This window comes from Streptomyces zagrosensis (genome assembly GCF_014203645.1).
Taxonomy (GTDB): Bacteria; Actinomycetota; Actinomycetes; order Streptomycetales; family Streptomycetaceae; genus Streptomyces; species Streptomyces zagrosensis.
On record NZ_JACHJL010000012.1, the window covers coordinates 115,343 to 173,013 of the forward strand.

Genomic DNA, 57,671 nt, shown 5'->3' on the forward strand with positions numbered 1-57,671 from the left:
CATCAAGATGGGCATCAATGTGGTCAATGCTGATCTGATGCGTCTACGCGCCTTCGGCCCCGCTGTCCATGGCTTCCTCGACACCATCCGCGACGGTCATCCCGCCGCACCCTTGCTGGTTGTCTCACCCCTCATGTGCCCGATTCACGAAGACACACCGGGCCCCGCAGCCCCGGACTTCACCACGCTTCACACCGGGCAACTGGCGTTTCGGGCCACGGGCGATCCGGCGGAACGCGCGAGCGGGAAGTTGACCCTGCGGGTCATCCGGGACGAGCTGGCTCGGATCGTGACGCAACGGGCGACCGAGGACTCGAACCTGTACTACCTCGACGGCCGCGACCTCTACGGTGCGGCCGACTTCGACGAACTGCCGTTGCCTGACCAGCTCCATCCGGACGCCGCAGCCCACCGCCGTATCGGCAAACGCTTCGCCACCGCGGCCTTCACCGCCAACGGTCCTTTCGCGGATCGCAGCTCCTGACGCCGGTTGCCCAGCACGCCACTCACGGTCGCTAGACCGGGGCCCCGGGGAGGTAAGGCGGGTGCTGCGGAAGGCTAGGCGGGGGGTAGCGGTGTCACGGAGATGACCCGCAGATGGGCCGGGGTGCCGAGCGCGGCTCCGCAACTTTCCGGGCGGGGTGGTTCCGAGGCGCCCTGAGCGAGGATGACCCGCCAGGCGCGCCCGTCGTAGTGCGTGACGCTCACGGCCCAGCCGGTGTCTGGTCCGCCGGCTTTCTGTCCGTGGGGCACGGGCTTCGCCACGACCTCGGAGACCGCCAGCACATCGGCCAGGACCTCGCCAGTGAATCGGCGTACCGCCAGGTCGGCGGCCTGGCCCGGGCGGTCCCAGGCCGAGCGGCCCCGTGCGCCCTCGATGGTGATCCGGCCGCGCCGCGCTGCGGAGAGGACCTCCTTGACGGAGTGGGTGGTGGCCCGGCCGTAGGCGTACCCGTACGGCAGTACGAGCAGCGTCGGCGAGAAGCGGTGGCCGCCGATGTGGGTGATCTCCCAGACGTCGGTTGCACCGCCCATGGCGGCCAGTTCGGCGACGAGCGGGCGGCCGAGCAGGGCACAGCAGCGGTCGCGCTTTCCGTTGGTGCAGACGAAGGCGAGGGGCTCGCCCTCGTACGGCTCCCAATGCGGCGGGGGCGCGGAGAGGTCGGCCGGGGGCGCGATGAGGGTGCCCGTGCGCGGGGTGGGCTGTGTGGGCTGTGTGGGCTGTGCTGCCCATGGGGCGAACGGGCGCTGGGTGGCCAGCGGCAGTGCGCGTACATCGCCCGCCCCCAGGGCCGCGAAGTCCAGTGTGAGCAGTGCGGCTGGGTCGGTGACCAGCGTCGTTCGCATCCAGGAGCGGCCGGGCACGGTGTGCGCCGCGAACACCCGCTGCCGGGTGGGGCGGCGGCGGTCCGCATGGCGCCCCGGTCGCCGGATGAGAGCGATCCGTACGCCGGTGCCATCGGCCGCCCGTTCCAGCGCCCGGCCGACGTCGGGGTCGAGGTGGCTGGAGGTGACAGCCTTGGCGCCCCATGGGCCGGTCTGTTCGATCAGAAGCCAGGTGCGGGCGGTGGCCGCGGTACCCGCGAGGGGCTCGGCCAGTTCCCGCGAACTGGTCGCACAGGTGCTCACACAGGTGAGCCTAACCTGATCTTCGGCCGCAGCGGGGTGGAGCAGGGCCCGGTGTCCGCTGTGTCAGCAGCGGTGTTGCCGGCGAAGGCCGCGCCGCGGGGCGGTGCCCTTGGGGTGCGGTTCCTCACGGCACTGGCTGCGGTGGTTTCGGCCCCCGGTACTGGCCGCTGGGGCGCATACGGAGGGGGCGTTCGGCGTACTCCTCCAGCGCATGGGCGATCCAGCCAGCCACTCTGCCCACAGCGAACATCGTCTCTCCGGCCTCGGTCGGCATTCCGGACGATACGGTCAGCACCGCGAGGGCGAGGTCCACGTTGGCATGGAGTTCGGTGCGGTGGGCCGCCGTCGCCTCGACCTCGCGCGCGGCAGCCAGCGCATCGGCTGCTCCTGGCACGTCCGCGAGCAGCCCGAAGAGCGCCTGGGCCCGCGGGTCCTGGGCCGGATAGATCCGGTGCCCGAGGCCGGGCACCCGGCCCCCCGCGCGCAACTGGTCCGCCACGACTGCCGCCGCGCTGCCGCGGTCCAACGCCTCCGTCAGCATGCGGTGCGCGAGCCCGCTGGCCGCGCCGTGCAGCGGCCCATCCGCCGCGCCGAGCCCGGCGGACACCGCCGCGTACGGATGGGCCCGCGCCGAGGCGGCCACGCGTACGGCCAGCGTGGAGGCGGCGAGGTCATGGTCGATGAGGAGGACGAGTGCCGTTTGCAGCACCCGTAGCGCGGCGGGTTCCGCGCGGTGCGGCGAGAGCCGCGCCCAAAGCTGCTCGGCGATGCTGAGCGGGCTGGCGGGCTCGTTCGCGTTGTTGTAGCTGCTGCTGCCGGTGCCGGTGCCGCTGTTGCCGCCGGCGTGACTCGGGTCGCGCCGTGGCGGCTCGCTTTGTCCCGGCGCGTACGGCAGGGCGTCCACCAGCGTCGCGATCAAAGCGCGGGCGCTGGCGAGCACCGTTACCTCGGTGAGGTCGAAGCGCAGCGGGTCAGCCGCTGCGGCGGCGATGGCTGCGACGCGTAGTCCGTCCATCGGGCCGCTGTGCGCAGGGAGCGCGGACACCGCACGGCGTGCCGCTGCCCGGGTCGCCTCCGGCGCGGTGAACCGGATGCCGGGCCGCATCCGCCCGGTCCACAGCCACTCGGCGGTCTCCTCGTAGCCATGGCGCCGGGCGAGGGCGGTGGCATCGACGCCCCGGTAGTAGTAGCGGTCCCGGTCGATGAGGGTGATGCCGGTGTGCACGGTGGTACCCCCTGGGGCCTGGTGGCCCGGTGACTGCACCGCCGCCTCGCGCCTGCCGCGCCGCAGCAGGGCTTCGACCTCGCCGGCGTCGAAGGTGCTGCCCCGACCGCCCGGGGTGCGGCGGCTGGTGAGCTGGCCGCGGCTGACGTACGCGTACACCGTCTCGGGCTTGACGCCGAGCCGATCGGCCGCCTCGCGCGTGGTCAGTCGCCGCTCGCCGAGGCCAGTTTCCGCTTCGGTGCCCGATTCCGTATCCGCCATGCACGCCACCGTATCCACGCTGATGAGGCTCGAAGAACATTGATTGAATCAATGTTGACAGCTAATTCGTCAATCATAGACAGTCGCATCAATATGGGAAGGGAAACGGAGATGCCGATGCAGGAGACCAAGAAGTCCCAGGAGCCACACGAGTCCCAGCCTCAGTCACACGAACCCCAAAAACCGCAGCACACCGGAGGCGACCAGGAGCGCCAGCGAGCCGGGCTAAGCGGCGGGCCGGTCGATGTTCCACGTGGACTGGCGGGAGTCGTGGTGACCGAGACCGCGCTTGGTGATGTGCGCGGGCGGGAGGGCTTCTACCACTACCGCCAATACTCGGCCGTGGAACTCGCCGAGAGCCGCACCTTCGAGGACGTCTGGCATCTGCTGTTCCACGGTGAGCTGCCCAATGCCACGGAGCGCGCCGCGTTCGCCGCCGAGACCACCGCCCTGCGGCGGCTGCCCGATGCGGTACGCGCTGCGCTACCTGATATCGCCCGCGCCAGCGCGCGCTCGGGGCCGCTCGCCGGTTTGCGCACCGCGCTCTCGTTGCTGGGCGCGTCCGCTGGGCTGCGCCCGCTGTACGACATCGACCCCGAGTGCCGCCGCGCGGACGCCCTGGCGGCGTGCGCCGCCGTCCCGACGCTGCTCACCGCGCTGCACCGGCTCGGCGATGGCCTGGAGCCGGTCGAACCGCGCGACGATCTGCCGTACGCCGCCAACTATCTGTACATGTTGACCGGTTTCGAGCCGGACCCGAAGCGGGCGCGCGCCATTGAGCGGTACCTGATCTCCACCATCGATCACGGCTTCAACGCGTCCACGTTCACCGCCCGCGTGATCGCCTCCACCGGAGCCGACCTCGCCGCCTGCCTGGTGGGCGCGATCGGCGCGCTGTCGGGGCCGCTGCACGGCGGTGCGCCAAGCCGGGCCCTGGACACCCTCGACGCCATCGGCACCTGCGACCGCATCGACGCCTGGATCAGGGAACGGGTGCTGGCGGGGGAGCGGATCATGGGCTTCGGGCACCCCGTCTACCGCACCGAGGACCCACGCTCGCGGATGCTGCGCGGCATCGCGCAGGGGTTCGGCGGCCCGCTGGTGGACTTCGCCGTACAGGTGGAGGCGCAGGTCGAGGCGATACTCGCGGAGCTGAAGCCCGGCCGAGAGTTGCACACCAATGTCGAGTTCTACGCCGGTGTCGTCATGGAGCTCTGCGGGCTGCCGCGATCCATGTTTACCCCCACCTTTGCCGCGGCGCGAGTGGTTGGCTGGAGCGCCAATATCCTGGAGCAGGCGGCGGACTCGAAGATCATCCGTCCGGCGGCCCGTTATGTGGGGCCGCCACCGCCGCAACCTGTGCCCGTCGTCTGAGAGGTCCCCCGTTGAGTGAGCAGCAGATCCCGGTCGTCGTCCTCGCGGGCTTTTTGGGGTCGGGCAAGACCACGGTGCTCAACCATCTGCTGCGGCGCAGCGCCGATACCAGAATCGGCGTCATCGTCAACGATTTCGGCTCCATCGAGATCGATGCCATGAGCGTGTCGGGGCAGGTCGGATCGACCGTCTCACTCGGAAACGGCTGTCTGTGCTGCGTCGTTGACGTCAGCGAACTCGACGGTTACCTGGACGCCCTCACCGCGCCCGCCGCTCGCCTCGATGTCATCGTCATCGAGGCGAGCGGGCTCGCCGAGCCGCAAGAACTCGTGCGCATGGTCTTGGCCAGCGACAACCAGCGTGTCGTCTATGGCGGGTTGGTCGAGGTCGTCGATGCCGCCGAGTTCGCGGCCACCCGCGCTCGTCACCCCGAGATCGACCGCCATCTGGCCATCGCCGACCTGGTGGTGTTGAACAAGACCGACCGGGTGCCCGCGGCCGACCTCAAGGCGACCTGGGACACGCTCGCCGAACTGAGCGCGGGCACCGCGGTCATCGAGGCAGAATTCGGGCGCATCGACCCCGAGTTGCTCTTCGACTGCCGCCCCCGTGACGAGCGGGCCGCCCGGCAACTCTCCTTCGAAGACCTCCGCGCAGAGCTCGGCGTCGCCGAAGACGAGGGCGTCCACGGGGGGCACCTGCACGCGGCGTACGAGAGCCTCGCGTTCACCTCCCAGGTGCCGATGGACCCGCGACGGCTGATGGACTTCCTCGACTCCCGGCCAGAAGGGCTCTACCGGATCAAGGGCTTCATCGACTTCGGGGTCGCCGATCCACGCAACAGGTACGCGCTGCACGCAGTCGGGCGGTTTCTGCGCTTTTATCCGGAGCCCTGGCCGCGGGCCACCCCCCGGCTGACTCAGCTCGTCCTGATCGGCTCGGGGCTCGACGCCCCTGCGCTACAGCAGCAGCTCTCGACCTGCCGGGTAAGCGGCGAGCCGGCCACGACGGGGGAGGGCGCGCCACTGCTACCCGAGGTGACGACGCCGCGGGAGGCCACCGCTCCTCGGGACGGCGCGGTTCACAGTGCGCCGGCGCTCGCCGCGGACCCCGCGCCCGTTGAGCCGGCCTGCGACGAGCCGGCCTTCGATGGGCTGGCCTGCGACGAGCCGACGTCCGACGTGTCGCAGGGTGCGGCCGTGGCGCGGAGCATGTGGGGCGTACTGCGGTACGTACAGCATCAGGACCGGGAACAGGACGAGGAGTAGCACCGGGCCGCCACTGCCTTCGTTCGCCCGCATCCCCCCCGCATCGCCCCCGGGCGATCCCGTACGGCACCGCGTACGGCATCCCGGCTGGCCAGCCGGGTGACCGAACGGGATGCCGTACGGAGCGGTCACCCGGCCGAAGCGCCCCGTTGCCGAGGCGCCCGTCTTGCTGTTACGTCACCGGGCCCGCGATCGCCGCCACCGGCGTGTCCAGCGCGATGCCGGAGCCGTCGCGGCGCGGGTCGGGCTCGGGCAGCGGCACCGGCGTGCCGCTCTTGGCGGCAGCGCGGGGCGGCGCCACCCCCGCCCAGGCCATGACCAGGCAACTCTCACCCTTCAGGAACCGCTGGCAGCGCACTCCGCCGGTGGCCCTGCCCTTGCGCGGGTACTGGTCGAACGGAGTGAGCTTGGCCGCCTGCATCGAGTCATCGAGCGTGTCCTGTGCTCCGGCCACCGTGAACACCATGGCGTCGGCCGCCGGGTCCACCGCGTTGAAGGACAGCGCCTTCGCGCCCGCGGCCAACTTCACCCCCGTCATGCCGCCCGCGGCCCGGCCCTGCGGGCGTACCTGCGCCGCCGGGTAGCGCAGCAACTGGGCGTCGTCGGTGATGAAGACCAGGTCCTCGTCGCCGGTGCGCAACTCCGCAGCGCCGACGATCTCGTCCCCCTCGCGCAGCGTGATGACCTCCAACTCCTCCTTGTTCGCCGGATAGTCGGGCACCACCCGCTTCACCACCCCGTGCGCCGTACCGAGCGCTAGGCCGGGCGACGACTCGTCCAGCGTGGTCAAACACATCACACGTTCCCCCTCCGCCAGCGAGAGGAACTCCGTCAGCGGCGCCCCACCCGAGACATTGGGCGCCGCTGCCGTATCGGGCAGCGTCGGCAGGTCGATCACCGAGATGCGCAGCAGTCGTCCAGTAGAGGTCACCACGCCCACATCGGCGCGCGCCGTGGCGGGCACCGTGGAGATGATCACGTCGTGCTTGGCGCGCCCTGCCTCGCCGTCATCCACCGGCGGCTCGCCGGAGGCCGTACGGGCCAACAGCCCGGTGGAGGACAGCAGAACCCGGCACGGGTCGTCGGGGACCTCAAGCGGCACCGATGCCACCGTGGCGCCCGCCGACGCCAGGAGAACCGTGCGCCGATCGGTGCCGAACTTCTTCGCCACCGTCGCCAGTTCGCCTGACACCAGCTTTCGCAGCTCCGCGTCCGAGTCCAAAATGCGGGTCAGCTCGGCGATCTCCTGGGCGAGACGGTCCTGCTCGGCCTCCAGCTCGATCCGGTCGAACTTGGTCAGCCGGCGCAGCGGAGTGTCGAGGATGTACTGCGTCTGCGTGTCGGAGAGGGAGAAGCGGGCGATCAGGGATTCCTTGGCCTGCGCCGCGTTCTCACTCGATCGAATGATTCGGATGACCTCGTCGATGTCGAGCAGCGCCGTGAGGAGGCCCTCGACCAGGTGCAAGCGGTCCTGCCGCTTGCTGCGTCGGAACTCGCTGCGCCGGCGCACCACCTCGAAGCGGTGGTCGAGATAGACCTCAAGGAGTTCCTTGAGGCCCAGCGTCAGCGGCTGGCCGTCCACCAGGGCGACGTTGTTGATGCCGAAGGACTCCTCCATCGGCGTCAGCTTGTACAACTGCTCAAGGACGGCCTCCGGGTTGAAGCCGTTCTTCACCTCGATGACCAGCCGCAACCCGTGCGCACGGTCGGTGAGGTCCTTGACGTCGGCGATGCCCTGGAGCTTCTTCGACCCGACCAGGTCCTTGATCTTGGCGATGACCTTCTCGGGGCCGACCGCGAAGGGAAGTTCCGTGACGACCAGACCCTTGCGACGCGGCGAGACGTCATCCACGGTCACCGTGGCACGGATCTTGAACGTGCCACGCCCGCTCTCGTACGCATCCCGAACGCCCGCGAGCCCGACGATCCGGCCGCCGGTCGGCAGGTCGGGGCCCGGCACGAAGCGCATCAGGGTGTCGAGGTCGGCGCCCGGGTGCTTGATCAGGTGCCGGGCGGCGGCGATGACCTCGCCGAGATTGTGCGGCGGCATGTTCGTCGCCATCCCGACCGCGATCCCGGACGAGCCGTTGACCAGCAGGTTCGGATAGGCGGCAGGCAGCGCCACCGGCTCGCGCTCGCTGCCGTCGTAGTTGGGGTTGAAATCGACCGTGTCCTCGTCGATGGACTCGGTCATCAGCGATGTCGCCGAGGCCATCCGGCACTCGGTGTACCGCATGGCGGCGGGCGGGTCATCGTTGCCGAGCGAGCCGAAGTTGCCGTGCCCATCGACCAGCGGCAGCCGCATCGAGAACGGTTGCGCCATGCGCACCAAGGCGTCGTAGATGGACGCGTCACCGTGCGGGTGGAGCTTGCCCATCACCTCGCCAACGACTCGGGCGCACTTGACGTAGCCGCGCTCAGGGCGCAGCCCCATGTCGTTCATCTGGTAGAGGATGCGGCGGTGCACGGGCTTGAGCCCGTCCCTGGCGTCGGGCAGCGCGCGCGAGTAGATGACCGAGTAGGCGTATTCCAGGAAGGAGCCCTGCATCTCATCGACGACGTCGATGTCGAGGATGCGCTCCTCGAACTCCTCTGGAGGCGGGGTCTTCGTGCTGCGGCGGGCCATCGCGGCTGCGGCTCCTTCGACTGCCGGTGCGAGTGCTGACGCCGACCATTGTGGACCGCCGCACTGACAACGCTGACCACGACCCGGCTCCTAGCCGCCTGTGGCCCCGCCGCGCGAGGGGCCTTCGCCGGGAACTTCGCCAGATGTCAGCGCGCTTGCATACAGTGACAGCACTGCTCAATCCGCGATAGATCGCGCGATCGAAGGGACGTACATGCCCATGGGTCACACGGCCACGCAACAGGCCGGTTCCGGCGGCCTGACAGCGACCGAACACCGCCTGGCGAACGGTCTGCGTGTGGTGCTCTCCGAGGACCACCTGACCCCGGTCGCCGCGGTCTGCCTTTGGTACGACGTTGGCTCGCGCCACGAAGTCAAGGGGCGTACGGGCCTCGCTCACCTCTTTGAGCACCTGATGTTCCAGGGTTCGAAGCAGGTCGCTGGCAACGGGCACTTCGAGCTGGTGCAGGGCGCGGGTGGCTCGCTGAACGGCACCACCAGCTTCGAGCGCACCAACTACTTCGAGACCATGCCCACCCACCAGGTGGAGCTGGCGCTGTGGCTGGAAGCCGACCGGATGGGATCGCTGCTCTCCGCGCTCGATGAGGAGAGCATGGAAAACCAGCGGGACGTGGTGAAGAACGAGCGTCGCCAGCGCTACGACAACGTCCCCTACGGAACCGCCTTTGAGCGGCTGACCGCGATGGCCTACCCCGAGGGCCACCCGTACCACCACACCCCGATCGGTTCGATGGCCGACCTGGACGCGGCCTCCCTGGAGGACGCGCAACACTTCTTCCGTACGTACTACGCGCCGAACAACGCGGTGCTCGCGGTCGTCGGCGACATCGACCCCGAGCAGACCCTGGCCTGGGTCGAGAAATACTTCGGCACCATCCCCTCGCATGATGGCAAGCCGACGCCGCGCGACGGCTCGCTGCCCGACATCATCGGCGAGGAGGTCCGCGAGGAGGTCCGCGAGGAGGTGCCGGCCCGCGCGCTGATGGCCACCTATCGGCTGCCGCACGACGGCACGCGCGAGGCGGACGCCGCAGACCTCGCGTTGACCGTGCTCGGCGGCGGCGAGTCATCGCGGCTGCACAACCGGTTGGTGCGGCGCGACCGGACGGCCGTGGCGGCCGGCTTTGGGCTGCTGCGGCTGGCCGGTGCGCCCTCGCTCGGCTGGCTGGATGTGAAGACCTCCGGCGGCGTGGAGGTGCCCGCCATCGAGGCCGCCGTGGACGAGGAGCTCGCCCGCTTCGCGGCCGAGGGCCCGAGTCCGGAGGAGATGGAGCGGGCGCAGGCGCAGTTGGAGCGCGAGTGGCTGGACCGACTGGCCACGGTCGGCGGCCGGGCTGATGAACTGTGCCGGTACGCGGTGCTGTTCGGCGACCCGCAGCTCGCGTTGAGCGCGGTGAGTCGGGTTCTCGACATCTCCGCCGAAGAGGTGCAGGCCGCCGCCGCGGCTCGGCTGCGCCCCGACAACCGGGCGGTGCTCGTCTACGAGCCGATCGAGCCGGCGGAGGCTGCCGAGACCGATGAAGGCGCCGCGCCGACCGAGCCGACCGACGTCGTGCAGGCGGCCCCAGCCAGCACAGCCAGCACAGGCAGCACAGCCAGCGCAGACACCCTGGCCAACGCAACCAGCGCAGAGATCGCAGAGACCGAAGAAGGGGCCGACCGGTGAGCGACGCCGCAGCCACGACCGTGACGCAGACGAACGCGACGGACACCACCGTGACCAGCATGCAGTTCCATCCCCAGCCGCAGCCTGGCCAGGCCAGGCCGTGGGCCTTCCCCGCGCCCGAGCGCGGCCAGTTGCCCAACGGCCTGACCGTGCTGCGCTGCCACCGCCCCGGACAGCAGGTCGTCGCGGTCGAGGTCAGCCTCGCCGCCCCGCTGGAAGCCGAGCCGCAGGGGCTTGATGGCGTCGCGACCATCATGGCGCGGGCGCTGTCGGAGGGCACCGACCAGCACACCGCCGAGGAGTTCGCCGCCGAGTTGGAGCGCTGCGGCGCGACTCTCGACGCGTACGCCGACCACCCTGGCGTTCGCGTCTCCCTTGAGGTCCCGGCCTCCCGACTGCACAAGGCGCTCGGGTTGCTCGCCGACGCGCTGCGGGCCCCGGCCTTCCCCAAGAGCGAGGTAGAGCGGCTGGTACGGAACCGGCTCGACGAGATCCCGCACGAGCTGGCCAATCCGGCCAGGCGGGCCGCGATGGCCCTCTCCAAGGAGCTGTTCCCGGCCGACTCGCGCATGTCCCGGCCGCGGCAGGGCACCGAGACTACGGTGACGGCCGTGGACGCCACCGCCGTGCGCGCCTTCTACACGGCGCATGTGCGGCCCGCGACGGCCACCGCCGTGGTCGTCGGCGATTTCACCGGCGTGGACCTCGACCAGGCGCTTGCCGACACGCTGGGCGCCTGGAGCGGTGACACGGCGGCGCCCCGCCCGGTGCCCGCCGTCACCGCCGACGACAGCGGCCGGGTCGTCATCGTGGACCGGCCCGGCGCGGTGCAGACCCAACTGCTCATCGGGCGGGTCGGCGCGGACCGGCACGACCGCGTCTGGCCTGCGCAGACGCTGGGCACTTACTGCCTGGGCGGCACCCTCACCTCCCGGCTTGACCGGGTGCTGCGTGAGGAAAAGGGCTACACCTACGGGGTGCGGGCCTTCGCCCAGGTGCTGCGCTCCACGCCGGACGGGGCGGGCGCCTCACTCCTGGCCATCAGTGGTTCGGTGGCCACCGAGGTGACGGGCCCGGCGCTCGACGACGCCTGGAAGGTGCTGCGGACGCTGGCGGCGGAGGGCCTCACGGACGACGAGCGCGATGTGGCCGTGCAAAACCTGGTGGGAATCGCCCCGCTGAAGTACGAGACGGCCGCCTCCGTTGCGGGGACCTTCGCCGATCAGGTGGAGCAGCATCTGCCGGATGACTTCCAGGCGCACCTCTACCTCCGGCTCGCCGAGACCGGCACGGTGGAGGCCACCGCGGCGGTCGTCAACGCCTTCCCGGTGGACCGGTTGGTGACGGTGCTGGTCGGTGACGCGTCGGTGATCGAGGAGCCGGTGAAGGCGCTGGGCATCGGGGACGTGCGGGTGGTGACGGGCTGACGCATTGACGAAGCGGCAGACGGGGCCGGCGGGCCGGCGGGCTGACGGGCCGGCGAGCCGATGGGAGCCGGCCGGAGGCGGCGGAGCGCCTGTGGGGCTAGCGGGTCGTTACGGTGCGTGGCCAGCCGGTCGATGCCGCTAGCGCGCCGTCAGCAGCGGCGCGCGGCCGAGCCGTTCGCGGCTCGGCCACAGCGGCGGCAGCGGCAGTAGCTGCCGCCGGCCCCGGGTCCGGCCCCTTTGTGGCCTGCGCCCACGCCGTGGCCTGCGCCCGCCGTGGCCCCGTTACGGCACGTGCCACGCCATCGCCAGAGGGGGCCATGGCCCGGGCCGAAAGTCGGGGTTCTTGATGCTGATGAGTCGTTAAGAGGCCCAGGTGTCAAGTGGGGTGTTAGAAGCTTTCGTTATGTCTGATTTGCGGGAGACGCTGCCCTTCTGCCGTGTGGCGTGCGCAACAAAAAGTCGGTTCTGTTTGCCGATCAAAAGACGTCCCGCTTAGCGTCAGGCCCGTTGCTCGTCACATGTCAGCCACACCCGTGGCACCGGGCAGCCATCGCCGAGTCCCTCATGGCGCGAGCCAGGGGAGCCGGGGACCCAAGTCCCTGGGGTGAATCGGCCACCATCCTCGTGAGAGGTGTGGTGACCGTAGGAGACCTTCCTGCTCCGAACCCGTCAGCTAACCCGGTAGGCGAGAAGGAAGGAAAGGAGTACGCCTACTTATGGCGTTCACCAGTGCCCCCGGTCGGCATCGCCGCCCAGGTCGCTTCGCTCGTAGCAGCGCGAACGTGGCAGGCATAGCCACCATCGCCGCCACCGGAGTCGTAGCCGGTATCGCCGCCCCCGCGATGGCCGCATCCGGCGGTGGTCAGGAGCCTCTTCAGGACACCGGCCTACGCCACGCGGTCGCCCTCGACGACAGCATCGCCTATGACATCGGCGCCCAGGCCGACTCCCAGCACTCCGCCGCTGAACAGGCCGCTGCCGAGCAGCAGGCCGAGCAGGATGCGCGCGAGCAGGCAGCCAAGCGTGCCGCCGAGGTGAAGAAGAAGGCCGAGGAGACCAAACGCAAGGCCGCGGCCGAGGCCGCGAAGGAGAAGGCCGCCGCGAAGAAGAAGGAGGCGGCCGAGGCCAGCGCCGTGCAGGAGCGCGAGGTAGCCGACGTCAGCCAGACGCGTGCGGCCCGCTCCACCGAGCGTCCGACGCTTAGCGCGTACGTCTCGCCGATCGCGGGCGGCTACGTCTCCACGCAGTACCAGGCTTCCGGTGGCAACTGGTCCTCCGGCAGCCACACCGGCATCGACTTCCACGCCGGCACCGGCACCTCGGTACACGCCGTGGGCGCCGGCACCGTGGTTGAGGCGGGCTGGGGCGGCGCGTACGGCAACAACGTCATCATCAAGATGAACGACGGCACGTACACCCAGTACGGCCACCTTTCTTCGGTCGGCGTCTCGGTGGGGCAGACCGTCTCTCCCGGCCAGCAGATCGGCCTCTCCGGGAGCACGGGCAACTCCACGGGTCCGCACCTGCACTTCGAGGCCCGCACCTCCGCCGAGTACGGCTCGGACATCGACCCCGTCGCCTACCTGCGCTCGCACGGCGTCAGCATCTGAGACGTCCCGCAAGGGCCGTGGCCTGCCACGCGGCGCTGGTACCGCCAGCGCCGCGCTGTGCTCCAGGCGCTGAGCGGGGCCGCCCCTGAGCGCTGCCCATGGCCCGATGCGTCGGGTCACGCCCGTAGTGCGAACCTCCCGCGCCGAGCGCCGTCCCGCCCGGCGTCCGCTCCGCACAGCGAAGGCCCTGGCATCCCGCCGGGGCTTTCGGCGTTGTCTGGTCACAACCTATCCAGGCAATTCCGACCTGCCGTCGTGAGGCGTGCTGCCTTCGAATGGAGTCGCGGGTGGACGGTAAAGGGTGAGCGTCGCGGATGTTAAGGCGGAGGTTCAAGCACGGGGACCGTACGCTTTTCGTGCCCGCGATATGCGCGGTGATCCGCGCCGACACCGTCTGCGCAGCGCACGCCCCCGGCAGCCGGCTTACCGAGGAACTGCTCGCCCGCTGCTACGGGGTTTCCTGGGCGCCGGTGCGCGAGGCGCTGCGCCTGCTGGAGTCGGAGGGCTTCGTGGCGACCCACAGCAACCCGCAGGCACGCCGGCGCACGGGTGGCCAAGGCCGCGCTCAGCGCGGGTAGTTAGGGCAGTCGCGTCCGCTCGCCGAGTGGTTCCACGAGACGCTGGCGCAGGCATAGGGCAGCCCCAGCCTCGCCGCGCTGCTCACCTCACCCAGCTCCGCCGCAGGATGGCCTTGCTGTACGCGGCCCAGCCGCCGGTGCGGGTCGCTCAGGTGGGGACGGAGTGCGGGGGCCCTCATCGATGCCGTGGGGCGGGGCGTTACGGGGCAGGCTCGTGCGCTGTCCGCGGCGCATGCCGAGCGGGCCCGGACCGGACATCGGCTGCGCGCCGGGGCCTCGGTATGTTTTCCACAACAGGCGGTAAATTCCGCGGCCACTCACCGTTCACCAGCAACGATGGTCTCGTACGTCAAGCCCACGAATTCGGGGCAGATGTGGTGACGTGCGTATCGCGGTGAGCCGCGAAGGCGATAAGCAGTGGCCGCTGAGGCGATAAAGAGACGAGGCCGCGGCGACCTGAATTCCGGTCACTGCGGCCCCGTGGCGCACTGAAAAGCGAGTCAGACCGTCTCCGGGAGCTCCTCAAGTCCCTCGGCGACAAGCTTGGCCAGGCGGTCGAGCGCGGCCTCGGCGTTATCGGCCTCGGATGCCAGCAAGATCTCTTCGCCGCCCTGGGCGCCGAGCCCGAGCACGGCGAGCATCGAGGCGGCGTTGACCGGAGTGCCGTCCGACTTGGCAATCGTCACGGGGACGCCGGAGGCCGTCGCGGCGCGGACGAAGATCGACGCGGGACGAGCGTGCAGGCCCTCTGCCCAGCCGACGGTGACGCGGCGCTCAACCATGGTGTTGCCCTTCACGTGGTTATTGTTGTCTAGACCAGTCTCTCACGGGGTACGAAGTGCTCCGGCGGGGCCCGACCACAGCTTGCCCCGCCGCAAGGGTGTGCGCGAGTCGGACCGTTGTCAGTCCTGCCGCCTACGCTGGGTCCCATGGAGACGCCGCTCGATCACGCCTATCCGACCCACTGGGAAGCGGACGTCGTGCTGCGCGACGGCGGCACCGCCCAGATCCGGCCCATCACGCCCGACGACGCCCAGCGCCTGGTGGACTTCTACGAGCGCGTCTCGGACGAGTCGAAGTATTACCGCTTCTTCGCCCCGTACCCCCGGCTCTCCGACCGCGATGTACACCGTTTTACGCACCATGACTACGTGGACCGCGTCGGCCTCGCGGCGACCGTCGGGGACGAGTTCATCGCCACGGTCCGCTATGACCGCATTAACGAGCGCGGGCTGCCGTCGTCGGCGCCCGACGATGAGGCCGAGGTCGCCTTCCTGGTGCAAGACGCCCACCAAGGCCGGGGCGTCGCCTCCGCCCTCCTCGAACACATCGCTGCGGTCGCCGGGGAGCGCGCCATCCGGCGCTTCGCCGCCGAGGTGCTGCCGGCCAACACCAAAATGATCAAGGTGTTCACGGACGCGGGCTACACCCAGCAGCGCAGGTTCGAGGACGGCGTCGTCCGGCTGGAATTCGACCTCGAACCCACGGCCCAGTCACTCGCCGTCATGCGCGCGCGAGAGCAGCGCGCCGAGGCCCGTTCCGTCCAGCGGCTGCTCGGGCCCGGCTCGGTAGCGGTCATCGGTGCCAGCCGCAGGCCGGGCGGTGCCGGTCGAGCGGTCCTTGCCCACCTGTTGGGCGGCGGCTACACGGGGCAGGTGTACGCGGTCAACCATGCCTTCCCCGCGGGCCGCTCCCAGCTGACGGGTGCCGACCTGGCGGAGGCCCAGCGCGGCGCCGCGGCGGCGGACGCCCCGGTCCTGGCCGTCCCGGTCGCTGTGGACCGCGACGCCGGCGCTCCTGGAGGGCCGTTCATGGCCCTGGACCGCACGGGGACCCTAGGGCGTACGGAGGGCGAGCTTGGCCGCCCCGAGGACGCACCGGGCCGTGCGGAGGAGACCTCCGGCGCCCCAGCAGACGCCTGGCCGGCCGATGAAGCGCCCGCGGAGCGGGAGGCCGCTCCCTTCGGCGTTGCCGCCTACCGGTCCCTTGGCGACATCGGAGAGCCGGTGGATCTGGCCGTCGTCGCGGTTCCGGCAGACCAGGTGCCTGCCGTGGTGGCGGACTGCGGCGAGCATGGCGTACAGGGCCTGGTCGTGGTGTCGTCCGGGTACGCCGAGAGTGGGCCCGAGGGCCGAGAGCGGCAGCGGGAATTGGTCCGTCAGGCCCGGTCGTACGGAATGCGGCTGATCGGTCCTGGCGCGCTCGGGGTCATCAACACCGCCAACGGCGTACGCCTGAACGCCTCGCTCTCGCCGCAAATGCCTCCCGCCGGGAACCTCGGCCTGTTCACCCAATCCGGTGCGATCGGCATCGCCCTGCTGTCGGGGCTGCATCGGCGCGGCTCCGGCCTGTTCGGTGTTTCCACCTTCGTCTCGGCTGGAAACCGCGCCGACGTCTCGGGCAACGACCTGCTCCAGTACTGGCACGACGACCCCGACACCCAGGTGGCGCTGCTGTATCTGGAGTCCATCGGCAACCCCCGTAAGTTCACCCGGCTCGCCAAGCGCACGGCGGCGGTCAAGCCGGTCGTGGTCGTCAAGGGCGCCCGGCACAGCGGGAGCGAACCAGCCGGACACGCGGTGCCCACCACCCGCATCCCCGACGCGACGGTCTCGGCGCTGTTCCGGCAGGCGGGCGTCATCCGGGTCAACACGGTCACCGAGCTCGCCGACGTGGGCCTGCTGCTCGCCTCGCAGCCGCTGCCGCGCGGGCCGCGCGTGGCCATTCTCGGCAACTCCGAATCGCTCGGTCTGATCACCTACGACGCGTGCCTGACCGATGGCCTGCGCCCGTTGCCGCCACTCGACCTGACGACGGCGGCCGAGCCCGCCGACTTCCGCAAGGCCCTCGCGCAAGCCCTCGCCGACGATCTGTGTGACGCCGCCGTCGTCACGGCCATTCCCTCGGTTGACGAGGGGTCGGCGACGGAGCTGGCCCAGGCGATCCGGGAAGCGGCGGCCGGGAGCGTCACGGCGAAGCCGGTGGCCGTGGTGCACCTGGAGATCCCGGGCCTCGCGGCGGCCCTGGCCCAGCCGGGGCCGCCGGGCGTCGGCACACCACTCGCTGAGCAGGCCGAGGCCCACGGGGAGCAGGCCGCAACTGCGGAGCGGGGAGCGGCTCGTCCGGTGGGGGAGTGTCGGGTTCCTGCGTACCCCGCTGCCGAGCGCGCGGTGCGTGCCCTGGCCGAGGCCGTACGGTACGCGCACTGGCGACGGCAGGCCGCGGAGCCGGGGCGGGTGCCCGAGTACGACGACATCGATGAGGCCGGCGCCGGCGCCGACATCAACGTGTTGCTCGCCGCGCATGCGCACGAGGAGGCAGAGCGGCCACCGACCCCGGCCGAGCCCGCGCGAGCTGCCGGGCCGATGGGGGCTGCTGGGCCTGCCGGAGCGGTTGAGCCCGCGGGGCCGACTGGGGCTGCCGGGCCGACCGGGGCCCCTGAGCCGGCCCGAGCCGCTGCGCAGGGCGGAGCGCTTGAGCCGGCTGAGGCCGCCGTCGCTGGGCCCGTCGCCGGCGCTCCCCGCGGCATCGCCGACCGGGCGGGCGAGCGCCCCCGCCAGTTGCCGCGCAGCTTCGCGCTGTCCGCACCGGACACCCAGCGGTTGCTGGCCCGCTACGGCATCAGCGTGCTCCCCGCGCTGCCAGCCCCCGACCCCGACAGCGCCGCGCAGGCCGCCGCCAGGCTGAGCTACCCGGTCGCGCTGAAGCCCACCGCTCCTCATCTGCGCCACCGTGCCGACCTGGGGGCCTTTCGGCTCGATCTCGGCGGCGAGGCGGAACTGCGCCGGGCCTACGCCGAGTTGACCGGCCTCCTCGGTAGCCCTGACGAGCTGCGCCTGGTCGTCCAGCGGATGGCCCCGCGCGGTGTGGACACGGTGGTGCGGGCGGCCATCGATCCGGCGGCGGGTGCGGTGCTCTCCTTCGGCCTGGCCGGGGCCCCTTCCGAGTTGCTCGGCGACACAGCCCACCGGCTCATACCGGCCACGGACCGAGATGTCTCCGAGCTGATCAGATCCGTCAGGACCGCACCGTTGCTGTTTGGCTGGCGCGGTTCGCAGCCGGTGGACACCGGGGTCCTGGAGGAACTGCTGCTGCGGGTATCTCGGCTGGTGGGCGACCATCCGGAGGTGGTGGCGGTGCACCTGGAGCCGGTGGTCGTGGCCCCGCGCGGGCTGTCCGTCCTCGGCGCCGCCCTACGACTTGCCCCGCCGCCGATTCGCACCGACATCGGCCCGCGCCACCTGCCCACGTACTGAGCCTGCAAAGCCTGAACGTGCCCTTGTGTGGACATGGCGGCTATGGCGGATATACCTGCCAATCAGGCGAGCACGGTGCTGGCCAGGCCAGTCCAGCCCCGTCCGAGCCCCGTCCGAGCCCCGTCCGAGCCCAGCCCAGCCCCGTCCCGGGGCGGTCCGATCCAGTCCGTCCCAGTCCAGCCCGTCCCCGGGGCGACCCGACCCAACCTAGCCATCGGCGAGGCCCGCCCGGCGCAGGGAACTCCCGCCCCCTGCCGCCCGCCCCCTGCTCGTGTGCGCTGGTCACAAAGGCGCACGCCGCGGCCGACAGGTGCCGAGCCGTGCGTCCCTACTGTGCCGCTGCCCGGCTCCACCGTGCCCGCTGCCCGGCCCGCCGACGGTAGCCGGGGCCCGGCGGTGGCGCTCGGTGGTGCGTGCACGGTGCTGGCCCCGGCAGGTGAGGGGATCGGTACCGGTGTCGCCCCGTAGGATGGGAGACATGGCGAAGACCGGTACGACGACCCAGGGGCTGCGCGCGGCGATCGAGCGCAGCGGCTACTACCCGGCCCTCGTTGCCGAGGCGGTTGAGGCCGCCGTGGGCGGCGAACCAGTGGCGGGATTCCTGGTCCACCAGGAGACGACCTTCGACTCCAACGAGGTCCGCCGCCATGTCACGGTCCTTGTGCTCACCGCCACCCGCTTCATCGTCAGCCACACCGACGAGCAGGCTGCCGACGACAGCTCGCCCACGCCGTACGCGACGACCTCCACCGAGTCCGTGAAGCTGAACCGGATCTCCTCCGTGGTGCTCAGCCGCGTCGTCGCCAACCCCGAGTCGTACACCCCGGGCACCCTTCCCCGCGAGGTGGTACTCACCATCGGCTGGGGCGCCGTGAGCAGGCTCGACCTGGAGCCCGCGAGTTGCGGGGACCCCAACTGCGAGGCGGACCACGGCTACACCGGCTCCTCCACGGCCGACGACCTGTCGCTGCGCGTCAGCGAGGCCGGCGACGGCCCGGACAGTGTGCGGCAGACGCTGGCGTTCGCGCAGGCGCTGTCCGAGGCGACCACGGCGCCCAGCCGCTGATGGCGGGTTCCAGCGCGGGCCCCGCCACCAGCTCTGCCTGGCCCGAGTGGCAGCCCGAAGGCACGATCCTCGACCCAGCGGCTGCGCCGGTGCCGCGCTACGGCACCGGTTCGCTCAGCGATCTGCTGCCATCTGTGGTGGTCGGCCAGGAGGTGCCGGGGCTCGCCGGTACGCCGGGCCTCGACCTGGCGCCCGCTGACCGGGTGTGTGTCTTCCTCATCGACGGTCTTGGCTGGGAGCTGCTGCGGGCTCATCCCGCCGAGGCGCCGTTTTTGACCTCGTTGCTGGCGAGCTCCATGAACCGCACCGGCCAGCCAATGACCGCGGGCTTTCCGTCCACCACCGCGACATCGCTCGCCTCGGTCGGCACTGGGCTGCCACCAGGCGCGCACGGCCTGCCCGGCTATACGGTCGTCAACCCGGCCACTGGTGAGCTGATGAACCAGCTCCGCTGGCATCCATGGACCGATCCGTACATCTGGCAGCCCTACCCGACCGTCTTCCAACTGGCCGACGCCGCGGGCGTACACACCTGCCAGGTATCGGCGCCCGCCTTCGAGCACACCCCGCTCACCCGGGTCGCGCTCAGCGGCGGCACCTTCCACGGCAGGCTCTCCGGCGAGGAGCGGATGGACCTCGCAGCGGCCCAGACCGGCGCCGCGGGCCGCACCCTGGTCTACACGTACTACAGCGAGGTGGACGGCAAGGGCCACCGGTTCGGCGTGGACTCGGACGACTGGCGCGGCCAGCTGATGTACGTGGACGGCCTCGCTCGGCGGCTCGCCGAGCAGCTGCCGCCCCGCTCCGCGCTCTACGTCACCGCCGACCACGGCATGATCGACCTGCCCTTCGACCCGGAGTCGCGCATCGACTTCGACGAGGACTGGGAACTGCGCGCGGGCGTCGCACTGCTCGGCGGCGAGGGCCGCGCGCGACACGTGTACGCGGTGCCGGGGGCAGCCGCCGATGTGCTCGCCGTCTGGCGCGAGGTGCTCGGCGACCGCATGTGGGTGGCGAGTCGTGACGAGGCGGTGGCCGCAGGCTGGTTCGGGCGCCCCGAGGACGGCGTGGACGACCGGGTGTACGCCCGCATCGGCGATGTGGTTGCCGCCGCCAGCGACGATGTCGCGATCATCGCTTCCCGTACCGAACCGAACGAGTCCGCCATGGTCGGCCTGCACGGCTCCATGACCGCGGTCGAGCAACTCGTACCGCTCCTGGAAGTACGCACCTGAGCCCCGCCCCAGGCCGGCACACCGCCCCGTTTCACGGACGACGGGCTGACGAGTTCAGGTTCTTCGGGACGTGCGGGGCCGCTCGCCAGGGCGGCAGCGGGATACTCCCGGTGAAAGGCGTGCGTCACGCGGCAGCTACGGAACGGGTCCGGAGCCAGTACGAGCGCGCAGCGACGACCAGCGCGACCCCGTAGACGGCGAACGTGGCCATGCCGATCCAGCCGACAAGCAGCGCATCGTTTACGGAGTGGAAGTCGCCGCGCCGCATCGTGACCACGCCGGCCGTTGCCAGGGCCAGGTAGCCGACCCCCAGCACCCCGTACGGCGCCAGGGTGGCAGCGCCGATCAAGGCGGGAGCCAGGGGGAGCCAGCGGGGTACGCGCCGGCCGTGCAGCCGCGGCGTCCACCGCGGGAAAACCTGGCCCCACGGGCGCACCAGGCCCCACAGCAGGAAAACGCCGAGCGCGGCCAGCAGCACAGTGCCGTCCAGGCCCCAGGACTCCAGGGTGAGCCACACTCCCGACGCACCGTTGCGCCGGGAGATCGCGAGCATTGCCTCGCCGTTGATCCCGGCGAAGGTGCCGCCAGACGCCCAGATGAGCTTCATCGCCGCGTAAGGGAGAAAGGCCACCGTCCCGGCGCAGGCGGCGAGCTGGACCGGCCGCGGGGCAGCGGACGGGGCTGCTGGTACGGCGGTCGCGGCGGGCGGGCGGCGAGCGGACCGGGCGGTGGCCGCGAGCAGCACAACCCCGGCTGCCGCCAACGCGTGGTTCGCAGCGGCCACCCCGCTGTCCACCCCCTGACCGAACACCAGTGTGACGACGTCCATGAGCAGGCTGAAGGCGGCGGCTCCGGCCAGCACGCAGGCCACCCACAGCAGTACCCGCAACGCCGGACGCGGCCCCCACCGTGCCACCGCACCACAGGCCACCGCCGCCAGCGATCCCACCGCCACGACCGCCCAGCCCAGCGCCGAGGACCCCGGGGCGTCGCCCAGGTAGAACAGCGACGTTCCGCTCAGCGCGCAGGCCAGGCCGAAGCCGGCGTACCCCACCGCCCACACCATCGCGGCCCGGCCCACCCAGTGCGGCCACCGCTGCCACCGAGTTCGCCAAGGCGCCCTCGCCATCCCTGTCGCCCTCGTCATGTGCTGAAACTCGCACGGCCGTAGCGGTGCGACATCAACCGCCAGAACGACGCCCTAGCCCGATGGGATGAGCGACCTGCTCACGGCCGAACCGCCGGGCAGCCCCTGCGCGCCAGCAGGGGGCGGTGTGGCAACGGGGACCGCGCCGGAAACCCGCCAGACCCCGCCGGCATCCCGCCCCGCCGGCATCCCGCCGCGTCGGCTCACTGGCGATGGGGGCGGGGGTGGGGCTCGGGCTGGTGCGGGGTGGCGTGGAGGGAGCCGAGCAGGTGGAGGGACTGGGCGCTGGGGCTGCCCGGCTCGGCGTGGTAGATGACGAGTTGCTGGCCGGGGGCGTCACGTACGTCGAACGCCTGGTAGGTGAGGGTGAGGGGACCGACGTCCGGGTGCAGGAGGTGCTTGGCGTCCTGGGTCTTACCGCGCACGGTGTGCGCGTTCCACAGGCGGGCGAAGTCCGGGCTGTGTTCAGAGAGGGTGTGCACGAGCTCGCGTAGCCGGGGGTGGGTCGGGTCGAAGCCTGCTGACTGGCGCAGATTGGCCACGGTGGCCTCGGCCGCGCGGTTCCACTGCGGGTAGAAGTGGCGACCCGCGGGGTCGATGAAGAGCATGCGGGCCAGGTTGTCCGCCGGCTCGAACGGGGCGTAGAGGGCCTCGGCCAGGGCGTTGACGGCGAGCAGGTCCAGGGCCTGGCTCATGACGAACGCTGGAGTGTTCGGGTAGCCGTCCATCAACTGGCGCAGCCCCGGGCTGACCCGCTCGGTGGCGTGAGCGCAGGGCTGGTCACTCGGTGCGGCCCCGGCCAGCCGATACAGGTGCGTTCGGGCGTCCCCGTCGAGGAGCAGCGCGCGGCTGAGGGCGTCGAGTACCTGGGGCGAGGGATTGCGCTCGCGCCCTTGTTCCAGGCGGGTGTAGTAGTCGGAGTTCACTCCGGCCAGGACGGCGACCTCTTCGCGACGCAGCCCGGCGACTCGGCGGGCCCCGTAGCTCGCCATGCCAACGTCGCGCGGCTGTAGGCCGGCGCGGCGTGCGCGCAGGAACTCTCCCAGGTGGTTGTCGTCCATGCGGCCAGGCTAGGCGGCGGCCCAGTGCGCTGCCTGGGTGTGTCGCACCCAGGCCGCACGGGGCCTGGTGGGGCGCCGCTGACCTGCGCAGAGTCGGTGGAGCGGGAGAAAGCCGCACGCACCGATGAGAGGAGTTCGCCATGGTCGATGCCACTGGTGAGGACCATATCGACGTGGTCGGAATGTGGGTGACCGCGGACGGTCACATCCGTCAGGAGCTGTTGCCCCATGGCCGCTACGACGAGGCCCGCGGTGAGCGGCGCAGCGCCTATACCGGCCGGTACACGGTCACCGGCAACCACCTGGACTACGTCGATGACACCGGGTTCAGCGCGACAGGCGACATCCGGGACGGAGTGCTCTACCACGAGCACTTGGTGCTGTACCGGGAGGCGAAGCCGTCATGACGCAGCGCACCGATGGACCTGCCGCAGCGCATCACGCGCATGACGCCACCTCCGGTGCGGTGCCGCAGGCGCCGGTGGCTCCTGGCGGGCTGGCGCTGCTGGTGCTGTGCGCCGCTCACTTCATGGATGCCATCGATGTGTCGGATGTGGGTGTGGCGCTGCCCGCCATCCAGCGCGACTTGGGCATGACAGCGGCTTCCCTCCAGTGGATCGTCTCCGCTTACGCGCTCGGCTACGGCGGGTTCCTGCTGCTCGGCGGCCGGGTGGCCGATCTGCTGGGCAGGCGCCGCACCTTCATGACCGCCGTCGCCGTGTTCGCCCTGGTGAGCCTGCTGGGCGCGATCGCCCCGAACGGCGGCCTGCTCATCGCGGCACGCCTGGTCAAAGGCGTCGCTGCGGGCTTTCTCGCCCCGGCGGCCCTCTCGCTCATCACCACGAACTGGCCGCAGGGCTCGCAGCGTGGCCGTGCCGTGGGCTGGTACGCAACTGCCGGCGCCATCGGCTTCGTCAGCGGCCTCGTCCTGGGGGGTGTACTCACGGAGGTCTCCTGGCGGCTGGTCTTCGTACTGCCGGTGCCCATTGCCGTAGCGGCGCTCGTTGCAGGAAGCCGTCTCCTTCCCGCAGATCCCCCTGCCGCGTCCCGTGGAAAGATCGACGTCCCGGGCGCGGTGAGCGTGACCAGCGGTCTTTTGATCTTGGTCTACGCGATGACGCAGGCCCCGCAACAGGGGTGGCTGTCAGCCCGCACCAGCGTCCTGTTCGCCGCAGCGGCCCTGCTCCTCATCGTGTTCCTCGGCATCGAGAACAGGTCTCGGCAGCCTTTGGTACCCCTGTCCTTTCTGACGCGGCGTAAGACTGTAGGAACCAACCTGACGATCTTCGCCATGTGGGGTGCCTACACCTCCTTCGCTTTCCTCGCCACGCTGTATCTGCAAAACGTGCTGCACTTGACGCCGTTGCAGACCGCCGGCGCGTTTGTCCCCCTCGGCCTCGTCAACGGCGCACTGGCGCCTTTCGCGGGGCGGCTCGCGGTGCGGTTCGGCGCCCATCGGATGATCACGGTCGGCATGCTGCTGTTGGCGCTGTCCTACGCGCTGTTCTTCCGCATCGGGCCCGACACCTCCTTCCTCTTTGTGGTCCTGCCCGTCATGGTGCTCAACGGACTCGGTACCGCGGCGACGTTTGCCGCCCTGACCATGAGCGCGATCGCCGGCGTGCCCGATCGGGACCAAGGTCTCGCGGGTGCCCTGCTCAACACCTCCATGCAGCTCGGCGGCGCGGTGGTCCTCGCCGTCGTCACCGCGGTGGTCGAAGCCGGGCACCGGTCGAACGGTGGTAGCGATCCCCTTGCGGGCTACGGCTCGGGCACCGGCGTCATCGTCGCCACGGTGCTCGCCGGCCTGGGCGCCACACTCCTCATCCGACACCGGCCCCACAGCCTTAGCCCATGACGGCGCCCCCGCCCGTGCCCACCTAGCAGTTCAGGGGCCCCGCCGCGGTGCCTGACCGCGCCTTTCCCACGGAGCGCACCATGCCATCAGCGATGTCGTTCGCCGAAGCCGCCGCCGAAACCGCCAAAACCGCAGAAGCCGCCGAAGCCGGCGATGACGCCGCCGAGTTCGCCGGAAAGGTCACCATCGTTACCGGGGCCGCCCGTGGCGTGCGCAAGGAGACGGTGGCGCTCCTCAACGCCCGCGGCGTCCACGTCGTCGCCGTTGACCTACGCCCCGACGTCAAGGCTCTGCCGGACGAGTTTCCCGGCGTCCTGGCGATGACCGGTGACATCACGCACGAAGCAACCGCCGCGGCCCTCAAGGGCTCGCTGCGGGCTGCGCGGCGTCCCCCGCGACGGTCTGCCCGCTACCGTCCGCCGTCACTACGCAGTGTCTGCTTGCTCGCGTCGCTTGGTCCTCGCTACGCGCTCAGCTGCGCCGCGCGGTAGCACCGTTACGTGCTCCGCCGCGCCGACCGCGCTTGCCGCTCCGTGCTCCGTGCTCCGTACGAGCGTGTCGCGCTCGCCCGCGCGATGCTCAGCTTTCCGTCCGTACCACCGTGAACGCCGCGCCCTCCGGGTCGGCGACCGTCGCACAGCGGCCGGTCGGCATGTCCTCCGATGCGCGCACCACTCGCCCGCCCAACTCCGTGACGCGGTGGGCCGCTACGTCCGGGTCCTCGACCTCGAAGTACGTCGTCCAGTGCGAACCCAGGTCGCGGGGGAGCGAGTTGCCCACGCCGTGCATCGCTGCGACCGGGCGATCTCGGACCGTCAGCGTCACATAGTCGTCCTCGGCGGACACGACCGGGTCGGCCTCGCAGCCGAACACCGTCTGGTAGAACTTGCAAACACTCGCCGTGTCCGGCGTCAGCAACTCGGTCCACACCGGCGTACCCGGTTCGCCGCCGCCCTCGCTGCCGAGGTGGCCACGTGCCTGCCAGATGCCGAACACCGCGCCCAGCGGATCGGATGCGATGGCCATCCGGCCCTCGTCCCCGGCGTCCAGCGGGCCGACCGCCACCGTTCCACCGCAGCCGCGGATGCGCTCGGCCGTGGCGTCCGCGTCGTCGCTGGCCAAAAACGTCGTCCAGGCCACCGGTAGTCGCAGCCCCGGCGCCAGCTCACCGATTCCGGCAACCGGCCGACCATCCAACGACGCTCGTACGTACGGACCGTACTGAGCGGGCCCCGGCCGAAACTCCCAGCCGAACAAGCCGCGGTAGAACTCCTGCGTCGCGGTGAGACTGTGCACCATCAGGCTCGTCCAGCAGGGCGTTCCGGGCGTGCGCCGGGTGGGTTCCCTGCCGCTCAACCCAACCTCTCCCCCTGAACCTTCCCTCATGCCGCGTGCGGGTGGTGCACCCGGGGTGGCCCTGGGATGGTGCCACTCGGGGGACCGCCGTGCCTCGCTCATCGTCACTGTCTCCTTGGAGCGTCGTCGTGTGGCCTGACAACCCCGGGCCGTCCGGCGGCGCGCGGGGGTGTAACGGGACGGGACCGCCCAGATGCTTGCAGCACCTGTCGCGGCGCGCTCCCCGGCCGCGCCGCGGTGTGCGGGTTCCCATCGGAGAATGCCCGGTTTGGCATGGCGCACCCAGTACGGCGAGGTAGCGGACCGGTGTCGGTCGGTCGTACGCCGAGTTCGGCGCGATCCATACGGTGCGGACGCGACTGCGCGAGGATGGGGCGCATGAAAGCCATCATGACGCCCGCTGAACTCGTGGCCGAATTGGCCGGTCCCCGGCCGCCGCTGTTGCTTGACGTCCGTTGGCAACTGACGCCGCCAGGCGGACGTAAGGGTACGGAAGCACCCGGCCGCACCGCATACGAAGCGGGCCATGTGCCGGGTGCCGTTTTTGTCGATCTGGAGGCCGAACTCGCTGGGCCGCCCGGCGCCTCGGGGCGTCACCCGCTCCCTGACCTGGAGGTATTTGGTGCAGCGATGCGCCGGGCCGGGGTACGGGAAGAGCGTCCCGTGGTCGTGTACGACGGGGGAGCGGGCCATCCCCCGTCGCCGTCCGCCGGTTGGGCCGCCGCCCGCGCCTGGTGGCTGCTGCGCTGGGCCGGTCATCCCTCGGTGCGCGTCTTGGACGGCGGGCTGAGTGCGTGGATCGCTGCCGATGGGCCGGTCAGCACCGAGGTCCCGGAGCCGGAGAAGGGTGACTTCACGCCACATCCGGGCGGGGTACCACTGCTTGACGCGGAGGGTGCGGCCGAACTGGCTCGGCGTGGCGTCCTGCTCGACGCGCGAGCGGGGGACCGCTATCGCGGCGAGGTAGAGCCGATCGACCGGGTCGCAGGCCACATTCCGGGCGCGCTCTCCGCGCCGACAACCGAGAACGTGGCGGGGGACGGCCGCTTCCTGCCCGCGGCACACCTGGCTGATCGCTTCGCGGCCCTCGGCGTCACGGACGCGGCCGAAGTCGGCGTCTACTGCGGCTCGGGTATCTCCGGCGCACACGAGGTGTTGGCCCTGGCGGTGGCCGGCGTACCGGCGGCTCTGTACGTCGGGTCCTGGAGCGAGTGGTCCGCGGACCCGTCTCGCCCGGTGGCCATCGGTTCCCAGCCGGGCTAGCGGCGGGGCGGGCCGGGCGGATCGGCGGCCCGGGCCCAACGGTAAGCAGGGCCCGCCGGCGGTACGAGCCGGGGCGCGGGGCCTCCCGATGGCCGTGGCGCGGGCCCGTCGCCGGGCCGCCCCAACGCCTTGGCAATCGGCGCTGCAACCGGCGCCTGCGCGCGTCGGCCAGCGGGCGATGCAGGCCGCGCTCGTGCGTAAGCGTCGCGCCGGGCCCGTACGAGATCGCCGGCCGACGAAGTGAGTCTGGGTGGCGGGCGAGCGGCAGGCAGGCGACCGGATGCGGCGGCGACCCGAGCGCGGGGCAACACGGGTGCGCAAGGGAGCGCGACCATGCCCGCCGCGCGCGATGGCACGGTGATAGGCGGCGGCCACTGCCGAACCTCCGCCCATCCCCGCGCCCGTCGCCGTTATTCCTGCTTCTTCCGGCGGGTGCCGAAGACGATCTCGTCCCAGCTGGGCACCGCCGCCCGGCGGCCCGGGCGCACACCATCCGCCTCGGCCTGCCGGTCGGTCGTCCCGGTCAATCGATCGCGGTGGCCCGCGACCGAACGTGGCATCAACACATCCGCGTACGCCGAACCCGCGCTCGCCGCTGGCGGCTCCACCGGCTCCGGCTCCTCGACGACCTCGTCAGTGCGCGGCGCCTGCACCGGCTCCGGAACGATCATGTCGCCCCGGAAACTGGGCACGGCCTCCAACAAGCTGGTGAGGGAATCCCGCTCGGGCGTCGCGTCCTCCAACATGGCAGGCACGGGCTCCGCGGCGTCGAGCCCGACACCGGCCGTGCCCCGCTCGCCTGGTGACTGCCGGTCAAGAGCACGGTCAAGCGGTCTGTCGCGGGGCAGCCTGGCAATGCGCGGCACAAACGGAAAGCTTGGTTCCGGTGTGTCGTCGCTCTCGCCGATCAGCGATCTGGCCTCGTCGTCCACCGCCTGCACCAGGCGCCGAGGCGGGTCGTAGGTCCAGCTCGCCGTGTGGGTCTCGCCCGCGACCCGGTAGACGAGCAGCACCTCCCAGGTGCCATCGTCACGGCGCCACGAGTCCCACTGCGTCGCTTCCTTCTCCGCCCCGCGCACCAACAGCCGGTCGGTGACGGACTCGCCGAGCTGCGGGCCGGTGTTCTCGCCGGGACGGCGTACCGGAGTCTTACGGGCGCGCTCGGCCATGAACGCGCGCTCCGCGAGGACTGGTCCCTCGAACCGGCGTACTCGCTCGACGGGAATGCCCGCCTGCTGGGCGACCTCTTCGGCCGACGCGCCAGCCCGTATCCGAGCTTGGATATCGCGGGGCCGCAGATGGCTCTCGACTTCGATCTCGATCTGGCCGAGCCGAGCGCGGTCATTGCGCACGGCGGCGCGCAGCCGCTCGTCGATCGGAAGCGTGTACTCCGTGCTGTCCGCAGCCTTGAGCACCAGCCGTGTGCCGTCGTTGCTGACGGCCACGACACGCAGTTCGGGCATGGGGACCTCCCGGGTGGTGCCTGCCGACGTCACGTGCGTCGCTGCCGTTCTCCCGCTAGATAAGTGTGGCCTGCCTGAGTGCAGCCTGCCACCGCATTGCCAAGTTGCCTGGCGTGTCGAGCCTAGGCTCTGATCCGCCGTTATGGCACGGTGACGTGTTTACGACTCAAAGTGACGATTGGTCACTCTGTGCAGTACGCGCCGTGCCATGTCATGGCGCCGCTGGTCGAGTTGGCGCCGGTGGCCTCTCCCGCTCGGTCCGGGCGGTCGGACGGGATGATGAGGCCAGGGAGCGCAACAATACTCCATTTGGGCCATGTGGGAGGACCGCCGCGCCATTCGAGTTGTCGTACGCCAAGGGAGTCAGAGGGCCGTGAAGGCCGCCTGATCGGGCAGTTGGGTGTCGAGATTCACAGAATCGACGGAAGCGGAACTACAGGCTTCGCCCAAATGTCACTTCTTTGTGCAAGAAGGATCGAAAGGCGACCAGAGGCGGGAGATGCGCGACTCAGCCGAGAGTGAGGCAAAACAGCAAAATAAGCGGCTTGAACTGTGCGTTGCTCAGGTGGCCGGCAGTGCTCTGGCGGCTGTTGCCGCCGCCGTGCTCGCGTCCCGGCTCGGCGTGTACGGAACCATCATCGGGGCCGGCGTGGTGAGTGTGGTGGCCACCGCGGGTGGTTCGCTGTTTCAGCACGCGTTCCGCCGCACGGGGGAACAACTCCGCGAAGTCACCGTCCAAAATCGGCCGCGTGCCCGACAGGTGCCGGTTATCGACGACGGACGAGGCGTTTTCTCGTCCGCCACTTCACGCGCCGCGGCGAACGCCGATGGCCAAGATGCCAGTGCCCATTCCAGTGCCAGGGCCAGTGCTAGGGCCAGTGCTCGTAACGGTGCCGGCGGCGGCACCCACGGCCAGCCCAGACTGGCCGACACTCGGGCGCTGTCCTGGCCCGATGCGTCCCGCACCCGGCCGTTGCGGCAGGTGGACGACGCCACGCGGATGCTGCGCCGGCCGATGCTCCCAGCTGAGGGGCACGGAGCTGAGGGGGGTGACGAGGCGCGTGAGGCGCAGGGGGCGTACGCCGCGCCTGGTGCGCACTCCAGCCCGCCGGGGGCGCGCAGCGATGAGTTCACCGGGGCCACCATGTACGGCACTCGGTTGCGTGGTTGGCGGCGGCCCGCGCTCGGCGCGCTGGCCGTGTTCGTCCTCGCGATGGCGTTCATCACGGGCGTCGAATGGGTTTCCGGTGGCCCGGTGTCGAACGTCTGGGGGGATGACAAGGGCGGCACCACGGTGAGCCACAGCGTGTCCCGAGGTTCCGGTTCGCATTCCGCACCCGATGACGCTCCTGGCAGCGAACAGTCACCAAGCGAAGACGACCCTGGCCAAAGCGGTGGCCCCAGTGGCAGCCCAGCGCCCAACGGAAAGCGACCCGGTGGCGGCGCGGCCGAGCCGACGCCCACGCCGACCGGTTCGGCGCCGGCGGGTGGCGGCGCGGAGCGGCGCACTCCAGCGCCCACGCCCAGTACGCCGTCGCAGCCGACGACACCGGCGCAGCCCAGCACGCCATCGCTACCCGGTGGGTCCGAACCGGCGACGCCCGGCACCGGCGGGGAGGCAGATGACGGCACACGCCCGGGCAGCAAGGCCAGCGGAGCCGGCGGGAGCAGTGCCAACACCCAAGACGGCGGGCCGCGCTCCAGCGACTCGTCTCGCCAGCGAGGCCAGCGGGAGGGCTCAGGCCAGTCGGACGAATGAGGCCAGTCGGACGAATGAGGTCTGACGGACCAGTTCCCCATCGGGCACGGTGAAGGGTGGCCGCACGCACCCCCCAAACCCAGTCAACGCACCCCAAGCGCCGTGCGCGATCACCTCAGCCCGCGGACGCGGCCGGCGCCGAGCCCCGGCATCGGCCGCGCCCGCGAGGCCGGCCGGCCGTGCCCGTAGGACCAGCCGACCACCTCCGCAGGACATGCGCGGCGCAGTCGCGCGGGCCCGTGTTCAGTCGCCGAGCACCCGGCGTAGATACGCGTTGCCGAAGACGCGGTCCGGGTCGAGCCGGTCGCGGAGTGCGGTGAACTCGGCGAAGCGCGGATACACATCGGACAGATACGACGCGTCCCGACTGTGCAGCTTGCCCCAGTGGGGCCGGCCGCCGTGCGCCGTCATGATCTGCTCGACCGCGGTGAAGTACGACTCGTACGGCGTGCCCCGATACATATGCACCGCGATGTACGCCGTCTCGCGCCCGAAGGAGGTGGACAGCGGTATGTCGTCGGCGGGCGCGGTGCGCACCTCGACCGGGAAGCTGACCCGCAACCGTGAGCGTTCGATCATCGCCCGCAGTGCGCGCAGCGCCTCGATGGCAGCCTCGCGCGGCACCGCGTACTCCGACTCGACGAACCGCACTCGGCGCGGGCTGGTGAACACCTTGTACGGAATGTCCGTGTACGTACGGGCGGACAGCGCGCGACTGGAGACCTGGGCGATAGCGGGAATCGCCGCGGGAATGGCCCTGCCGAGGGAACACGCCGCTTGAAAGAGGCCGTTGGAGACCAGTTCGTCGTCCACCCAACCGCTGATCCGGCCAGCCGGGGCGAGGGGACCCGCGCTGCGGTTATTGCGTTTGGTGAGACAACTGCCGGTGTGGGGGAACCAGTAGAACTCGAAGTGCTCGTTGTCGGCCACCAACTGGTCGAACTCGTCGGTGACCCGGTCGAATGGCATGGGTTCCTCGCGGGCGGTGAGCAAGAACTGCGGCTCTGCCGCGAAGGTGAGGGCCGTAACGACGCCGAGCGCACCGAGCCCGACCCGGGCCGCGGCGAAGACATCGGGGTGCTCGGTGGCCGAGCAGTGCAGTGTCGAGCCATCGGCTGTCACCAGTTCCAGGCCGGTGAGCTGCGCCGACAGGGAGGCGGATGACCGGCCTGTGCCGTGGGTGCCGGTGCTGATGGCCCCGGCGGCCGTCTGCTCCATGATGTCGCCCATGTTGGTCAGCGACAGGCCGTGCGCGGCCAGCGTCGCGTTCACCCGTTTGAGCGAGGTGCCGGCACCTACGGTCACCGTCCCGGCCTCGGTGTCCAGGGCGTGCACCCCGGTGAGGCGTTCTGGTCGGATGAGCAGCCCATCGGTGGCGGCGGCCGTGGTGAACGAGTGCCCCGTGCCCACCGCCTTGACGGCCAGTCCCGCATCGGCAGCCGACCGCACCGCCGCGGCGACCTCCGCCGTCGTGGCCGGGGAGCGGGTGCGCGCGGGGTGAGCGGTCACATTGCCTGCCCAGTTACGCCACGGGCTGCTGCTCTCGCCCGTCCTCTTCTCGTCCGTCTTCCTCCCGGCCGCACGCCTCTCGGCCGCACGCCTCTCGGCCGTCCCCCTTGCCCTGCGGCGCGCTGTCGCCCTGGCCATCCGTATCCGCCCCTCCCTGTGCTCGCGGTGTGCAGTCCGCATGCTGTGCTGCCGGTGTGACCCGGTGATAGCCCAAAAGCGCGAGGACCACCGCGGTCGCTCCCGCGATGGCCGGAACCGCGTACGCGGCCTCGGCCCCCGCCGCATCCACCACCCGCCCCGAGGCGAACGCGCCGAGCGCTATGCCCGTCGCTATTCCGGTGCTCGCCCAGGTCATGCCCTCGGTCAACTTGGTGCGCGGCACGTGCTCTTGGACCAGGGACATGATGGTCACGCCCGTTGGCGCGATGGCAAGGCCCGCGATGAACAACGCGCAGGTGAGGGCCGTCAGGTTCGACACGAACTGGAGCGGGATCATGCTCGCGGCCATCGCACACACCCCAAGGAGCCAGCGGCGCGCCGGCGGCCCCGTCAGATGCATCAGCCCGAACACGGCGCCCGCCAAGCACGAGCCCGCCGCGTACGTCGCCAGGATCAGGCTCGCTGCCGACTTGTGGCCCTGCTCCTCGGCGAAGGCCACCGTGACCACGTCCACCGAACTGAAGATCGTCCCGGCGAACACGCCGGTGACCACCAGGATGCGCAGCCCGGGGGAGCGCAACGCCGATCCCTTGGGGTGCCTTTCGTCGCGCGGCTGCGGCACCGGCTCGGTGGCCCGCTGTGCGGTGAGCCAGAACACCCCCGTAGCCAGGAAACCCGCCGCCATCAGCGGACCCGCCTCCGGGAACCAGGTGGTGGATAGGCCAATCGAGATGATCGGGCCGACGATGAAGCAGATCTCGTCCACGACCGACTCGAAGGAGTACGCGGTGTGCAGGCGGCGTGGCTCGGAGCGGTAGATGTTGGCCCAGCGCGACCTGATCATGGAGCCAAGGCTGGGCACACAGCCGCCGCAGGCGGCGCACACGAACATCAGCCAGTCCGGCCAGCCACGACGCGCGCACAGCAGCAGCCCCGAGATCGCGGTGAGCGAGACCAGCACCGCGGGTCGCAGCATCCGGCGCTGGCCATGCAGATCCACGAGCCGGGAGAGCTGCGGGCCGATCACAGCCCCCGACAACGCCAGCGTCGCGGCGAGCGCCCCGGCCAACCCGTATCGCCCAGTGATCTCCGAAATCATTGTCACGACGCCGATGGTCATCATCGCCACCGGCATGCGGCCGAGGAAGCCCGCAGCGCAGAAGCCCGCGGCGCCGGGGGCGGCGAAGATTTCGCGGTAGGGATTGGGCACGAGGCGCGCTCCGCCGGTAAGGGACGTACGTGGTCGGTACAGATTACGGCTCATCGCGCCACGACGCAGGGGTATTTCCCGGCCGTCGGACCCGGGTGGCAGGATCGATCACATGTCAGTCGAGCAACCGCCTGCGCACTCTGTTCCTGCTGGTGCCGCCGTTCCTGCCGCCCCTGCTGGCCCTTCGGCCGCCCCGTACGACGCCTTGCTGCTGCTGTCCTTCGGCGGTCCAGAGGGCCCGGACGATGTGGTGCCCTTCTTGGAGAACGTGACGCGCGGCCGGGGCATCCCCCGCGAGCGGCTCAAGGAGGTCGGCCAGCACTACTTCCTGTTCGACGGAGTCAGCCCGATCAACGAGCAAAACCGCAGCCTGCTGCGGGCACTGCGCGATGACTTTGCTCAGCACGGTGTGGACCTGCCGATCTACTGGGGCAACCGGAACTGGGCGCCGTATCTCACGGACACCCTGCGCGAGCTGGTAGGCGATGGCCACCGCCGGGTCCTGACGCTGGCCACCAGCGCCTACGCCTCGTACTCGGGCTGCCGCCAGTACCGCGAGAACCTCGCCGACTCGCTCGCCGCACTCGCGGCCGAGGGCCTTCAGCCGCCGCAGGTGGACAAGCTCAGGCACTACTTCAACCACCCCGGGTTCATCGAGCCGATGATCGATGCCACGCTCACGGCGCTGGCCGAGCTGCCCACTGACGTCCGCGCCGGGGCGCAGCTGGCGTTCACCACCCACTCGATCCCCACGGCCGCCGCCGACACATCGGGCCCGGTTGCGGCACACACCAGCGAGGGGCAGGGCGGTGCGTATGTGGCGCAGCACCTGGACGTCGCGCGGGTGATCGTGGACGCGGTGCGCGAGCGGACGGGGGTGGAGCACCCGTGGCGGCTGGTGTACCAGTCGCGCAGCGGCGCCCCACACATCCCCTGGCTTGAGCCCGACATCTGCGAGCACCTGGAGGAGCTGCACGGCGCGGGCGTGCCCGCCGCTGTCATGGTCCCCATCGGGTTCGTCTCGGACCACATGGAGGTCAAGTACGACCTCGACACGGAGGCCCGCGCCAAGGCCGCCGAACTGGGGCTGCCGGTGACCAGGGCGGCCACCGTCGGCGCCGATCCGCGCTTTGCCGCGGCGGTGCGGGACCTGGTCGTCGAGCGGGCCGCCACCGAACGGTTCGCCGCCGCGCCGGCGCCGGCCGCAGCCCCGCCCGAGCGGTGCGCGCTGGGCGCGCTTGGCCCCAGCCATGACGTCTGCCCGGTCGGCTGCTGCCCGGCGCGCACTCCGCGGCCCGCCGCCGCGGGAGCGCAGTGATCCGGCGGAACTCCAGCCCCTGCCGGAGGGGAGCGTAGTGAGCCGCCGGCGCCCGCGATGACGTGCGCAGGATGCGTTGCCACGACCGAAGAACACCGTTGTCCACCCAGTAGCGAGGAGCACCGTGAACGACCAGCCGACCGGCGAGCTGAAGGCCGAACTCCTGACCGTCGCCCTGGAGGCGGCCCGTAGAGCCGGCGTGCTGCTACGTGAGCGCCGCCCCGCCGACTTGGGGGTGGCCGCCACGAAGACCAGCCCCATCGACGTCGTCACCGAGATGGACATCGCCGCGGAACAGTTGATCACCGACTTCATTAGCGAGCGGCGGCCCGATGACGGGCTGCTCGGCGAGGAGGGTGCCAGTAGCCGCGGCACCAGCGGCGTGCGGTGGGTGATCGACCCGATCGACGGCACCGTGAACTACCTCTACGGCCTGCCGTCCTGGTCCGTCAGCATCGCCGCCGAGGTGCACGGACAGACCGTGGTCGGTGTCGTGGAGGTGCCGATGCGGGGCGAAACCTTTCGAGCCGTCCGCGAAGCGGGCGCCTACCTCGATGACCAGCTGATACGCATCCGCCCCGCACCCGTCTTCGAGCAGTCCCTGATCGGCACTGGCTTCAGCTACCTCACCGAGCGCAAGGTGGCCCAGGCGGAGGTGCTTAAGACCCTGCTGCCGCAGGTGCGCGACATCCGGCGCGGCGGCTCCGCCGCCATCGACCTGTGCGATGTGGCCTGCGGGCGGCTCGATGGCTACTACGAGCGGGGTCTCAACCCCTGGGACTACGCGGCGGGCGACCTCATCGCCCGCGAGGCAGGGGCCTACACGGGGGGCCGCCCCGGCGCTCCGCTCTCCTGTGACCTGGCCATAGCCGCCACTCCCGGCCTTTTCGACCTCCTCCAGGCCCGCCTGGAGGCCCTGGGCGCCTGGCACGACTAGCCCCCGCGGACCACGGCTAGCCCCCCGCGGGCCCCGAGCCCGCTGAAGGGGTCCGCCGGGCGGGGCCAGCCGTGCTGAGCCGGGGCGTGTGTGTAGGGGGCGGTGTGGGGCGCGTACCGGCCATGACGCGTATCGGGCGGGTGGGTGCGCACGGGGCCGCGCGGGTGCGTACGAGGCGAAAAGCCGTGCCCCAGGCACAGACCGACAACGCCCCGGCACCGAGCGGTACCAGGGCGGCTGTGCGGCGAACGGTGAGCGGAGGTCCGAATCAGGCGGTGGCGGCGGTGAGCTGGACGCCATGTTCGGCGGCCAGTCGGCGGAGGTCGTCCAGTTCCGCCTGCTCCACCTCGACAAGGAAGTCGTCGCCCGACTCACGGGCGCGGCTCAGGTCGGTCTCGGTGGCCTCTATGCGCTGCATAAGTCCTGCGGTGAACGCGTCCATGGTGCGCCCCCTCGTCGTGGGTCGGCTCGGTGGCACGGGGGTGTGCCCTGGAGGGTCCCCCGCCCGATAGCGGGAGGACGATCACGTGTGCGATCACCGAATGCGGCAAAAGGTGATCTGGTGCCTTAATCAAGGCGTGATCGCGGGTGTGCAGTCGTCTTCCCCACCCCTCCGCACCGAGAAACCTCCCCTTCGCCAAGAAATCTGCGCGGCCCGGCGCGCCCCCCGCCGCGCGGCCGACCACCTGTGCGTCCGCTGTCAGGCAGCCCTCTTACCGCCGGTTTATCGGGCTTCGGGGCAGGATGGAGACGCTCACCGGGCAGGTGTGCTGCGCGCCGCCTCCAGCAGGCGACCGCGGAGCGAGCGCTGGGCAAGCATCGGATGAACACCGAGCGAGCGCCGAGCGAATGCCGATCAAGCGCTGAGCGAACCACAGTTGAGCCCGTGAGGGCCTGCCGCCCATGAGGGCGTAGGGAAAGGACAGCACCGTGCGTGTACTCGTCGTCGAGGACGAGCAGCTTCTTGCAGACGCGGTGGCCACCGGGCTGCGTCGAGAGGCCATGGCCGTCGATGTCGTCTACGACGGTGCCGCCGCATTGGAGCGGATCGCGGTCAACGACTACGACGTAGTGGTACTCGACCGCGACCTGCCGCTGGTGCACGGCGACGAGGTGTGCCGCAAGCTCGTTGATCTCGGACTGCCCACCCGGGTGTTGATGCTCACCGCCTCCGGTGATGTCAGCGATCGAGTGGCGGGCCTGGAGATCGGGGCCGACGACTACCTCCCCAAGCCGTTTGCCTTCAGCGAGCTCATCGCCCGGGTGCGGGCGCTGGGCCGGCGTACGACGGTGGCCCTGCCGCCGGTTTTGGAACGCGCCGGGATCAAGCTCGACCCCAACCGCCGCGAGGTCTTCCGCGACGGCCAGGAGATCCAGCTCGCGCCGAAGGAGTTCGCCGTGTTGGAGGTGCTGCTGCGCAGCGAGGGCGCCGTAGTTTCGGCGGAGCAACTGTTGGAGAAGGCGTGGGACGAGAACACCGATCCCTTCACCAACGTCGTCCGGGTGACGGTCATGACATTGCGTCGCAAACTGGGTGAACCTGCCGTGATCGTGACCGTACCCGGCTCCGGATACCGGATCTGACCGGGCATGGCCTCGACTCCCCCCTCCACCCCGCCGCGCCCCGCCGCGCCACCCAAGCCGCACTGGGCCCCATCGGAACTGGGACGTCCGCTTCCCTGGCTGCGCCCGACCATTCGGATACGGCTCACCCTGCTGTACGGCGGGATGTTCCTGATGGCCGGAATCTTGCTGCTGTCGATCATCTACCTCCTGGCGGCCGACGCCCTGCACAAGGGCAATGAACTACCGGTCCAGATCATCAAGGCCGACTACCGCGCCACCAGCGACCTCTGCCAGCTGCCCCCGCGCGGCAGCAGCGCGGAGTTCAACCAGGCCATGGCGGACTGCATGCAGCGGCAGCGAGAAATGGCGCTTGACGGCCTGCTGCGTCGATCCCTGCTCACCCTGCTGGGCCTGACCGTCGTCGCCTTCGCCTTTGGATACGCGATGGCGGGGCGGGTCCTGTCGCCGCTGGGTCGGATCACCCGTACGGCCCGACAGGTGGCCGGTTCTGATCTGTCCCGGCGCATTGAGTTGGGCGGCCCCGACGATGAGCTCAAGGAGCTCTCAGACACCTTTGACGAGATGCTGGAGCGGCTGGATCGGGCCTTCACCGCTCAGCAACGGTTCGTCGCCAACGCCTCGCACGAGCTGCGCACACCGCTGGCGATCAACCGCACTCTCCTTGAGGTGCAGCTCTCGGACCCGGACGCCTCACCCGACCTCACCCAGCTCGGAAAGACGCTGCTCGCCACCAACGAGCGCAGTGAGCAACTGGTGGAGGGGTTGTTGCTGCTCGCCCGCAGCGACAACGAGATCGTGGACCGCAAGCCGGTGGACCTGGCCGAGGTGGCCGGCCAGGCGGTCGATCAGGTACGCACCGAGGCGCAGGCCAAGGGCGTGGAGCTGCGAGGCGCCAGGGAGCCCGCCGTCGTCCAGGGCAACGGGGTGCTCTTGGAGCGGGTCGCGCTGAACCTCGCGCAGAACGCCGTGCGCTACAACACCCCCGACGGCTGGGTGGAGGTCAGTACCGAGTTGCAGCGCGGCGAGGCGGTGCTTGTGGTGTCGAACACGGGCCCGGTGATTCCCGCGTACGAGGTGGACAACATCTTCGAGCCGTTCCGCAGGCTCAGGACCGAGCGCACCGGCAGCGACAAGGGCGTTGGTCTTGGCTTGTCGATCGTGCGCTCGGTGGTGCGCGCGCACGGCGGACGGATCGCGGCCAGGCCCCGTGAGGGCGGTGGCATGGTGATACAGGTCTCGTTCCCGGTGTGATCGGCGCTGCTGCGGTAGCGAGTGATCGCGCACCGTCGCACCCTCCAATCACTCCCGCACCACTCCTGAACCAGCCCCGACTTTATGTTCGCTTTTAGTGGAATTATCCTGACTCATGGAGATCCTTCACCATGTGTTTTCGATCACATAGGCGAATTTTTAGTCACCTACTCTCCGTGGTCGCCAAGACCGGTAGAAAGCCGGGAAAATCCGGGTTTCCGGGGGTCCCGATCACGGGAAGTACCGATGAGGGTGCGTGTGAACCACCCCTCGTGCATCGTGTACCGTCCCACCGCCATCCAACCTGATCACCTCTTCAGGGGGCCGGTTGGGTGTCGATTGAGTAACAGACCTTGATGTGAGGCAAAATCTCCGCCTCAGGTCGGGCACAAGTCCGGCCTCTCACGCGTTACGTGCGCTGGAGACACCGCAGAGACCCAGAGGGGGAGAGCGACATGGCAACGGACTACGACACCCCACGTAAGACCGACGATGACGTCAACGAGGACAGCATCGAAGAGCTGAAGGCTCGCCGAAACGACAAGTCAGCGTCCACGGTCGATGTGGACGAGTTCGAGCAGGCGGAGGGCCTTGAACTGCCCGGCGCCGATCTTTCGAACGAGGAATTGTCGGTGCGCGTGCTGCCCCGGCAAGCAGATGAGTTCACCTGCATGAACTGCTTCCTCGTGCACCACAGGAGCCAGCTGGCCGCCGAGAAGAACGGCCAGCCGGTCTGCCGCGACTGCGCGGCTTGAGGACGGTTCCCTCACCGTGCGGAACGTTTCCCAGCGGGATGACGCGAACGTCGAGCGGGGCCGGATGGCCTCGCTCGCGGCCGTCGTCAGCCGCGGAGCAAAGACCGCGGGCACCGGGGTCCAGTGGACCGGTCGGGGCGTACGTGCGGGCCTGACCGCCGTCGCCGACCGGATCATCGCGGGCGCGCCCCGCATCCCAATCCGGGACCTCGCGACGCTGCGGGCCCAGTTCCCGGGACATGGCCCCGAGGAGATCGCGGACAAGCTTGTCGCCGGAGCCGCCGGCGGCACATCGACCGTGGGCGCGGGCGTGGGCGCCGCCGCGATGCTGCCTGTTCCGCCCGCCATGCCGGCGGAGCTCGCCGCCGAGATCGTCGGCGTCGCCTCCATAGAGTTCAAGCTCATCGCCGAGCTGCACGAGGTCTACGGCCTGCGTGCGCCCGGCACCCTGCGCCAGCGCACCACGGCCTATCTGACCGCCTGGACCCAGGAACGGGGCATCGATGTCGTCAAGCCCGCCAGCTTGAACGCAGCCCTGAGCGGGCCCGTCAAGCGCGAGCTACGCCAGCGCATCGTGAAGCGGACCTTCCGCAACCTGCCCAACCTGGCGCCGTTCATGATCGGCGCCGTGGTCGGGGCGATGATGAACCGGCGGGATACGAAAAAGCTCGCGGACAAGATCCGCAAGGACCTCCGGGCGCGCCAGGTCCCCTGGGACCAGCTCCCCGCCCCGGAGCCGGTCGTAGGCGAGCTGCCGCCCGCCACCGAGGCCACCGGCCCCGCGGGAGAGCTCCCGCCGGCCACCGGACGGCTCACGGACGTACCTGACGACACACTGGACGACGTACCCGACGACCTACACGACGGGCCGCACGACCTACCCGGCGTGTCCCACGACGTGCCGCCACGCTCCCGACGTCGCCGATTGCGCCGCCGGCGCTAACTTCCCGTACGCCGGGCTCGCGCCGCCTAGGCGCGCCCTCTCGCGCCCGCGCGAGAGGGCGCGAGAAGAAGTCCTCGCTTGGGCGCGTACCGCCGCTGGGCAGCTCAGCTGGCGCGTACCGCCGTGATGGCTGCGGCCAGCTTCTCCGGGCGCCGTGTGGAGAGGTAGACATACGGCGTCGGATCGGCGGGGTCGATGACCTCGATCCGCAGCGCCGTGGGGATGTAGCTGCGAAGCAGCATGAACGCCCGGGGGTCCGCCTTGGGGCCGCGCCAGGCGGCGGCCTCGACGGCGTCCAGGACGTGCGCCTCGCCCAGCGCCTCCACCGGGATCTTCGCGTCCCCAGCGACCAGCGAACCCGCCACCACGCGAATGCGTACCGAGCCGTACGAGCTGATCGCGACGCTGGCCAGCGCTGAGAAGCCGAGCAACCCGCCGAGCATGGCCAGCGGGCCGAACGGCAGCAGGATCAACGCCCCGGCGACACCGGTCAGGGCGGCCGTGAACCACCAGAAACGGGGCGCGGTCAGGCGTTCTTCGTAGGGCTGCATGGTTTCCAGCTTGGCACGGGGGAGTCCGCCGCCCACCGGCGCGGGTAAGGTCTGCACCCGTGAATGTACGAACGACATCGCTGACGCCTCCGGCCGGTGCCATAGCGCCGGTACGGCATCCCGACGCGCCCGCGCCCGGAGAGTTGCTCGGAGCGCACTACGACCAGTGCTTCGGCTGCGGCGAGGCCCAGCCGCACGGCCTGCACCTGGCGACGCGGGCGGGCGAGGGCGTCAGCGTCACCGCACGGTTCACCGTCAAGGCGGCTCACCAGGGAGCCCCGGGGCTTGCGCATGGCGGAGTGTTGGCCGCGGCCCTGGACGAGACGATGGGCGCGCTCGGCTGGCTGCTGCGGGTGATCGCGGTGACCGGGCGGCTGGAGACGGACTTCGTACGCCCGGTGCCGGTCGATACCGATCTGTACTTGGATGCCCATGTGGTGGCGGTGCGCGGTCGCAAAATCTATTCCACGGCGACCGGTCGGATCGGCGGGCCCGATGGGCCGGTCGCCGTTCGTGCGGACGCACTTTTCATCGAGGTGAAGGTGGACCACTTCATCGCGAACGGCCGGCCGGAAGAGATCAATGCGGCCCTCTCCGACCCGGACCAGGTCAAGGTCGCTCGTGCCTTTGAGGTGAATCCGTGAGCCGTGAGCCCGTTGATGTACTGATCCGGCGGGTGGACCCGTCGGTTCCGCTTCCCGCTTATGGGCATCCCGGTGACGCCGGTGCGGACCTGGTCACCACCGAGGCGGCCGAACTCGCCCCCGGCGAACGGGCGGTGCTGCCCACCGGGGTGTCCATCGCCCTGCCGGACGGGTACGCGGCCTTCGTGCACCCTCGCTCGGGCCTCGCCGCCCGCTGTGGTGTCGCTTTGGTGAATGCCCCAGGGACGGTTGATGCCGGGTACCGTGGGGAGATCAAGGTGATCGTGGTCAATCTGGACCCGCGCGAGAGTGTGCGGTTCGAACGGTTCGACCGGGTCGCCCAGCTCATCGTCCAACAGGTCGAGAAGGTGCGCTTCCACGAGGTGACGCAGCTTCCCGGTTCGGTGCGTGCCGATGGGGGCTTCGGGTCCACGGGAGGCCATGCCGCGGTGGGCGGCCAATCGGGTGGGAATGGATACGCTTCGGTCGGTGCCGACCGGGAAGGACAGTGACGTGTTCGGACGTCGTCGCAAGCGCAGTGAGGACGCCGTCGATCAGATCGACGAGGGCGTGGCCGCCGAGGAGTTGGCCGAGGCCGAGGACGCGGCCGACGCAGCGGACCAGGTGAACCTGCCGCCCGCGCCGCGTCCCGACGGGCCGTGGGACTCCACCGAGGTCGGCAACCCCGGTGAGGGCCGAGTGGATCTCGGTGGCCTGTTCGTGCCCGGAGTCGAGGGCATGGAGCTGCGGGTCGAGGTCGCCGGGGAGTCGATCGTCGCCGCGACCGTGGTGCTGCGGGACAGCGCGGTGCAGCTCCAGGGGTTCGCCGCCCCCAAGAACGAGGGCATTTGGCGCGAGGTGCGCGAGGAGATCGCGGGCGGCATCACCCAGCAGGGCGGTGTCGTGGACGAGATCGAGGGCCCGCTCGGCTGGGAGTTGCGCGCCCAGGTCCCCGTACAACTGCCCGATGGCACCAATGGAGTGCAGCTCGTTCGGTTCATCGGCGTGGATGGGCCTCGCTGGTTCCTGCGCGGCGTGATCTCGGGCCAGGGCGCGGTCCAGCCGGAGGCGGCCGGGCTCCTTGAGCAGATCTTCCAGGACACCGTGGTCGTACGCGGTGACTCGCCGATGGCCCCGCGGGACCCGATCGTCCTCAAGCTGCCCGAGGACGCCCAGATGGTCGCCGAGGGCGGCGTGCAGCAAGATGAGGTGGAAGGCTCGCGGTTCGCGGGTGGCGTTGACCGCCTCCAGCGCGGCCCCGAGATCACCGAGATCCGCTGACGCCCCTAGGCGCGGCGCCATAAACGCCCCGCGAAGGTCCCTTGCCGGGTCCTGAGCTGGCTGGAAAGCGACCTTAGCGGTAGGCCCCACTCCGTTCTACGGAGTGGGGCCTACCGCTTTTCCGCAGGTCCTGGCCGGGTCCGTATGGAACCCATCAATGCGGAGTACATGTCCGTATAGGACCCGTCAACGGGCGGCTTAATGCCCTGCCCAGGGGGTTTGCTCAAGAGGTCCGTTCAGTTCCGAACCTCTAGGAGCTCACGATGGCCGACCTGGCCTTCGTCGTCACCACGATCGCGGTTTTCGCGCTGGTGGCACTCGTTGCCAAGGGGGTGACGAAGCTGTGACCGCCGAAAACCTCATCGGCCTTGTCGTGGCCGTCGCCCTCCTTGGCTACCTGATCCTCGCCCTTGTCTTCCCGGAGAGGTTCTGAACTCGACATGAGTCCTGTCCTCGCGGGAGTGCTTCAGGTCCTCGCGCTCGTCGCAGCGCTGGCCCTGGTGTACCGACCACTCGGCGACTACCTGGCCGCCGTCTACAGCTCCACCAGACATCTACGCGTGGAGAAGTGGATTTACCGCAGCATCGGGGCCAACCCGTCCGCGGAAATGCGCTGGCCGGCCTATCTGCGCTCCGTCCTCGCCTTCTCGATGGCCGGAGTGCTGTTCCTCTACCTGTTGCAGCGCATCCAGGATGTGCTGCCGCTCTCCCTCGGCTTCACCTCCATATCGCCGCACCAGTCGTTCAACACCGCCGCCTCCTTCGTGGCCAACACCAACTGGCAGTCCTACTCGGGCGAACAGTCGATGGGCCACCTCGTGCAGACCGGCGGCCTGGCGGTGCAGAACTTCGTCTCCGCCGCCGTGGGCATGGCGGTGGCCATCGCGCTGGTACGGGGCTTCGCCCGGACGCGCACCGGTGACCTGGGCAACTTCTGGGCCGACCTGGTGCGCGGCCTGATCCGGGTGCTGATCCCCATGGCGATCATCGGCGCGATCGTGCTGGTCGCCTGTGGGGCCATCCAAAACTTCTCTGGCATCCACGAGCTGGGCCAGTTCAACGGCGGCTCCCAGCACATCAACGGCGGTGCGGTCGCCTCGCAGGAGGTCATCAAGGAGCTCGGCACCAACGGCGGTGGCTACTTCAACGCCAACTCCGCGCACCCCTTTGAAAACCCCAATGGCCTCTCCAACCTCTTCGAGATCTTCCTCATCCTGGTCATCCCGTTCTCGCTGACCCGCACCTTCGGCACGATGGTCGGCAACGCGCGGCAGGGTTACGCGATCTTGGGCACGATGGGGCTGATCTGGATCGGCTTTGTCTCGCTGATGATGTGGACGGAGTTCCATCACGGCGGCGCGGCCCTCCAGGAGGCGGGCGGCGCCATGGAGGGCAAGGAAACCCGGTTTGGCATCGGGGCGTCCGCGCTCTTCTCCGTGAGTACGACCCTGACCTCCACCGGCGCCGTGAACTCCTTCCACTCATCGAACACCGGCTTCGGCGGCGGCCTTGACCTGCTCGGCATGATGCTGGGCGAGATCGCGCCAGGCGGCGTTGGCTCCGGCCTGTACGGCATGCTGATCATGGCCGTCATCGCGGTGTTCATCGCGGGTTTGATGGTCGGCCGTACGCCCGAGTACCTCGGCAAGAAGATCGGCACCCGCGAGATCAAGCTCGCCGCCTGCTACATCCTGATCACCCCCGCCCTCGTACTGGGCTTCACCGCCTTGTCCATGGGGCTTTCCACGCCGCCGGACTCCATGCTCAACGTCGCGGAGAACTCGGTGCACGGCAGCGGCGCACACGGCTTCTCCGAGGTCTTGTACGCCTTCACCTCCGGCGCCAACAACAACGGCTCGGCCTTTGGCGGGCTGAACGCCAACACGCAGTGGTACAACACCACGATCGGTCTGGCCATGCTGCTCGGCCGCTTCCTGCCGATGGTGTTCGTGCTGGCCCTGGCGGGCTCGCTGGCCGAACAGCAGGGCGTACCCAAGACGGCAGGCACGTTGCGCACCGAAAAGCCCCTGTTCGCCGGGCTCCTGGTCGGCGCGATCCTGATCATCACCGGGCTTACCTACTTCCCGGCGCTCGCCCTGGGACCGATGGCGGAGGGCCTGGCATGAACCACGTAGAAACCACCACAGACCTCCCCGAGGACCCCATGCCCACTGCCACCGCCACCCGCACTCCACGGGGCGGCCTCGCGGGGCCGCCCGGGCAGGCAGCGCAGCCCGGACGCGTTACCAGCGGGCTCTTTGACCCCGGTCAACTGCTGCGGTCGCTGCCCGACGCCTTCCGTAAGCTCGACCCGCGGATGATGGTCAAGGCGCCCGTCATGTTCGTGGTCGAAATCGGCTCGGTGCTCACCACCGCATTGGCGGTCACCGATCCAGGGGACTGGTTCGGCTGGGCCATCGCCGGCTGGCTGTGGCTGACCGTCCTGTTCGCCAACCTGGCCGAGGCGGTCGCCGAGGGCCGCGGCAAGGCGCAGGCCGACACCCTGCGCAAGGCCAAGACCGACACGGTCGCCCGCCGGCTGACGAGCGGTGGCGGTAGCGCCCTCGCCAGCGCGCCGCGCGGGACGAGCAGTGCGCCGCGCGGGACGAGCACCGCCGGCGCCGCCGAGGAGCAGGTGCCCGGCACCGAGCTGCGCATCGGGGATCTGGTGGTCTGCGAGGCGGGCGACATCATCCCCGGCGACGGCGATGTGGTCGATGGCGTCGCGTCCGTTGACGAGTCGGCCATCACCGGCGAGTCGGCCCCGGTCATCCGCGAGTCAGGCGGTGACAGGTCGGCCGTCACCGGCGGCACGAAGGTGTTGTCCGACCGCATCGTCATCAAGATCACCACCAAGCCCGGTGAGACCTTCATCGACCGGATGATTCGGCTGGTGGAGGGCGCCGCCCGGCAGAAGACGCCGAACGAGATCGCGCTGAACATCCTGCTGGCCTCGCTCACCATCGTCTTTCTGCTCGCCGTGGTCACCTTGCAACCGTTCGCGGCGTACGCGGGTGCCAAGCAGGACATGATCGTGCTGGCCGCGTTGTTGGTCTGTCTGATTCCGACCACCATCGGGGCGCTGCTGTCCGCCATCGGTATCGCGGGCATGGACCGGCTGGTGCAGCGCAATGTGCTCGCCATGTCGGGGCGCGCGGTCGAGGCCGCCGGTGATGTTTCCACGCTGCTGCTCGACAAGACCGGCACCATCACCTTGGGCGACCGGCAGGCCGCGGAGTTCGTAGTGGTGGATGGCGTACGTGAGGCGGAGTTGGCCGATGCCGCCCAACTCTCCTCGCTGGCCGACGAGACGCCGGAAGGGCGCTCCATCGTCGTCCTGGCCAAGGAGCGGTACGGGCTGCGGGCGCGCCACGAAGGGGAGCTCGGCCAGGCCGAGTTCGTGCCCTTCACCGCGCAGACCCGCATGTCGGGAGTGGACCTCCCCGACGACGACGGCGCGGTTCGCCGGGTGCGTAAGGGCGCCGCCGCGGCCGTCACCGGCTGGGTCACCGAGCGCGGCGGCACCGTGTCGCCCGATGCTCGGGAGAAGGTGGACGGCATTTCGGCCGCGGGCGGTACCCCGCTGCTCGTGGCGGTCGATGACCTGGATGGGCCACGGGTACTCGGTGTCATCTACCTCAAGGACGTCGTCAAGGAGGGCATGCGGGAACGGTTCGACGAACTGCGCCGCATGGGCATCAAGACCGTGATGATCACCGGCGACAACCCGCTGACCGCCAAGGCCATCGCGGACGAGGCGGGCGTGGACGACTTCCTCGCGGAGGCCACGCCCGAGGACAAGATGGCGCTGATCAAGCGGGAGCAGGCCGGCGGCAAGCTGGTCGCGATGACCGGCGACGGCACCAACGACGCGCCCGCGCTGGCCCAGGCGGACGTGGGCGTGGCCATGAACACCGGCACCTCGGCCGCCAAGGAGGCCGGGAACATGGTGGACCTGGACTCCAACCCCACCAAGCTGATCGAGATCGTGGAGATCGGCAAGCAGTTGCTGATCACCCGCGGTGCGCTGACCACCTTCTCCATCGCCAACGACGTCGCCAAGTATTTCGCGATCATCCCGGCGATGTTCGCGGGGGTCGCGGGCTACGAGGGCCTGGACACGCTCAACGTCATGCACCTCGCGTCGTCGCAGTCCGCGATCTTGTCCGCGGTCATCTTCAACGCGCTGATCATCATCGCGCTGGTGCCGCTGTCGCTGAAGGGCGTGCGCTACCGGCCGATGAGCGCCGACAAGATGCTCCGCCGCAACCTCGCGATTTACGGTCTCGGCGGCCTCATCGCCCCGTTCATCGGCATCAAACTCATTGACCTGCTCATCTCCCTCATCCCTGGCATCGGGTGACTTTCATGAACCAATCCGTACGCAGCACTGCCCGGTTGCTCACGGCGGGGCTTCGGGCCCTGCTGGTGCTGACCTTGGTGTGTGGGGTGATCTATCCGCTGGTGGTCACCGGCGTCGCACAGGCCGTCTTCCACGACAAGGCCAACGGCTCCGAGATCAAGGAGAACGGCAAGGTCGTTGGCTCGAAGCTGATCGGCCAAAGCTTCACCCTCGACGCGAAGGACAAGGACGGCAACCCGTTGCCGGACCCGAAGTGGTTCCAGCCGCGGCCATCGGCCGCGGGCGAGAACGTCTTCAACACCCGATACTCGATCGTGGTGTCGGGTGCGTCCAACCTCGCCTCGGACAGCAAGATCCTCAAGGACTCGGTCATCGCCCGCCGCGCGGCCGTTGCCACCTTCAACGGGGTGCCGCAGCGCGACGTCCCGGTCGATGCCCTCACCGCCTCCGGCTCCGGCCTCGATCCTCATATCTCGCCCGACTACGCGGACATTCAGGTCAGCCGAGTAGCGAAGCAGCACGGGCTGTCCCGGCAGGCCGTGCAGAAGCTGGTGGACGAGCACACGGACGGCCGTCAGTTCGGGTTCCTGGGCGAGCCGCACCTCAACGTCCTGGCGCTGAACGTGGCCGTACGTGACCTCGCCACGCAGCAGGGAAGGGGCTGACCTGGGAGGGAACGGGCAAAGGCGGCGCGGTACGGGGGCGCCTGCATATCCGGGCGATGGCGGCTCGATTACGGGGCGCCCCCGGAGCGTTCGAGGCGCCCCCGGATCAGGCGCTTTGGAGCGTTGGGGGGCGCGTAGACCCTGAACTCACGCCGTCAGGCGCGTACCGTAGCGTCGGCGTGATCGGTTAGGGGCCGGCCGATGGCCGGGAGGGGAGCGGCAGGCGATGAGCGAACAGACGCTACAGCGGGTGGACATGGTGCGGGTCAGGGACCTGCGCCGCACCTACGGCAGTGGTCCGGCCGCCGTGCACGCCCTGCGCGGAGTCTCCTTCGACGTGCCGCGCGGTGAACTGGTCGCGCTCAAGGGCCGCTCCGGTTCCGGGAAGACCACCTTGCTCAACCTCATCGGCGGGCTCGACACCCCCGACGAGGGCGAGATTTCCGTGGACGACACCGAGGTCGTCGGGCTCGGCGAGAGCGGGCTGCTGCGACTGCGCCGGGACCGCATCGGCTTTGTGTTCCAGTCCTTCGGCCTGATTCCGATCCTCAGCGCCGCCGAGAACGTGGGCGTGCCGATGCGGTTGCGCAAGGTTGCGGCGGCTGAGCGGGACGAGCGCGTTGCGCTGCTGCTCGGCCTGGTGGGCCTCGCCGACCACGCGGAGCAGCGGCCAGGCGAGCTCTCCGGAGGGCAGCAGCAGCGGGTGGCCATCGCCCGCGCGCTGGCCAACCGGCCCGCGTTGCTGATCGCGGACGAGCCGACCGGGCAACTGGACGCGGAGACCGGGCTCGCGGTGATGGAACTGCTGCGCGCGGTCGTACGGAGCGAGGGCGTCACCGCCCTGGTGGCCACCCACGACGCCAACCTGCTCGGCCTTGCGGACCGGGTCCTTGAGCTGAGCGACGGCCACATCACCGAAGACCGCAGCCAGGCCGCCTGACCTGGCAAGCCCGGCTTCAGCGCCCAACCCGGCCTCAGCGTAAGCCGGCCGCAGCGGCCCGAGCCAGCCGCGGCCCAGCCGGCCGCAGCGCCCCCAAGCAGCCGCAGCACAAGTAGCCGCAGCACAAGTAGCCGAACCGGGCGGGCCCGCGACCCCCGTACGCGGGCCCGCCACGGCTGCCGGCGAGGAACCTGGAGGAACCTGAGCGCACCGACGTCGTCGGCTGCCGACAGCGCCCTCCTCGTGGCCGCCGCGTGGCCGCCGCGTAGCCCCAAGGCCAGGGCCGTCAGCACGGCGGCGCCCTCGCCGAGCCAGCGCCGGTCAGCGCGTACCACGCCCCCCTCGACACAGCCGGTGCGCGGCGCCTGCATGCCGCCGACCATGTGGACCAGCGCGGCGGCGTCGAGCCAGTAGGCGTGTGCGCCGAGTACACCGGCCATACGGGTGATGCTCGCAGAACGACCCCGCCTCGGTCGCGTCAATTACGGGCCCGAGGCCGATAGCGCCCGCTCACCCCGTGCGGTGGCGATGCGGCCGAGTACGGCGTCAGAGCCGTATCAAGACAGGTCGCAGCATCACGACTCGCCTCGTTTGTCCGATTCCATGGTCGTAGAGTTCGGTCGAGCGTACGAAATGCGCGGGACACGAAAGACGATGAGGACATGGCACGCGGCAAGCTTCGGATATACCTCGGTGCGGCACCGGGCGTCGGCAAGACGTACGCGATGCTCTCCGAGGGCCATCGGCGAGCCGAGCGCGGCACTGATCTTGTGGTGGGCTTCGTCGAGCACCACGCCCGGCCGCGTACCGAGGTGATGCTGCACGGCTTGGAGGCGGTACCACGTCGTGAGATCAGTTACCGGGACGCCACCTTCACCGAGATGGACGTCGATGCCGTGCTCGCCAGACGACCCGCCGTCGCGCTCGTGGACGAGCTGGCACACACCAATGTGCCAGGCTCTCGCAACCCCAAGCGCTGGCAGGACGTCGAGGAACTGCTCCAGGCCGGCATCGATGTCATATCGGCCGTCAACATCCAACACCTGGAATCGCTGGGTGACGTGGTGGAGTCGATAACAGGCGTGCGGCAGCGCGAGACCGTGCCCGATGAGGTCGTGCGCCGCGCCGACCAAATCGAGCTGGTCGATATGTCGCCCCAGGCGCTGCGCCGCCGCATGGCGCACGGCAACATCTACGCCTCCGACAAGGTCAACGCGGCTCTGTCCAACTACTTTCGCCCGGGAAACCTGACCGCGCTGCGCGAGCTGGCGCTGCTGTGGACCGCGGACCGGGTGGACGAGTACCTCCAGCAGTACCGCTCCGAGCACAGCATCCGCTCCACCTGGCAGGCCAGGGAGCGCATCGTGGTGGGCCTGACCGGCGGCCCCGAAGGCCGCACCCTGATCCGCCGGGCGTCCCGGATGGCCGCCAAGGGCTCGGGCAGCGAGGTGCTCGCCGTCTACATCGCCCGCAGCGACGGGCTGACCTCCGCGTCGCCCAAGGAACTGGCCGTCCAGCGGACTTTGGTCGAAGACCTCGGCGGCAGCTTCCACCACGTCATCGGTGAGGACATTCCCGGCGCCCTCCTGGAGTTCGCGCGCGGCGTCAACGCCACCCAAATCGTGCTGGGCTCCAGCCGCCGCAAGACCTGGCAGTACGTGTTCGGCCCCGGCGTCGGCGCGACCGTGGCCAGAGAGTCCGGGCCCGACCTGGACGTGCACATCGTCACCCATGAGGAGGTGGCCAAGGGCCGTGGCCTGCCAGTCGCCAGGGGGGCCAGGCTTGGGCGGTCGCGGATCGTGGCGGGCTGGCTGGCCGGGGTCGGCGGCCCGCTGCTGCTCACCGTGCTGCTCACCGGTCTGGAGAACGGGCCGGGGCTTGCCAACGATGTGCTGTTGTTCCTGTTTATGACGGTGATCGCCGCGCTGTTGGGCGGGCTGCTGCCGGCGCTCGCCTCGGCGGCCGTCGGGTCGATGCTGCTCAACTACTACTTCACGCCGCCCACACACACCCTGACCGTGCAGGACCCGACGAACATCGTGGCCATAGTGATCTTCTTCGCGGTGGCCGTGGCGGTGGCCTCCGTGGTGGATGTGGCCGCGCGCCGCACCCATCAGGCCGCCAGGCTACGGGCCGAGTCCGAGATCCTGTCCTTTTTGGCGGGCAGCGTGCTGCGCGGGGAGACCAGCCTTGAAGCCCTCCTGGAGCGGGTCAGGGAGACCTTCGGGATGGAGTCGGTGGCCCTGCTGGAGCGGGAGAGCGATACGTCCCCCTGGACCTGCGCGGGCAGCGCCACCGCCACGCCCGCCGGAGCCGGGCAGGGCCCGAACGGCGAGCTGGCGCCGCCGGCCCAAGACCGTGGCGCCGAGTGCGGCCGGGCGCAGCCCACGGGGGCGCAGGCCGCCGCGCCGCGCTCTGGGATGCCGGTCAGGCCCGAGGACGCCGACGTGGACATGCCCGTGGGGGACCATATGGCGCTCGCCCTCAACGGCCGGGTGCTGCCGGCCGAGGACCGCCGGGTGCTGGCCGCTTTCGCCGCCCAAGCCGTCGTCGTACTCGACCGGCAGCGGCTGGTTGGCCAGGCCGAGCAGGCTCGCGAGCTGGCCGAGGGCAACCGCATCCGTACCGCGCTGCTCGCCGCCGTCAGCCACGATCTGCGTACCCCGCTCGCCGGCATCAAGGCCGCGGTGACCTCGCTGCGCTCCGATGACGTCGCCTGGTCCGACGAGGACGAGGCGGAGCTCCTCGCCGGCATCGAGGACGGCGCCGACCGGCTCGACCACCTGGTCGGCAACCTCCTCGACATGTCCCGCCTACAGACCGGCACCGTCACCCCGCTGATTCGCGAAATCGATCTCGATGAGGTGGTCCCGATGGCGCTCGGTGGCGTCCCCGAGGCCAGCGTCACCCTGGACATCCCCGAGGAACTGCCGATGGTCGCGGTGGACCCGGGGCTGCTGGAGCGCAGCGTCGCCAACATCGTCGAAAACGCGGTGAAGTACAGCCCGCAGGGCCGGCCCGTGCTGGTCGCCGCGAGCGCGCTCGGCGCCCGCGTGGAGGTGCGGGTCGCCGACCGGGGCCCTGGCGTTCCGGACAGCGCCAAGGACCGGATCTTCGAGCCGTTCCAGCGGTACGGCGACGCCCCGCGCGGCGCCGGTGTGGGCCTGGGCCTCGCCGTCGCCCGGGGCTTCGCCGAGGCGATGGGCGGCACGTTGACCGCCGAGGACACCCCCGGCGGCGGCATGACGATGGTCCTCACCCTGCGGGCCGTGGCGGGCCGGCCGCTGGCCGCGCCCGACCTCCCGGCCCACGTCACCTCATGATCACCCCGCACCGTACGGACGCGAGTACGTACGCGCGTACGTACTCGGCAGGAAAGGCAGGCACCATGCTGAGCTCAGCCGGGAGTCACCCGCAGGCCCCCGGGCGGGTGCTGGTGGTCGATGACGAGCCGCAGATCGTGCGGGCCCTGGTCATCAACCTCAAGGCGCGCAAGTACGAGGTCGATGCTGCCGCCGACGGCGCGACGGCCCTCCGGCTCGCCGCCGCCCGGCACCCTGACGTCATCGTGCTGGACCTCGGGCTGCCCGACATGGACGGCGTCGAGGTCATCAAGGGGCTGCGCGGTTGGACCCGGGTACCGATCCTGGTGCTGTCCGCGCGCCAGACCTCCGACGAGAAGGTGGAGGCGCTGGACGCGGGGGCCGACGACTACGTCACCAAGCCGTTCGGCATGGACGAGCTGCTGGCCCGGCTGCGGGCCGCCGTGCGGCGCGCCGAGCCCACCGGGCAGACCGAGGACGCGGTGGTCGTCGAGACCGACAGTTTCACCGTGGACCTGGCGGCGAAGAAGGCCCACAGGGATGACGTGGATGTGCGCCTGACCCCCACCGAGTGGCATCTGCTTGAGGTCCTCGTGCGCAACGCGGGCCGGCTGGTCAGCCAAAAGCAGTTGCTCCAGGAGGTGTGGGGCCCCTCCTACGGCACCGAGACGAACTATCTGCGGGTCTATATGGCGCAACTGCGCCGCAAGCTGGAGCGGGACCCTTCGCACCCGCGGCACTTCGTCACCGAGCCGGGGATGGGATACCGCTTCGAGCAGTGAATCCTTGCCGGGGCCCCGGGTACCCTGGGCCGTATGAGTGCCCCATCCCGTTCCGAGAAGCCGGCAGGACGCTTTCGCCGGATGCTCGACCGGCTGTCCACGTCGCAGGACGACCTGCACTCCGCGGAGCTGCGACAGGACGCGGAGAACGCCGGTTGCGTGAAGATCGGTGAATGCGGCGACCGGCAGATCGTGAAGGTCACCGGTACGCTGCGCACCGTCACGCTGCGGCCCCGGGCGGGCGTGCCTGCGCTTGAGGCGGAGCTGTTCGACGGGTCGGCCGCGCTGGACGTGGTCTGGCTCGGTAGGCGCTCCATCGTCGGCATCGAACCGGGCCGCAGGCTGATCGCCTCTGGCCGGATATCGATGAGCCACGGCCGCCGCGTGCTGTTCAACCCCAAGTACGAACTCCGACCGCTGGGACAGGAGTAGCGGGTGACGTCTGACGACAAGTGGGCCTTCGATGGGGCCGGGCCTCACGGCGAGGCACTGCGGGGGGCCGATGGCGCCCCACCTGGGGCGGATGACCAGGGCGCCCCAGTAGGCGCTGCCGATGGGCCTAGCACGGCAGCGGCCGACGCACGCAGCAAGACAGCGGCCGACACCGCGATCCTTGAGGCGTTCGGCGGGGTGCGCGGCATGGTGGACACCACCGTGCCCGGTCTGGTCTTCGTCCTCATCTACACGATCAAGCGCGATATCCACGTCGCGGCCATAGCGGCGCTTGCACTGACGGTGTTGCTCGCGGTGGTCCGGCTGGCTCGCAAGGAGACCCTCAAGCACGCCTTCAGCGGCGTCTTCGGCGTGGCCTTCGGTGCCGTCTTCGCGATGATGTCGGGCGACGCGAAGAACTTCTATCTGCCGGGCATGCTGTACACGCTGGGGCTCGCGGTCGCGTACGTGCTCTCGGCGGTCTTCAGGTTCCCGCTGATCGGTGTGCTGCTCGGGCCGATCCTGAAGGAGAACCTGTCCTGGCGTACGCGTAATCCCGGCCGGTTTCGCGCGTACACCAAGGCCACCTGGGCCTGGGGCCTGATCTTGCTGGCCAAGTCGGCGATCCTCTTCCCGCTGTACTGGTGGGGGGACGCGACGCAGCTCGGCTGGGTCAAGGTTGCGCTCGGCATCCCGCCATTCCTGCTGTGTGTCTACCTGACTTGGATCTTCCTGGCCAAGGCGCCGCCGCCGATCGATGTGATCGCGGAAATGGAGGCCGAGGAGGCGGAGCGCGAGCGCGTGGAGCAGGAGCGGGTGGCGGAGCGTGCCGTGACCGATGCCGTCGCGGAGAGCGGGTCGCGGCAGGCCACCGACGCGGTGCTGGGACAGCTCGCAGCGGACCCGGACCGCACCCCACGCTCGGGCGGCCACGCGCGCTAGCGGGCTGGCTTGGGCCGGGGAGACGTGCCGTAGTAGCGGGAGGCGCCCCTCGTAGCGGGAGGCGGCCCTCGTACCGGGAGGCATCCCGTATCGGAGGGCATCCGCGGAGCGTGGATGCGCGTAAGCCGCCCGTGTCGTACCGGAAAGCGCCGGTTGGGCTGGAGAATCTCCAGCCCAACCGGCTTTGTCGATTCACGGCGGCCGATACGGAGCGCTATGGAACCTACGGCTGCTGCGGGGCCTGGGTGCGGGGCCCGCAGCGGGGCGGGCCCCGTGGCTGCTGCCCGGCTGGCTAGCCCGCCGCGTCCTCGCGGCGCAGCGACAACAGGTCCTCAAGCTGCTCTTCACGGGCCTGGGCCGCGACGAACAACAACTCGTCGCCCGCCTCAAGGAAGTCGTCCCCGCTGGGCGTCAGGACCCGGGTGCCGCGGATGATGGTGACCAGGGACGTGTCCTCGGGCCACTCCACATCGCCGACCCGCGTGCCCGCGAGCGCCGCCTCGGGGGGCAGCGTCAGCTCGACGAGGTTCGCGTCGCCGTGGCTGAAGCGCAGCAGCCGTACGAGATCGCCGACGCTCACCGCCTCCTCGACCAGCGCCGACATCAGGCGTGGTGTGGACACGGCGACATCGACGCCCCACGACTCGTTGAACAGCCACTCGTTCTTCGGGTTGTTCACCCGGGCCACCACCCGGGGCACCCCGTACTCCGTCTTGGCAAGCAGCGACACCACCAGGTTGACCTTGTCGTCACCGGTGGCGGCGATGACCACATTGCAGCGCTGGAGCGCGGCCTCGTCCAGCGAGGTGATCTCACAGGCGTCAGCGAGCAGCCACTCGGCCTGCGGCACCCGCTCCACCGAGATGGCGGTGGGTGCCTTGTCGATCAGCAGCACCTCGTGCCCGTTCTCCAGCAGTTCGCCCGCGATGGAGCGGCCGACCGCTCCCGCTCCGGCGATAGCGACCCTCATGCCGCCGCCTCTCTGTTTGCTACGTGCGCTGTGTATGACCTGTGCGCTTCGTGCCCCTTAAGCCCTTGATGCCCCTCGTGTTCCTCGTGCTCCTCGTGCCCTCCGTGTGACGCACTCGCCTCGTGCGACTCGTTCACGTCGCTGTGCCAGCGGCAGCGGCTGCTCGTGTCGCCAGCGGCTACGCCGCTGCGGGCGCGGTCGCTTGCGGGCTGGGTGCCGGTGCGGCTCACGGGCCGTCCTCCGGGCCCTTGGCGAACGCTGCCTCGACGGCCTCCACCTCGTTGGTGTGCATCATCACGTGGACGAGGTCGCCCTCTTGCAGCACCGTCTGCGAGGTCGGCAAGGTCGCCTCGCCCAACCGGGTGAGGAAGGCCACCCGGACCCCGGTCTCCTCCTGGAGGCGGCTCACCTTGTGACCCACCCACGCGGGGGAGGTGTGCACCTCGGCGAGCTGTACGCCGCCGCTTGGATCGCGCCACAGTGGCTCCGCGCCCGATGGCAACAGCCTGCGCAGCATCTGGTCGGCCGTCCACCGCACGGTGGCCACGGTGGGGATGCCGAGCCGCTGGTAGACCTCGGCGCGGCGCGGGTCGTAGATCCGGGCGGCCACGTTCTCCACGCTGAACATCTCGCGCGCTGCCCGGGCGGCGATGATGTTGGAGTTGTCGCCGCTGCTGACCGCGGCAAACGCCCCGGCCTCCTCGATGCCTGCCTCGCGCAGCGTGTCCTGGTCGAAGCCGACGCCGGTCACCCGCCGCCCGCGAAAGCCCGCGCCGAGCCGCCGAAAGGCCGTCGGGTCCTGATCCACGACGGCGATGGTGTGACCCTGCCGTTCCAGGGTCTGGGCGAGCGCGGCACCCACCCGGCCGCAGCCCATGATGACGATGTGCATCGACCTCTTACCCCGCACTCCTGGTTGGTGAGCTGTCCTGCGTGAAAACCCTGCTCATATCTTCCTTCCAGGCGTACGGGGGCGACAACGAGGCGGTCGGCCCCGGCAGCGACGCTACGCGGCAGGTGCGAGTGTCGTCCGGCCAGGCGTCCCGCACAACGGTATCCGCACGGTTTGGCGCCCCAGCGTTGCCCCTAGACCCCGCCGGTCCCGCCGGGGGGTGCCCCTCGGAGAGACGGGCCGGCGGGACGGGCCAGCGGGACGGGCCGGCGGGACGGGGCGCTGCCCGCATGCTGGACCGCTTGCGGGCGCCGGGCGCCCGCCCATAGCCGCCGGGGCGCGGAGTGTGTGGCCGAGCCGGGGCGGGGTAGCGACGCAGGGAAGATCGCTGGGCGGACTGGGCGGGCTGGGTGGTTTCGGTGGGTTGGTGGGTGTAATGACCCCCGTCACCAGGCGGGGGAGCCCCCGCCGCTGGTAGGGGAGCGGGCCGTCGCCCGGGTGGCGGTGCGCGGAGCGCGGCGGTCCACTCGCCGCGGCGGCTTCGGGGTATCTGTACGGCGGCGGTCCGAGATGTGCGGGACTCGGGGAATACCGCGACCGATCCCGCAAAGAGGCGACCTTGCCGTAATCGTTCTGGCTAGGATGATCGGCGTATTCCGCTTCGGCGGTTTGGCGTTACCCACCCCCGTCGCATGAGGATTTGATGACACAACACATATCGGAGGTGGTGTTCTGGTGCTTGGCCGCCGGGATGCTGGTCGTCTCGGTGCTGCTGCTCCGTCAGCGGCAGATGACGACCGGCCTGCGTAAGCACAACGCCGCACTGGAAAGCAGCCTGCGCGCCCGAGATGAGGAAGCGCGGCACCTGGTCGAAATCAGGCTTCCAGCGGCTGCGGATTCCGGCCACCAGGCTCTGCCGGCGCCGGGTCTGTTGGACGAACAGCTGACGGGCACCGCATACGCCTGGCACCTCCAGAAGGCCACCGAGCTCTTTGCCGGGGCAGTCGATAAGGCGCAGGCCCGCGCCGATCAGTCGGCGAAAGCCGCGCTGAAGGCGTCAATGCGCGCCCTCCAGGGCCTCGCGCATGAACAGCAGTTGGCTATCTCGGGTATGCAAGACCGGCACGACAATCCCGATGTGCTGCGCGATCTGCTGGAAATCGACCACGCCAACTCCCAGTTCGGCAGGCGGGCTCAGGCCATCGCCGTGCTCTGCGGCTCCTGGCCGGGGCGTCAGCGCGCGGCCTCGCCGCTCCTCGATGTGGTGCGCGGCGCCACCTCCCGGATCAGGGACTATCGACGAGTACGGGTGCACACCCAGGTCGATATCGCGGTCGCCAGCCGGGCGGTGGAGCCGGTCGTGCTCGCCGTGGCCGAGCTGCTGGACAATGCGGCCCGCCACTCACAGCCCAACACCACCGTCGAGGTCAACCTCCAGCCCGCGCACAACGGCGCGTGCGTCGTCATCGACGACGCCGGGGTCGGCATGGACGGACAGGAAGTCGAGCGCGCCGGGCGGCTGTTGTCGGGCCGCCGGTCCGTGGACGTCTCCCGGCTCGCGGACCCGCCGCAGTTCGGCTTCGCCGTCATCGGCGTGCTCGCCACCCGCTACGGCTTCAGCGTCTCGGTGGACACCCGCTCCCCGTACGGCGGTGTCCGCGCGGTGCTCTTCTTGCCCAGCGTGCTGCTCACCCACGTCACCGACGAGGGGCCGGGCGCGCTGCCGGCGGTCATCTCGCATGCCGCGCCCCTGGTCGGCGCGGCGTCGGAGACCATCCACAATCAGGCCATCTCCCCGGCCGACCTCGACCCCGCGGCGGCGCGCCCCAGCCCACCGCGGGCCCCTGCCGGCCGCACAGACAACGCAGGCCGAACTGACAACGCAGGCCGCACCGAACACGCAGGCCGCACTGAACACGCAGCCCACGACGAAGCAGCCGAGGAGCCGATCGTCCACGGATCGACCGCGGGCGGCCTGCCCAAGCGCCGCCGCAGGCAGCCGATTCGGGACCGCGCGGCAACCGGCGCCACGCCCGCCGCCCCGCTGCCCGCCGCCGAAGAGGCGCCG

48 protein-coding genes and 1 riboswitch (2 of these 49 running past the window's edge) are annotated in these 57,671 nt (G+C 70.3%); of the genes, 34 read left to right on the forward strand and 14 right to left on the reverse strand.

The annotated features are described in order from the left end of the window. On the forward strand, window positions 1–484 hold the end of the coding sequence (locus FHS42_RS22275; protein ID WP_184574650.1) for a GDSL-type esterase/lipase family protein. 701 nt of this gene lie to the left of the window's left edge; 484 of the gene's 1,185 nt are visible here — the last part of the coding sequence; its start codon lies beyond the left edge, outside the window; it ends in the stop codon at window positions 482–484. 74 nt (window positions 485–558) lie between these two features. On the opposite strand, the gene FHS42_RS22280 is transcribed toward FHS42_RS22275, so the two are convergent. Together FHS42_RS22280 and FHS42_RS22285 are read right to left on the reverse strand one after the other, a co-directional pair. Continuing rightward, a complete protein-coding gene (locus FHS42_RS22280; protein ID WP_184574652.1) occupies window positions 559–1,629 on the reverse strand; it encodes a ferredoxin family protein in 1,071 nt (356 codons plus the stop codon). Window positions 1,630–1,753: 124 nt separating this feature from the next. Beyond that, the gene (locus tag FHS42_RS22285; RefSeq protein ID WP_184574654.1) at window positions 1,754–3,115 is read right to left on the reverse strand and encodes a citrate synthase; all 1,362 of its coding nucleotides are present in this window, start codon (window positions 3,113–3,115) and stop codon (window positions 1,754–1,756) included. 117 nt (window positions 3,116–3,232) lie between these two features. On the opposite strand from FHS42_RS22285, the gene FHS42_RS22290 reads away from it, so the two are divergent. Then, window positions 3,233–4,489, forward strand: coding sequence for a citrate synthase/methylcitrate synthase (locus FHS42_RS22290; protein WP_184574656.1), 1,257 nt, complete (start codon window positions 3,233–3,235; stop codon window positions 4,487–4,489). An 11-nt stretch (window positions 4,490–4,500) separates the two neighbouring features. Beyond that, window positions 4,501–5,757, forward strand: coding sequence for a CobW family GTP-binding protein (locus FHS42_RS22295; RefSeq protein ID WP_312866986.1), 1,257 nt, complete (start codon window positions 4,501–4,503; stop codon window positions 5,755–5,757). Between the two features lie 172 nt (window positions 5,758–5,929). Here FHS42_RS22295 and FHS42_RS22300 read toward each other — a convergent pair whose 3' ends face one another. Continuing rightward, window positions 5,930–8,383, reverse strand: coding sequence for a DNA gyrase/topoisomerase IV subunit A (locus FHS42_RS22300; protein ID WP_184574658.1), 2,454 nt, complete (start codon window positions 8,381–8,383; stop codon window positions 5,930–5,932). Window positions 8,384–8,597: 214 nt separating this feature from the next. On the opposite strand from FHS42_RS22300, the gene FHS42_RS22305 reads away from it, so the two are divergent. The 4 genes from FHS42_RS22305 (at window position 8,598) to FHS42_RS38695 (ending at window position 13,685) form a co-directional block, all read left to right on the forward strand. Further along, window positions 8,598–10,070, forward strand: a complete 1,473-nt coding sequence (locus FHS42_RS22305; RefSeq protein ID WP_246495188.1) for a M16 family metallopeptidase — start codon at window positions 8,598–8,600, stop codon at window positions 10,068–10,070. Between the two features lie 59 nt (window positions 10,071–10,129). Then, window positions 10,130–11,497 (forward strand): M16 family metallopeptidase, encoded by a 1,368-nt coding sequence (locus FHS42_RS22310; protein ID WP_184574870.1) that lies wholly within the window; start codon window positions 10,130–10,132, stop codon window positions 11,495–11,497. A gap of 541 nt (window positions 11,498–12,038) precedes the next feature. Beyond that, a riboswitch (cyclic di-AMP (ydaO/yuaA leader) is annotated at window positions 12,039–12,200 on the forward strand. Between the two features lie 13 nt (window positions 12,201–12,213). After that, window positions 12,214–13,107 carry a M23 family metallopeptidase gene (locus tag FHS42_RS22315; RefSeq protein WP_184574660.1) on the forward strand — a complete coding sequence of 298 codons (894 nt, stop codon included), beginning with the start codon at window positions 12,214–12,216 and terminating at the stop codon, window positions 13,105–13,107. A 374-nt stretch (window positions 13,108–13,481) separates the two neighbouring features. Beyond that, window positions 13,482–13,685 carry a GntR family transcriptional regulator gene (locus FHS42_RS38695; RefSeq protein ID WP_312866987.1) on the forward strand — a complete coding sequence of 68 codons (204 nt, stop codon included), beginning with the start codon at window positions 13,482–13,484 and terminating at the stop codon, window positions 13,683–13,685. A gap of 500 nt (window positions 13,686–14,185) precedes the next feature. Here the strand turns inward: FHS42_RS38695 and FHS42_RS22325 are convergent, their stop codons facing one another. After that, complete coding sequence (locus tag FHS42_RS22325; protein ID WP_184574872.1) at window positions 14,186–14,467, reverse strand: HPr family phosphocarrier protein; 282 nt, start codon at window positions 14,465–14,467, stop codon at window positions 14,186–14,188. 147 nt (window positions 14,468–14,614) lie between these two features. On the opposite strand from FHS42_RS22325, the gene FHS42_RS22330 reads away from it, so the two are divergent. The 3 genes from FHS42_RS22330 (at window position 14,615) to FHS42_RS22340 (ending at window position 20,242) form a co-directional block, all read left to right on the forward strand. After that, entirely contained in the window at window positions 14,615–17,941 is a 3,327-nt protein-coding gene (locus FHS42_RS22330) for a bifunctional acetate--CoA ligase family protein/GNAT family N-acetyltransferase (RefSeq protein ID WP_184574662.1), read from the forward strand. A 478-nt stretch (window positions 17,942–18,419) separates the two neighbouring features. Beyond that, on the forward strand, window positions 18,420–19,007 hold the full coding sequence (locus FHS42_RS22335; protein ID WP_184574664.1) for a DUF5998 family protein: 588 nt from the start codon (window positions 18,420–18,422) through the stop codon (window positions 19,005–19,007). Next, window positions 19,007–20,242 (forward strand): alkaline phosphatase family protein, encoded by a 1,236-nt coding sequence (locus FHS42_RS22340; RefSeq protein ID WP_184574666.1) that lies wholly within the window; start codon window positions 19,007–19,009, stop codon window positions 20,240–20,242. The genes FHS42_RS22335 and FHS42_RS22340 overlap by 1 nt, the downstream gene beginning before the upstream one ends. A 124-nt stretch (window positions 20,243–20,366) precedes the next feature. Here the strand turns inward: FHS42_RS22340 and FHS42_RS37360 are convergent, their stop codons facing one another. Together FHS42_RS37360 and FHS42_RS22350 are read right to left on the reverse strand one after the other, a co-directional pair. Further along, a complete protein-coding gene (locus FHS42_RS37360) occupies window positions 20,367–21,371 on the reverse strand; it encodes a hypothetical protein (RefSeq protein ID WP_246495190.1) in 1,005 nt (334 codons plus the stop codon). A 221-nt stretch (window positions 21,372–21,592) separates the two neighbouring features. Then, on the reverse strand, window positions 21,593–22,450 hold the full coding sequence (locus FHS42_RS22350) for a helix-turn-helix transcriptional regulator (RefSeq protein WP_184574668.1): 858 nt from the start codon (window positions 22,448–22,450) through the stop codon (window positions 21,593–21,595). A gap of 140 nt (window positions 22,451–22,590) precedes the next feature. Here FHS42_RS22350 and FHS42_RS22355 point away from each other — a divergent pair, with 140 nt between their 5' ends. The 3 genes from FHS42_RS22355 to FHS42_RS38700 all read left to right on the forward strand — a co-directional run bounded on the left by FHS42_RS22355 (window position 22,591) and on the right by FHS42_RS38700 (window position 24,799). Beyond that, window positions 22,591–22,857 (forward strand): Atu4866 domain-containing protein, encoded by a 267-nt coding sequence (locus FHS42_RS22355; protein WP_184574670.1) that lies wholly within the window; start codon window positions 22,591–22,593, stop codon window positions 22,855–22,857. Continuing rightward, on the forward strand, window positions 22,854–24,308 hold the full coding sequence (locus FHS42_RS22360) for an MFS transporter (RefSeq protein ID WP_184574672.1): 1,455 nt from the start codon (window positions 22,854–22,856) through the stop codon (window positions 24,306–24,308). The genes FHS42_RS22355 and FHS42_RS22360 overlap by 4 nt, the downstream gene beginning before the upstream one ends. Before the next feature lie 80 nt (window positions 24,309–24,388). After that, window positions 24,389–24,799 carry a hypothetical protein gene (locus tag FHS42_RS38700; protein ID WP_312866988.1) on the forward strand — a complete coding sequence of 137 codons (411 nt, stop codon included), beginning with the start codon at window positions 24,389–24,391 and terminating at the stop codon, window positions 24,797–24,799. 88 nt (window positions 24,800–24,887) lie between these two features. Here the strand turns inward: FHS42_RS38700 and FHS42_RS22370 are convergent, their stop codons facing one another. Further along, the gene (locus tag FHS42_RS22370; protein ID WP_184574876.1) at window positions 24,888–25,694 is read right to left on the reverse strand and encodes a VOC family protein; all 807 of its coding nucleotides are present in this window, start codon (window positions 25,692–25,694) and stop codon (window positions 24,888–24,890) included. Window positions 25,695–26,042: 348 nt separating this feature from the next. Here FHS42_RS22370 and FHS42_RS22375 point away from each other — a divergent pair, with 348 nt between their 5' ends. Continuing rightward, window positions 26,043–26,927 (forward strand): sulfurtransferase, encoded by an 885-nt coding sequence (locus FHS42_RS22375; RefSeq protein WP_184574674.1) that lies wholly within the window; start codon window positions 26,043–26,045, stop codon window positions 26,925–26,927. A gap of 410 nt (window positions 26,928–27,337) precedes the next feature. On the opposite strand, the gene sepH is transcribed toward FHS42_RS22375, so the two are convergent. Beyond that, window positions 27,338–28,423 (reverse strand): septation protein SepH, encoded by a 1,086-nt coding sequence (sepH, locus tag FHS42_RS22380; RefSeq protein WP_184574676.1) that lies wholly within the window; start codon window positions 28,421–28,423, stop codon window positions 27,338–27,340. A gap of 466 nt (window positions 28,424–28,889) precedes the next feature. On the opposite strand from sepH, the gene FHS42_RS22385 reads away from it, so the two are divergent. Beyond that, the gene (locus FHS42_RS22385; protein ID WP_184574678.1) at window positions 28,890–30,149 is read left to right on the forward strand and encodes a hypothetical protein; all 1,260 of its coding nucleotides are present in this window, start codon (window positions 28,890–28,892) and stop codon (window positions 30,147–30,149) included. 243 nt (window positions 30,150–30,392) lie between these two features. On the opposite strand, the gene FHS42_RS22390 is transcribed toward FHS42_RS22385, so the two are convergent. Further along, window positions 30,393–31,658, reverse strand: coding sequence for a D-arabinono-1,4-lactone oxidase (locus tag FHS42_RS22390; protein ID WP_184574912.1), 1,266 nt, complete (start codon window positions 31,656–31,658; stop codon window positions 30,393–30,395). 13 nt (window positions 31,659–31,671) lie between these two features. Continuing rightward, window positions 31,672–33,027 carry an MFS transporter gene (locus FHS42_RS22395; RefSeq protein ID WP_184574680.1) on the reverse strand — a complete coding sequence of 452 codons (1,356 nt, stop codon included), beginning with the start codon at window positions 33,025–33,027 and terminating at the stop codon, window positions 31,672–31,674. A gap of 112 nt (window positions 33,028–33,139) precedes the next feature. Here FHS42_RS22395 and FHS42_RS22400 point away from each other — a divergent pair, with 112 nt between their 5' ends. Both FHS42_RS22400 and FHS42_RS22405 read left to right on the forward strand, forming a co-directional pair. Beyond that, on the forward strand, window positions 33,140–34,345 hold the full coding sequence (locus FHS42_RS22400) for a ferrochelatase (RefSeq protein ID WP_184574682.1): 1,206 nt from the start codon (window positions 33,140–33,142) through the stop codon (window positions 34,343–34,345). Between the two features lie 124 nt (window positions 34,346–34,469). Next, the gene (locus FHS42_RS22405; RefSeq protein ID WP_184574684.1) at window positions 34,470–35,282 is read left to right on the forward strand and encodes an inositol monophosphatase family protein; all 813 of its coding nucleotides are present in this window, start codon (window positions 34,470–34,472) and stop codon (window positions 35,280–35,282) included. Between the two features lie 268 nt (window positions 35,283–35,550). On the opposite strand, the gene FHS42_RS22410 is transcribed toward FHS42_RS22405, so the two are convergent. Continuing rightward, the gene (locus FHS42_RS22410; RefSeq protein WP_184574686.1) at window positions 35,551–35,724 is read right to left on the reverse strand and encodes a hypothetical protein; all 174 of its coding nucleotides are present in this window, start codon (window positions 35,722–35,724) and stop codon (window positions 35,551–35,553) included. 488 nt (window positions 35,725–36,212) lie between these two features. Here FHS42_RS22410 and FHS42_RS22415 point away from each other — a divergent pair, with 488 nt between their 5' ends. The 4 genes from FHS42_RS22415 to FHS42_RS22430 all read left to right on the forward strand — a co-directional run bounded on the left by FHS42_RS22415 (window position 36,213) and on the right by FHS42_RS22430 (window position 39,818). Further along, window positions 36,213–36,866, forward strand: a complete 654-nt coding sequence (locus FHS42_RS22415) for a response regulator transcription factor (RefSeq protein ID WP_184574688.1) — start codon at window positions 36,213–36,215, stop codon at window positions 36,864–36,866. Window positions 36,867–36,872: 6 nt separating this feature from the next. After that, window positions 36,873–38,120 carry a sensor histidine kinase gene (locus FHS42_RS22420; protein ID WP_184574690.1) on the forward strand — a complete coding sequence of 416 codons (1,248 nt, stop codon included), beginning with the start codon at window positions 36,873–36,875 and terminating at the stop codon, window positions 38,118–38,120. 455 nt (window positions 38,121–38,575) lie between these two features. Next, entirely contained in the window at window positions 38,576–38,875 is a 300-nt protein-coding gene (locus tag FHS42_RS22425; RefSeq protein WP_184574692.1) for a DUF4193 domain-containing protein, read from the forward strand. 64 nt (window positions 38,876–38,939) lie between these two features. Then, a complete protein-coding gene (locus FHS42_RS22430; protein WP_246495240.1) occupies window positions 38,940–39,818 on the forward strand; it encodes an EcsC family protein in 879 nt (292 codons plus the stop codon). 104 nt (window positions 39,819–39,922) lie between these two features. Here the strand turns inward: FHS42_RS22430 and FHS42_RS22435 are convergent, their stop codons facing one another. Further along, window positions 39,923–40,369: a DUF3093 domain-containing protein gene (locus tag FHS42_RS22435; protein ID WP_184574694.1), complete on the reverse strand. Its 447-nt coding sequence runs from the start codon at window positions 40,367–40,369 to the stop codon at window positions 39,923–39,925. A 59-nt stretch (window positions 40,370–40,428) separates the two neighbouring features. Here FHS42_RS22435 and FHS42_RS22440 point away from each other — a divergent pair, with 59 nt between their 5' ends. The 12 genes from FHS42_RS22440 to FHS42_RS22495 all read left to right on the forward strand — a co-directional run bounded on the left by FHS42_RS22440 (window position 40,429) and on the right by FHS42_RS22495 (window position 53,741). Beyond that, complete coding sequence (locus tag FHS42_RS22440; protein WP_184574696.1) at window positions 40,429–41,013, forward strand: PaaI family thioesterase; 585 nt, start codon at window positions 40,429–40,431, stop codon at window positions 41,011–41,013. After that, on the forward strand, window positions 41,010–41,525 hold the full coding sequence (dut, locus tag FHS42_RS22445) for a dUTP diphosphatase (protein ID WP_184574698.1): 516 nt from the start codon (window positions 41,010–41,012) through the stop codon (window positions 41,523–41,525). Before FHS42_RS22440 ends, dut begins: the two co-directional genes overlap by 4 nt. A 1-nt stretch (window position 41,526) precedes the next feature. Beyond that, the gene (locus FHS42_RS22450) at window positions 41,527–42,294 is read left to right on the forward strand and encodes a DUF3710 domain-containing protein (protein WP_184574700.1); all 768 of its coding nucleotides are present in this window, start codon (window positions 41,527–41,529) and stop codon (window positions 42,292–42,294) included. A 343-nt stretch (window positions 42,295–42,637) separates the two neighbouring features. Beyond that, a complete protein-coding gene (gene kdpF / locus FHS42_RS22455) occupies window positions 42,638–42,727 on the forward strand; it encodes a K(+)-transporting ATPase subunit F (protein ID WP_184574702.1) in 90 nt (29 codons plus the stop codon). Between the two features lie 7 nt (window positions 42,728–42,734). Next, entirely contained in the window at window positions 42,735–44,420 is a 1,686-nt protein-coding gene (gene kdpA / locus FHS42_RS22460) for a potassium-transporting ATPase subunit KdpA (RefSeq protein ID WP_184574704.1), read from the forward strand. Between the two features lie 38 nt (window positions 44,421–44,458). Continuing rightward, window positions 44,459–46,657: a potassium-transporting ATPase subunit KdpB gene (gene kdpB / locus FHS42_RS22465; RefSeq protein ID WP_184574878.1), complete on the forward strand. Its 2,199-nt coding sequence runs from the start codon at window positions 44,459–44,461 to the stop codon at window positions 46,655–46,657. A gap of 5 nt (window positions 46,658–46,662) precedes the next feature. After that, entirely contained in the window at window positions 46,663–47,322 is a 660-nt protein-coding gene (kdpC, locus tag FHS42_RS22470) for a potassium-transporting ATPase subunit KdpC (protein ID WP_184574706.1), read from the forward strand. A gap of 226 nt (window positions 47,323–47,548) precedes the next feature. After that, window positions 47,549–48,262 (forward strand): ABC transporter ATP-binding protein, encoded by a 714-nt coding sequence (locus FHS42_RS22475; RefSeq protein WP_184574708.1) that lies wholly within the window; start codon window positions 47,549–47,551, stop codon window positions 48,260–48,262. A 662-nt stretch (window positions 48,263–48,924) separates the two neighbouring features. Then, window positions 48,925–51,585: a DUF4118 domain-containing protein gene (locus FHS42_RS22480; RefSeq protein ID WP_184574710.1), complete on the forward strand. Its 2,661-nt coding sequence runs from the start codon at window positions 48,925–48,927 to the stop codon at window positions 51,583–51,585. 65 nt (window positions 51,586–51,650) lie between these two features. Next, a complete protein-coding gene (locus FHS42_RS22485) occupies window positions 51,651–52,367 on the forward strand; it encodes a response regulator (RefSeq protein ID WP_184574880.1) in 717 nt (238 codons plus the stop codon). Window positions 52,368–52,400: 33 nt separating this feature from the next. Continuing rightward, a complete protein-coding gene (locus tag FHS42_RS22490; RefSeq protein ID WP_184574712.1) occupies window positions 52,401–52,799 on the forward strand; it encodes an OB-fold nucleic acid binding domain-containing protein in 399 nt (132 codons plus the stop codon). 3 nt (window positions 52,800–52,802) lie between these two features. Continuing rightward, entirely contained in the window at window positions 52,803–53,741 is a 939-nt protein-coding gene (locus FHS42_RS22495) for a DUF3159 domain-containing protein (protein ID WP_376772670.1), read from the forward strand. A gap of 292 nt (window positions 53,742–54,033) precedes the next feature. Here FHS42_RS22495 and FHS42_RS22500 read toward each other — a convergent pair whose 3' ends face one another. Both FHS42_RS22500 and FHS42_RS22505 read right to left on the reverse strand, forming a co-directional pair. Beyond that, on the reverse strand, window positions 54,034–54,711 hold the full coding sequence (locus tag FHS42_RS22500) for a potassium channel family protein (RefSeq protein ID WP_184574714.1): 678 nt from the start codon (window positions 54,709–54,711) through the stop codon (window positions 54,034–54,036). A 226-nt stretch (window positions 54,712–54,937) separates the two neighbouring features. Then, a complete protein-coding gene (locus tag FHS42_RS22505) occupies window positions 54,938–55,603 on the reverse strand; it encodes a potassium channel family protein (RefSeq protein ID WP_184574884.1) in 666 nt (221 codons plus the stop codon). 703 nt (window positions 55,604–56,306) lie between these two features. Here FHS42_RS22505 and FHS42_RS22510 point away from each other — a divergent pair. Further along, window positions 56,307–57,671: the 5' portion of an ATP-binding protein gene (locus FHS42_RS22510; protein ID WP_184574716.1), read on the forward strand. Its footprint extends 108 nt past the window's final position; the window shows 1,365 of its 1,473 coding nt (coding positions 1–1,365); the start codon lies at window positions 56,307–56,309; the stop codon falls past the right edge of the window.

Bases quoted from the DNA above. Each gene is read 5' to 3' on its own strand.
- kdpB (WP_184574878.1), top strand. From the start codon at position 44,459: ATGCCCACTGCCACCGCCACCCGCACTCCACGGGGCGGCCTCGCGGGG.
- FHS42_RS22315 (WP_184574660.1), top strand. From the start codon at position 12,214: ATGGCGTTCACCAGTGCCCCCGGTCGGCATCGCCGCCCAGGTCGCTTC.
- FHS42_RS22360 (WP_184574672.1), top strand. From the start codon at position 22,854: ATGACGCAGCGCACCGATGGACCTGCCGCAGCGCATCACGCGCATGAC.
- kdpA (WP_184574704.1), top strand. From the start codon at position 42,735: ATGAGTCCTGTCCTCGCGGGAGTGCTTCAGGTCCTCGCGCTCGTCGCA.
- FHS42_RS22475 (WP_184574708.1), top strand. From the start codon at position 47,549: ATGAGCGAACAGACGCTACAGCGGGTGGACATGGTGCGGGTCAGGGAC.
- FHS42_RS22505 (WP_184574884.1), bottom strand. From the start codon at position 55,603: ATGCACATCGTCATCATGGGCTGCGGCCGGGTGGGTGCCGCGCTCGCC.
- FHS42_RS22300 (WP_184574658.1), bottom strand. From the start codon at position 8,383: ATGGCCCGCCGCAGCACGAAGACCCCGCCTCCAGAGGAGTTCGAGGAG.
- FHS42_RS22410 (WP_184574686.1), bottom strand. From the start codon at position 35,724: ATGGACGCGTTCACCGCAGGACTTATGCAGCGCATAGAGGCCACCGAG.
- FHS42_RS22355 (WP_184574670.1), top strand. From the start codon at position 22,591: ATGGTCGATGCCACTGGTGAGGACCATATCGACGTGGTCGGAATGTGG.
- FHS42_RS22325 (WP_184574872.1), bottom strand. From the start codon at position 14,467: ATGGTTGAGCGCCGCGTCACCGTCGGCTGGGCAGAGGGCCTGCACGCT.
- FHS42_RS22310 (WP_184574870.1), top strand. From the start codon at position 10,130: ATGCAGTTCCATCCCCAGCCGCAGCCTGGCCAGGCCAGGCCGTGGGCC.
- FHS42_RS22330 (WP_184574662.1), top strand. From the start codon at position 14,615: ATGGAGACGCCGCTCGATCACGCCTATCCGACCCACTGGGAAGCGGAC.
- FHS42_RS22375 (WP_184574674.1), top strand. From the start codon at position 26,043: ATGAAAGCCATCATGACGCCCGCTGAACTCGTGGCCGAATTGGCCGGT.
- FHS42_RS22485 (WP_184574880.1), top strand. From the start codon at position 51,651: ATGCTGAGCTCAGCCGGGAGTCACCCGCAGGCCCCCGGGCGGGTGCTG.
- FHS42_RS22305 (WP_246495188.1), top strand. From the start codon at position 8,598: ATGCCCATGGGTCACACGGCCACGCAACAGGCCGGTTCCGGCGGCCTG.
- FHS42_RS22385 (WP_184574678.1), top strand. From the start codon at position 28,890: ATGCGCGACTCAGCCGAGAGTGAGGCAAAACAGCAAAATAAGCGGCTT.
- FHS42_RS22435 (WP_184574694.1), bottom strand. From the start codon at position 40,369: ATGCAGCCCTACGAAGAACGCCTGACCGCGCCCCGTTTCTGGTGGTTC.
- FHS42_RS22430 (WP_246495240.1), top strand. From the start codon at position 38,940: ATGGCCTCGCTCGCGGCCGTCGTCAGCCGCGGAGCAAAGACCGCGGGC.
- FHS42_RS22340 (WP_184574666.1), top strand. From the start codon at position 19,007: ATGGCGGGTTCCAGCGCGGGCCCCGCCACCAGCTCTGCCTGGCCCGAG.
- FHS42_RS22425 (WP_184574692.1), top strand. From the start codon at position 38,576: ATGGCAACGGACTACGACACCCCACGTAAGACCGACGATGACGTCAAC.
- FHS42_RS22290 (WP_184574656.1), top strand. From the start codon at position 3,233: ATGCAGGAGACCAAGAAGTCCCAGGAGCCACACGAGTCCCAGCCTCAG.
- FHS42_RS37360 (WP_246495190.1), bottom strand. From the start codon at position 21,371: ATGGCGAGGGCGCCTTGGCGAACTCGGTGGCAGCGGTGGCCGCACTGG.
- FHS42_RS22500 (WP_184574714.1), bottom strand. From the start codon at position 54,711: ATGAGGGTCGCTATCGCCGGAGCGGGAGCGGTCGGCCGCTCCATCGCG.
- FHS42_RS22490 (WP_184574712.1), top strand. From the start codon at position 52,401: ATGAGTGCCCCATCCCGTTCCGAGAAGCCGGCAGGACGCTTTCGCCGG.
- kdpC (WP_184574706.1), top strand. From the start codon at position 46,663: ATGAACCAATCCGTACGCAGCACTGCCCGGTTGCTCACGGCGGGGCTT.
- FHS42_RS22480 (WP_184574710.1), top strand. From the start codon at position 48,925: ATGGCACGCGGCAAGCTTCGGATATACCTCGGTGCGGCACCGGGCGTC.
- FHS42_RS38700 (WP_312866988.1), top strand. From the start codon at position 24,389: ATGCCATCAGCGATGTCGTTCGCCGAAGCCGCCGCCGAAACCGCCAAA.
- FHS42_RS22285 (WP_184574654.1), bottom strand. From the start codon at position 3,115: ATGGCGGATACGGAATCGGGCACCGAAGCGGAAACTGGCCTCGGCGAG.
- FHS42_RS22370 (WP_184574876.1), bottom strand. From the start codon at position 25,694: ATGAGGGAAGGTTCAGGGGGAGAGGTTGGGTTGAGCGGCAGGGAACCC.
- FHS42_RS22400 (WP_184574682.1), top strand. From the start codon at position 33,140: ATGTCAGTCGAGCAACCGCCTGCGCACTCTGTTCCTGCTGGTGCCGCC.
- FHS42_RS22420 (WP_184574690.1), top strand. From the start codon at position 36,873: ATGGCCTCGACTCCCCCCTCCACCCCGCCGCGCCCCGCCGCGCCACCC.
- FHS42_RS22350 (WP_184574668.1), bottom strand. From the start codon at position 22,450: ATGGACGACAACCACCTGGGAGAGTTCCTGCGCGCACGCCGCGCCGGC.
- FHS42_RS22335 (WP_184574664.1), top strand. From the start codon at position 18,420: ATGGCGAAGACCGGTACGACGACCCAGGGGCTGCGCGCGGCGATCGAG.